The sequence below is a fragment of the Lentzea sp. genome (assembly GCF_035525475.1).
Taxonomy (GTDB): domain Bacteria; phylum Actinomycetota; class Actinomycetes; order Mycobacteriales; family Pseudonocardiaceae; genus Lentzea.
The window spans coordinates 1-44945 of the sequence record NZ_DATLEC010000109.1; the positions used below are offsets into that span (position 1 = coordinate 1).

35 protein-coding genes are annotated in these 44945 nt (G+C 69.8%); 11 read left to right on the plus strand and 24 right to left on the minus strand.

The genetic code is table 11. From position 1 onward, the window contains the following. Positions 1–179: 179 nt before the first annotated feature. The 9 genes from VM306_RS19305 to VM306_RS19345 form a co-directional block, all read right to left on the minus strand. Positions 180–2936, minus strand: coding sequence for an AfsR/SARP family transcriptional regulator (locus tag VM306_RS19305; protein WP_325516861.1), 2757 nt, complete (start codon positions 2934–2936; stop codon positions 180–182). Positions 2937–3028: 92 nt separating this feature from the next. Then, positions 3029–3514 (minus strand): flavin reductase family protein, encoded by a 486-nt coding sequence (locus tag VM306_RS19310; protein ID WP_325516864.1) that lies wholly within the window; start codon positions 3512–3514, stop codon positions 3029–3031. Then, entirely contained in the window at positions 3511–5649 is a 2139-nt protein-coding gene (locus VM306_RS19315) for a tetratricopeptide repeat protein (RefSeq protein WP_325516866.1), read from the minus strand. Before VM306_RS19315 ends, VM306_RS19310 begins: the two co-directional genes overlap by 4 nt. Further along, entirely contained in the window at positions 5646–6830 is a 1185-nt protein-coding gene (locus tag VM306_RS19320; RefSeq protein ID WP_325516868.1) for a hypothetical protein, read from the minus strand. Before VM306_RS19320 ends, VM306_RS19315 begins: the two co-directional genes overlap by 4 nt. Positions 6831–7139: 309 nt before the next feature. Continuing rightward, positions 7140–7262 carry a hypothetical protein gene (locus VM306_RS19325; protein WP_325516870.1) on the minus strand — a complete coding sequence of 41 codons (123 nt, stop codon included), beginning with the start codon at positions 7260–7262 and terminating at the stop codon, positions 7140–7142. Then, on the minus strand, positions 7259–7714 hold the full coding sequence (locus tag VM306_RS19330; RefSeq protein WP_325516874.1) for a VOC family protein: 456 nt from the start codon (positions 7712–7714) through the stop codon (positions 7259–7261). Before VM306_RS19330 ends, VM306_RS19325 begins: the two co-directional genes overlap by 4 nt. Positions 7715–7773: 59 nt before the next feature. Then, positions 7774–8181: an MmcQ/YjbR family DNA-binding protein gene (locus tag VM306_RS19335; protein ID WP_325516877.1), complete on the minus strand. Its 408-nt coding sequence runs from the start codon at positions 8179–8181 to the stop codon at positions 7774–7776. A gap of 57 nt (positions 8182–8238) precedes the next feature. Beyond that, a complete protein-coding gene (locus VM306_RS19340) occupies positions 8239–12015 on the minus strand; it encodes a DNA topoisomerase (ATP-hydrolyzing) (protein ID WP_325516882.1) in 3777 nt (1258 codons plus the stop codon). A gap of 33 nt (positions 12016–12048) precedes the next feature. Further along, positions 12049–15555: an ATP-binding protein gene (locus VM306_RS19345; RefSeq protein ID WP_325516885.1), complete on the minus strand. Its 3507-nt coding sequence runs from the start codon at positions 15553–15555 to the stop codon at positions 12049–12051. A 465-nt stretch (positions 15556–16020) separates the two neighbouring features. On the opposite strand from VM306_RS19345, the gene VM306_RS19350 reads away from it, so the two are divergent. The 4 genes from VM306_RS19350 to VM306_RS19365 are packed head-to-tail and all read left to right on the plus strand — an operon-like array spanning position 16021 to position 21465. Next, on the plus strand, positions 16021–17196 hold the full coding sequence (locus VM306_RS19350; RefSeq protein WP_325516888.1) for a histidinol-phosphate transaminase: 1176 nt from the start codon (positions 16021–16023) through the stop codon (positions 17194–17196). Between the two features lie 23 nt (positions 17197–17219). Beyond that, entirely contained in the window at positions 17220–18818 is a 1599-nt protein-coding gene (locus VM306_RS19355; protein ID WP_325516891.1) for a DUF4331 domain-containing protein, read from the plus strand. Then, on the plus strand, positions 18815–20107 hold the full coding sequence (locus tag VM306_RS19360; RefSeq protein ID WP_325516893.1) for a tetratricopeptide repeat protein: 1293 nt from the start codon (positions 18815–18817) through the stop codon (positions 20105–20107). Before VM306_RS19355 ends, VM306_RS19360 begins: the two co-directional genes overlap by 4 nt. Next, a complete protein-coding gene (locus tag VM306_RS19365; protein ID WP_325516895.1) occupies positions 20104–21465 on the plus strand; it encodes a nickel/cobalt transporter in 1362 nt (453 codons plus the stop codon). Before VM306_RS19360 ends, VM306_RS19365 begins: the two co-directional genes overlap by 4 nt. 70 nt (positions 21466–21535) lie before the next feature. On the opposite strand, the gene VM306_RS19370 is transcribed toward VM306_RS19365, so the two are convergent. Both VM306_RS19370 and VM306_RS19375 read right to left on the minus strand, forming a co-directional pair. Beyond that, positions 21536–22294: a zf-HC2 domain-containing protein gene (locus VM306_RS19370; protein ID WP_325516897.1), complete on the minus strand. Its 759-nt coding sequence runs from the start codon at positions 22292–22294 to the stop codon at positions 21536–21538. Positions 22295–22500: 206 nt separating this feature from the next. Continuing rightward, on the minus strand, positions 22501–23250 hold the full coding sequence (locus tag VM306_RS19375) for a TetR/AcrR family transcriptional regulator (protein ID WP_325516899.1): 750 nt from the start codon (positions 23248–23250) through the stop codon (positions 22501–22503). A gap of 101 nt (positions 23251–23351) precedes the next feature. On the opposite strand from VM306_RS19375, the gene VM306_RS19380 reads away from it, so the two are divergent. Then, complete coding sequence (locus VM306_RS19380) at positions 23352–24302, plus strand: ATP-binding cassette domain-containing protein (RefSeq protein WP_325516901.1); 951 nt, start codon at positions 23352–23354, stop codon at positions 24300–24302. Next, a complete protein-coding gene (locus VM306_RS19385; protein WP_325516903.1) occupies positions 24299–25078 on the plus strand; it encodes an ABC transporter permease in 780 nt (259 codons plus the stop codon). The genes VM306_RS19380 and VM306_RS19385 overlap by 4 nt, the downstream gene beginning before the upstream one ends. Here VM306_RS19385 and VM306_RS19390 read toward each other — a convergent pair. Genes VM306_RS19390 through VM306_RS19400 form a run of 3 tightly spaced genes read right to left on the minus strand, consistent with a single transcriptional unit; the run spans position 24995 to position 28067 of the window. Further along, a complete protein-coding gene (locus tag VM306_RS19390; protein ID WP_325516905.1) occupies positions 24995–25738 on the minus strand; it encodes a lipopolysaccharide kinase InaA family protein in 744 nt (247 codons plus the stop codon). The genes VM306_RS19385 and VM306_RS19390 overlap by 84 nt on opposite strands. Beyond that, a complete protein-coding gene (locus tag VM306_RS19395; RefSeq protein ID WP_325516907.1) occupies positions 25704–27179 on the minus strand; it encodes a carboxylesterase/lipase family protein in 1476 nt (491 codons plus the stop codon). Before VM306_RS19395 ends, VM306_RS19390 begins: the two co-directional genes overlap by 35 nt. Before the next feature lie 33 nt (positions 27180–27212). Then, positions 27213–28067 (minus strand): bile acid:sodium symporter family protein, encoded by an 855-nt coding sequence (locus VM306_RS19400; protein ID WP_325516909.1) that lies wholly within the window; start codon positions 28065–28067, stop codon positions 27213–27215. A gap of 143 nt (positions 28068–28210) precedes the next feature. Between VM306_RS19400 and VM306_RS19405 the strand changes: the two genes are divergently transcribed. Continuing rightward, a complete protein-coding gene (locus VM306_RS19405; RefSeq protein WP_325516911.1) occupies positions 28211–28813 on the plus strand; it encodes an NmrA family NAD(P)-binding protein in 603 nt (200 codons plus the stop codon). A gap of 6 nt (positions 28814–28819) precedes the next feature. Here the strand turns inward: VM306_RS19405 and VM306_RS19410 are convergent, their stop codons facing one another. The 9 genes from VM306_RS19410 to VM306_RS19450 form a co-directional block, all read right to left on the minus strand. Then, positions 28820–29833, minus strand: coding sequence for an MFS transporter (locus VM306_RS19410; RefSeq protein WP_325516913.1), 1014 nt, complete (start codon positions 29831–29833; stop codon positions 28820–28822). Positions 29834–29996: 163 nt separating this feature from the next. After that, positions 29997–31331 (minus strand): cellulose binding domain-containing protein, encoded by a 1335-nt coding sequence (locus tag VM306_RS19415; protein WP_414672415.1) that lies wholly within the window; start codon positions 31329–31331, stop codon positions 29997–29999. A gap of 180 nt (positions 31332–31511) precedes the next feature. Continuing rightward, the gene (locus VM306_RS19420) at positions 31512–31823 is read right to left on the minus strand and encodes a hypothetical protein (protein WP_325516915.1); all 312 of its coding nucleotides are present in this window, start codon (positions 31821–31823) and stop codon (positions 31512–31514) included. After that, entirely contained in the window at positions 31820–33076 is a 1257-nt protein-coding gene (locus VM306_RS19425) for a choice-of-anchor P family protein (RefSeq protein ID WP_325516917.1), read from the minus strand. The genes VM306_RS19420 and VM306_RS19425 overlap by 4 nt, the downstream gene beginning before the upstream one ends. Further along, positions 33073–33726, minus strand: coding sequence for an ABC transporter ATP-binding protein (locus VM306_RS19430; protein WP_325516919.1), 654 nt, complete (start codon positions 33724–33726; stop codon positions 33073–33075). Before VM306_RS19430 ends, VM306_RS19425 begins: the two co-directional genes overlap by 4 nt. Next, positions 33723–34415, minus strand: coding sequence for an ABC transporter ATP-binding protein (locus VM306_RS19435; protein WP_325516921.1), 693 nt, complete (start codon positions 34413–34415; stop codon positions 33723–33725). Before VM306_RS19435 ends, VM306_RS19430 begins: the two co-directional genes overlap by 4 nt. After that, positions 34412–36229, minus strand: a complete 1818-nt coding sequence (locus VM306_RS19440; protein ID WP_325516923.1) for an ABC transporter permease — start codon at positions 36227–36229, stop codon at positions 34412–34414. The genes VM306_RS19435 and VM306_RS19440 overlap by 4 nt, the downstream gene beginning before the upstream one ends. Beyond that, entirely contained in the window at positions 36226–37629 is a 1404-nt protein-coding gene (locus VM306_RS19445) for an ABC transporter substrate-binding protein (protein WP_325516925.1), read from the minus strand. The genes VM306_RS19440 and VM306_RS19445 overlap by 4 nt, the downstream gene beginning before the upstream one ends. 142 nt (positions 37630–37771) lie before the next feature. Then, positions 37772–38563 (minus strand): SGNH/GDSL hydrolase family protein, encoded by a 792-nt coding sequence (locus VM306_RS19450; RefSeq protein ID WP_325516927.1) that lies wholly within the window; start codon positions 38561–38563, stop codon positions 37772–37774. 115 nt (positions 38564–38678) lie between these two features. On the opposite strand from VM306_RS19450, the gene VM306_RS19455 reads away from it, so the two are divergent. From VM306_RS19455 to ilvD, 4 genes are all read left to right on the plus strand, one after another. After that, the gene (locus tag VM306_RS19455; protein WP_325516929.1) at positions 38679–39596 is read left to right on the plus strand and encodes a DUF4142 domain-containing protein; all 918 of its coding nucleotides are present in this window, start codon (positions 38679–38681) and stop codon (positions 39594–39596) included. 92 nt (positions 39597–39688) lie between these two features. Continuing rightward, positions 39689–41164 (plus strand): DUF1996 domain-containing protein, encoded by a 1476-nt coding sequence (locus VM306_RS19460; RefSeq protein ID WP_325516931.1) that lies wholly within the window; start codon positions 39689–39691, stop codon positions 41162–41164. A 174-nt stretch (positions 41165–41338) separates the two neighbouring features. Next, a complete protein-coding gene (locus VM306_RS19465) occupies positions 41339–42511 on the plus strand; it encodes an alginate lyase family protein (RefSeq protein WP_325516933.1) in 1173 nt (390 codons plus the stop codon). 19 nt (positions 42512–42530) lie between these two features. Further along, the gene (gene ilvD / locus VM306_RS19470; protein WP_325516935.1) at positions 42531–44228 is read left to right on the plus strand and encodes a dihydroxy-acid dehydratase; all 1698 of its coding nucleotides are present in this window, start codon (positions 42531–42533) and stop codon (positions 44226–44228) included. Positions 44229–44301: 73 nt separating this feature from the next. Here ilvD and VM306_RS19475 read toward each other — a convergent pair whose 3' ends face one another. Further along, a complete protein-coding gene (locus tag VM306_RS19475; RefSeq protein WP_414672416.1) occupies positions 44302–44772 on the minus strand; it encodes a VOC family protein in 471 nt (156 codons plus the stop codon). Positions 44773–44945 lie beyond the last annotated feature (173 nt).

Here is a 44945-nt window from a genome sequence, read left to right on the forward strand (position 1 = left end):
TCCTGGTCCTGACCGCCAAGGGACGCGAGGTCCGCGACGAGGTCGTCCGGGCGGTCCTCGAGAAGACCCCGCTGGGCGGTCTGAGCGAGGACGAGCTGCGCCAGCTGACCGGCCTGCTGAGCCGCGCGGTGCGCCGCTAGCCTGAGCTACCGGGCGGTCGTCGAGGTTCGAGTGAGCGCTCACCCCGAACGGCGGGCGATGCGGTCGGCGGCCTGGTGGAGGTTCTGCCCGCGGTAGAGGTCGATGGCCTCCTGCCAGCACTGCCGGGCGGTGTCGAGCTCGCCGAGATCGCGGCGCGTGTCGCCGAGCGCGGCCAAGGTCCCCGCCTGCCGGTAGGTGTTGTCGAGGTCGCGCCAAAGTCCCAACGCGCGCGTGTAGTGCCGCAGCGCCTGGTCGTGGTCGCCGGTGTTGCCCGCTATCGCGCCGAGTCCGTCCATGCTGTCCGCCTGGCCGTACACGTCGTCGTGCCGCAGGCACAACGCCAGCGCGGACTCACAGAAGCGACGGGCGCGCGTGTGGTGGCCGAGCCGCGTGTACGAGGCGCCCATCATGCTCAGCGCCCGGATCTCCCACCGCGTCGTCCCGGTCCGCCGGTACAGGTTCCTGGCCTCGGTGAGGTGCGCCAGCACGCCGTGGTCGTCCTTGCGCCACGTCAGCGCCAGCGCCAGCACGATGTGCGCGCCCGCCTGGCCGAGCGTGTCGCCGACCTGCTCGGACAACGACAGCGACCGCCTCAGGTGGAGCAACGCCTCGGCGTCGCGGCCCAGCGGCGCGTAGACCAGGCCGAGCCGCCGGTGGGCGCGGGCCTGCACGGCGAGGTCGCCCAGCCGTTCCGCGGCGACCAGTCCCACCCGCCAGGAGGCGATGTTGTCGTGCAGGTGCCCGCGCCGGTAGTGGAAGTTGTCCAGCGACCAAGCCAGCTGCCAGACCACCGTGTCCCAGCCCGCGTCCTCGGCCGCGATGCGCGCCGCCAGGACGCAGTGGTGGTTGGCGTCGAACCACGCCATCGCAGCGGCGCCGTCGGGCAGCGGGTGCGGGACGCAGTCCGCCGGTTCGAGGGCGATCGGCGGGTGCTGCTGGTCGAGCAGCCTGCTGCCGTTGTGCGCGGTGTGCAGGTAGTAGTCGACGACCCGCCGCAGTGCCTTGTGCCGCAGCGGTTCCGGCTCGTCCGCCAGCGCGACGGCGTGGGCGTGCTGGCGGACGAGGTCGTGGAAGCGGTACCGGCCGGGAGCGGGTTCCTGCAGCAGGTGGTCGTCGACGAGGCTCTCCAGCAGCCGTCCGGCCTCGGGGAGGTCCACGGCCGCGAGCGCCGCGGCGGCGTGGGCGCCGAAGTCGGGGCCGGGGTGGAGGCCGAGCAGGCGGAACACCCGTTGCCGCTGCTCGTCGAGGTGCTCGTAGGACAGGGCGAACGCCGCCGCGACGCTCCGGTCACCCGCCTCCAGCTCGGTGATCGGGGAATGCGCCTGGCGCAACCGGTCCGCCAGGTGCCCGACCGTCCACGCGGGACGTGCGCGCAGCCGTGCGGCGGCGATGCGGATCGCCAGCGGCAGGTGCCCGCACAGCGCGACCACCTCGTGCACCGAGCACTCCTCGCCGTCCCCGCCCGCGACGCTCGTGAACAGGGCGACCGCATCGGTCTCCGGCAACACGTCCAGCGACACGACCTGCGTGGCGTCGAGGTCGACCAGGCGGCGCCGGCTCGTGATCAACGTCAGGCTGCGCGACGTGCCGGGCAGCAGCGGGCGCACCTGGGCCGCGTCGGCGGCGTTGTCCAGCACCACGAGCACCGAGCGCGTGGCCAGTTCCGCCCGCCACAACGCCGCTCGCGCGTCCGGCTCCAGCGGGATCCTCTCCTCCGGCACGCCCAGTGCCCGCAGCAGCGCGTCCAGCGCCGCCATCGGGGACACCGGCCGCTGGCTCGGCGCGTGGCCGTGCAGGTCGATGAACAGCCGGTCGTGGTAGTGCTCCGCGAACCGGTGCGCGGCGTGGACCGCCAGCGTCGTCTTGCCGACACCGGCCATGCCGTCGATCGCCTCGATCACTACGGCGTGCCGTCCCGTGTCGCGCGCGGTCGCCAGCAGGGCCAGCTCGGTGCCGCGGCCGGCGAAGTCCGGGATGTCACCGGGGAGATCGTCGCGGGCGGGGTCGTCCGTCGCGGCGACGGGCACGCCGAACAGCCGGGCGTCGTTGTCGAGCACCTGCTGGTGCAGCGCGGACAGCCGCGGTGACGGGTCGAGCCCGAACCGCTCGACGAGCACCGCGCGGGCGCGCAGGAACGCGTCGAGCGCCTCGGCCTGCCTGCCCGCCCGGTACAACGCGGTCATCAGCTGGCCCCACAGGCGTTCCCTGCCGGGATGCCGGTCGGTCAGCGCGGTGAGCTCCTCCACCAGCGCCGCCCCCGCGCCGTTCGCGAGCTCGGCGTCGACGCGGTCCTCGACGGCGCCGAGCCGCAGGCCCTCCAGCCGTGCCGCCTCCGCCCGCAGCACCGGCGTCGCGGAAAACTCGCCATATGCCTCGCCGCGCCACAGCGTCAGCGCGAGCGACAGCTGTTCGGCGGCGTTCGCGGCCCTGCCCGCGGCCAGGGCGTCCCGTCCCGCCTCGACGAGCCGTTCGAACCGCCGGGCGTCGACGACGTGCGGGTCGAGCCGCAGCACGTACCCCGCCGGCTGCGTGACGATCAGCCGGTCGACGGCGAGCGCGCGCCGCAGCCGTGAGATGTAGCTGCGCACGGTGCGGTGCGCGTCGGGCGGGAACTGCGGGCCCCACAACGACTCCACCATCGTGCCGACGGTCGTCACCCTGCCCGCGTTCGCCGTCAGCACCGCGAGCAACGTCCTGATCCGCGGCCCGCCCAGGTCGAGCACCTCGTCGTGCACGCGCACCTCGAACGGCCCCAGCACCTGGAACTGCGGCTGTGGCGCGGCGAAGGCTTCCACGTAAGTCGAAGAGCCGGGTGCGGTGACCGGGATACGGCGGGACTCCCCCGGCTGTCTCAGTACGACGACCCGCTCTATCGGCAGGAAGCGGTTCAAGAACGGGAGAGACGACCATATCCGCCGTCGTAGTGGACGAGCGGCCGTTTGCCCGCGGCCCCGAGCTCCACGTCCACCACGAGACCGACGACGAGGGCGTGGCGGCCCAGCCGGACCCGTTCCACCGGGGCGATCCGCCACCGCGAGAGGACCCCGTGCAGAGCGGGCAACCCCACGCTGTCGCGGTACCACCGCGTGTGCGGGCCGAACTTCTCCGCACCCGGCCAGCTGAACGCGCGGGCGACGTCCTCCTGGTCGTCCGCCAGCAGGTTCACCGCGACGTGCTCGGCGGTCTCGATGACCGCCCACGACGCCGATCCCGTGCTGATGGCGAACGACAGGACGGGCGGGACGAGGGACACCGGCGCGATCGACGTGGCGCAGAAACCCACCGGTGTCTCCAGCCCCGCGGTGATGACGGCGACGCCCTTGGCGTGCTGGTGCAGTGCCACCGAGAGCCCTTCCGGGGCGGTGGCCGTCACGCGACACGCTCCGCGATCCGGTCCGCGTGAGGCGAGGTCTCGTCGCCGTAGGCCGCGAGGTGCGCCTCCCAGTCCGCGCGGGCGCCGGCGTCGTCACCGACCGCCTGACGGCTCACTCCCCGCAGGTACAGCAGGTCCGGGTCGTCGGCTCCGGCGGCGAGCGCGGCGTCGAGGTCCCTGACGGCCTGGCGGTGGTTTCCCAGCTCCTGCAGGGCGATCGCCCGGTTCGCGCGCAGCAGCCCGTCGCCGGAGATCCGGATCGCCTCGGTGAGGTCCTCCACCGCCTGGTCGGGCCTGCCGGTCGTGAACGCCAGCACCGCGCGGTTCGCCCACGCCGCCACCAGGGCCGGGTCCTCCGCCAGCGCGGCGGAGTAGTCCGCCCAGGCCGCGTCGTTCTCCCCCGCCTCGGCGAGCAGGCTCCCACGTGCCGCGAGCAGCCGGGCGTTGCGCGGGTCGAGCGCGAGCCCGCGCTCGACCTCGGCGGCCGCCCGTTCCGCGTCCCCGTTCGCCAGCACCAGGTCCACGCGGTTGACGAGCGAGTCGACGTGGTCCGGTTCGAGCTCCAGCGCGTAGTCCAGATCCCGCAACGCGCCCTCGTCGTCACCGAGCTCGCGCAGCAGGTCCGCGCGGTTGTAGTGCGCCTCGTGGAACGGCGGACTCAGCCGGATCGCCGCCGCGTAGTCCTCCAGCGCCTCCGCCTCACGGCCCGCGGCGCGCCGGACCGAGGCACGGTCGAAGTAGTACTCGCCGTAGTTCGGGTCCCGCCGGATCACGTCGTCGTAGTCGAGCAACGCCTCGGCGTGCTCGCCCATCGCGGCCAGCACCTGGGCCCGGTTGTGCGTGAGCACCGAGCGGTGCAGGAGCTGTTCCTCGTGCCCGAGGTGCGAGTCGGTCATCCCGATGGCCTCGTTCACCAGGTCGAGCGCACCCCGCAGGTTGCCCCGGTGCAGTTCCACCAACGCCCGGCCGTTGCGCATGAACGCCCCGTTGAACGTGCGCCGTTCCGGCTTGGGGTAGTTGTCGGCGAGGACGATCGAGATGTTCGACCACTCCAGCGCGTGGTCGTGGTCCTGGACGTCCTTCGGGAGGTAGCGGGTGTGCAGCATCGCGGTCATGTAGCTCGACCGCATGTGCATCTCGGCATCGGTAGTGTGCCGCAGCTCGGCGAGGTAGCGCGCCGCCTCCTCCCCCGGCCCGAGGTAGGACAGGCACGCGGCGACCTTCGTGGTCAGGTTCCAGTACAGGTGGGGATGTTCGTCGGCGGAGACCAGCTCCCGTCCGCGCAGCGCCAGGTCCATCGAGGCGTGGTAGTACCCCAGCTCCAGGCACCGCGTCGTGGCCGCCAGCAACGCCTCGCCCGCGGCGACGGGGTCCGTGCCGCGTTCGAGGTGGTACGGCACGGCTCCGAGCTCGAAGCTGGGTTCTCCCGACGCCGCAAGCACTTGCGCCCGTGCGTCGTGCCGGCGCGCTCGCTCGTCCGCCGGCAGCTCCCCGTACGCCAGGAGAACGGCTTCGTCGTCGAGAACGCCGTCCGAGTCGATGTGCAGCTGCGCCAGGTCGCCCTCCAGCACCGGCTCGCGGACCCGCCGCGCACCGCTGCGGGAGTACGCGGCCAGCGCGTCCGCGAGCGCCTCGTCGTCACCGGGATCGTCGAGCTCGACCACGACCGTCAGTTGACGGGGATCGCAGCGCCGCAACAGAACCCGCAGCAGCTCGCGGTCCGTCTCGTCGGCCTCGCCCACGTCCGTGAAGGCGACGACGACACCGTCCGGGTGCCGCACGCGCGCCCAGTCCATCAGCAGCTCCGCGACGCCGTGCACCAGACGCTCGGTCCGTCCTGCCGAGTAGAACCGCGTGCGTTCCCCCGGCTCGGCCGCCTCGGTCAGCGTCTTCTCCGGCAACGGCAGCGCGGCGGCGAGCTCCGGCGCGATCGCCACGATGTTCGTGGCCCGCGGGAGCACCAGATCGGCGTTGTGCGCCAGCAGTTCCGGCACGATCTGCCGCAGCAACGCCCCCGCTCCGGTGTACGGCCCGCGCAACCGCCGATGACACGTCGTCGTGACGTGCGGCGAGGGCGCCGGGGGCACCGAGTCCGAGGTGACCGCCCAGACGTGCCGGGCCTGCGATGAAGTCATGAGAGCTCTCCTTGCGTAGCCCTGGTGCGACCCCGGGCACGCCGGTCCCGCACGGTGACGTGGATCAGCAGGCCCAGCTGGGCGAGGGCCATGCCGAGGAAGATCAGCGTGTCGACCACTTCGGAGGCCGGCGTGCCCGCGGCGGCGAGCCGTTCGAACACCGTCGACCAGAACCGCCACACGGTGGGGATTCCGGCCCAGGCGAGACTGCCCAGCGAGAACCCGTACCCCAGCACCAGCAGCGGCGCGTACCAGCGGGCCACCACGAGATCCCGGTCCGTCCACTCGGCATCCGGCACCGGGGCGGGCCGCCGCAGCAGCCGGCGCACCCGCGACCGGACGAGGAACCGCGTGGCGTTCTGGAGGTCCGCGCAGCGCAACGCCGTCGCGATCACGTGGTAGAGATCGGTTTCCAGGTAGAACATGAACTGCCACACCAGCCGCAGCAACGTGCTGAACGCGATCGCGAGCGCCATCCCCGGCACCCACGTCGGCACCGCGTCACCGCTGAGCAGGGCGGCGGCCAGCGTGAACACGGCCACCAGAACCGCGTCGAGCACCATCCCCGCCAGGAACGGCAGATAACGCTGCCGGCGCGGCACGCTGAGCAACGCGTCCAGCCGCGTCTCCGCGACCAGGTAGTACAACCGGCGCCCGATGCCCAGCGTGGACGGCAACCCGAGTCGGCGTCCGGCCAGCACGTGGAACCACTCGTGCAGCAACACGAGAGGAATCTGCGTGAACGTCAGCACGATCGGGATCAACGAGATGTGGTCGGTGAAGAAAAAAGCCTCGTACGAAGGCCGAAGCGCCGGTTCGCGCACCATCGCGACGACCGCCGCCACCACCAGCGAGACGTACAGAACCCAAGCGGGCCAAGAAAAAGCCCACCGTCCCGCACGCTGCCACCGCACCGGTTCCCCGACCGGCGCCTCCGCGTCCTGGGCGACGAGGAACCCGAGCTCGTCGAGGACCTCGAAGAAGTCGTCGAAGTCGAGCGGCGTACCGCACGTCCGCTCGTACCAGGCCGCGACCTCGTCCACCGGTCTCCCGGCCCCCAGCAACCGCAGCGTCTCCGCTCCCTCTTCCGGGAACATCGCGTAGGAACCGGTGTCCGGGCGGCCGACCATGACACCGTCGCGTTCCGCCACCATCGTGAGCCGGTGCAGGCGAACGGACATGTGGCACCCCCTCTCCTGGTGGGCCGGGGCCGGCCGCGCCATCCGCAGACCGGCCCCGGCCCCGTCACGGGATCAGCTGGCCGAGCACGGGCAGTAGTAGCTCGGGCTGGTCAGGCGGATCGTCCCGGCCTTGCGGATCGACATCTTCTGCATGGGTCCTCCTCCATCGGGTTCGACAACACCGATGACGCTGCCAGGGGCCGTCGACAGTCCGTCGACAGTCGGCCGACAAGCCGGGTCGGAGGCTCATGAGGGCACGAAGAGGTCAGCCCGGCCGCAGGTGCGACCGGGCTGACCTGGTGGGTTCGGTCAGGCGGGCTGGAAGTCTCCCGGGAAGCCGAGGCACGGGAGCGTCTCGCAGCGCATCGTCCCGGCCCGCACGCACGGGTCCGCCGCCATGATCTCAGCGGCCTCCTCGACCAGCGTGGTCATGGGGTCCCCTGGTTCTCAACGCGTTCGGCCAGCGAGACGATGATCCCCTCGGGCCCGCGAACGTAGGCCATCCGCCACACGCCCTCGTACTCGCCGATGCCGCCCACCAGGCCGTAGCCGGCGGCAGCGGCGTGGCCGACCGCGGCCTGCAGGTCGCGCACCTCGAAGGCGACGTTGCGCAGGCCGAGCTCGGTGGCGGGCGCGGCGGGCGAACCGGGCAGGTGGTCCGGCCGCGTGAAGCTCGACAGCTCCAGCGTCGTGCCGCCACCGGGCGCGTGCAGCATGACGATCTCGGTGCGGGCACCGGTCATGCCGATCACGGTGTCCAGGAACTCCCCTTCGACGGCCATCTTCTCGCCGGCCTCGAGGCCGAGAGCGACGAAGAACGCCGTCACGCCGTCGAGGTCGGCGACGGTGATGCCGACGTGGTCGAAGCGCTTGACGAACGTCACGGGTCCCCTCCCCAGCTCTACGGAGAGCACCGTAGCACTCCTGAGTTCCCTGAGGGAACTCAGAGGTTGCCGACGAGCTTGGCCAGCTTCGCCGGGGCGAGCTTGCGGTAGCTCTCGGCCAGCAGCTCCCCCACCTCCGCCCAGTCCACGTCAGGCCCCACCCTCATCCCGACGACGTCGTGTCCCCACGCCGCGCGGAAGAACGGCTCGCCGCCGTCGACCAGGGCGTCGAACTCCTCGGGCTGAGCGCGGAAGGTCATGATCACCGTCGGCTCGGTGAGCTCCGCCGCCCGGCTGTACGCACCGTCCTGGCCGGGGTGCGCCGTGAAGACGTGCACGAAGGTGCGGTCGCGGACGCGCCACCGCGTCCCCACCCACGCCGCTTCCTCACGGCTTTCCGGAAGCCCGGCGCAGATCTCGCGCAGCTCGCCGAGCACCTCGGCGGGCACGTCCGCGCGATCGGTCATGTCACCCCCTGCCGACGACGCCGGGCCGGCGAGGTCTCCTCATCGGCCCGGCGTTCCTCAGTTCCTCTCGACCAGGTGCCCGATCACGTTCGGGCCGGGGTGGGCGTGACCGGAGCCGTCGCGGCGCGGGTCGATCTCCGGCAGCTCGACCGGCGAGCCCTTGTCGTCCGCACCGGCCGGGCGCGACCCGATCCACGCCACCACCAGGTGCGTCTCGCCCTTCAGGAACCGCTGCGACCGCACGCCACCCGTGGCACGGCCCTTCGCCGGGTACTCGCTGAACGGCGTCACCTTCACGCTCTGGCCGGACGACGTGACGACCATCGGCTCGCCGTGCTCGTCGTCGTCCGTGCGGATCGCCCCGAAGAACACCACGTGCGCGTCACCGCTCAGGTTGATGCCGGCCATGCCGCCGCCCTTGAGGCCCTGCGGGCGGACGAGCTTCGCGTCGTAGCGCAGCAACGACGAGTCGGAGCTGATGAACGCCAGCGTCTCGCTGCCGTCGGTGAGCCAGGTGCAGCCGACGACCTCGTCGCCGTCCTTGAGCGAGATGACCTCGAACTCGTCCGAGCGCACCGGCCACTCGGGCACGCAGACCTTCACGGTGCCCAGCTTCGTGCCCAGGGCGAGGCCGGGTGAGTCCTTCGGGTCGAGCGGCGCGATGCCGACGACCTTCTCACCCTTCTCCAGCGGCACCAGCTCACTGGCCGCCATACCGCCCCTGAGGCTGACGGTCCCGCTCTGTTCGGGCAGCACGGGCAACGGCAGCACGTCCGTCTTGAACGCGCGCCCCTTGTTCGTGATCAGCACGACCTGACCGCGCGCGGTGGAGTGCACCACCGCGGACACCGCGTCGTGCTTCACCCGCCCCGCCCGGCGCTTGCCCTCCGACGCCTCCTCCGACTCGGCCGCGGTGCGCGCGACGAGACCGGTGGCGCTGAGGATGACCTGGCACGGGTCGTCCGCGACCTCCAGCGGGCCCGCGGGCTTCGACGCCGCCAGCACCTCCTTGAGGTCGCCGTCGATCAGGCTGGTCCGGCGCTCACCACCGAGCTCCTTCGCGACGGCGGCCAGCTCGGACGACACGAGCTTCTTGAGCACGCTCTCGTCGTCCAGGATCGCCGACAGCTCGGCGATCTCCTTCGTCAGCTTGTCCTGCTCGCCCTCGAGTTCGAGCTTGTCGTACCGGGTGAGACGGCGCAGCGGCGTGTCGAGGATGTAGGACGACTGGATCTCCGACAGCGTGAACTGCTTCATCAGGCCGTCCTTGGCGGCAGCGGCGTTCTCGCTGCCCCGGATCAGCTTGATGACCTTGTCGATGTCGAGCAGGGCCCTGAGCAGACCCTCGACCAGGTGCAACCGCTCCTCGCGCTTGCGGCGCCGGAACTTCGTGCGCCGCGTGACGACCTCGTACCGGTGCCGCAGGAAGACCTCCAGCAGCTGCTTGAGGCCGAGCGTCTGCGGCTGGCCGTCGACCAGCACCAGGTTGTTGATGCCGAACGACTGCTCCATCGGCGTGAGCCGGTAGAGGTCCGCCAGCAACGCCTGCGGGTTCACCCCGACCTTGCACTCGATGACGAGCCGGATGCCGTTCTCGCGGTCGGTCAGGTCCTTGACGTCCGCGATGCCCGTGAGCCGCTTGGACTTGTTGACCTCGTCGGTGATCTTCTCGACGATCCGCTCGGACCCCACCCCGTACGGCAGTTCGGTGACGGTGATGGCCTGCCGGCCGCGGGAACCCTCCAGCGGCCCGATCTCGACCTTGGCGCGCATGCGCACGACACCGCGACCGGTCTCGTAGGCCTTCCGAACCTCGTCGAGGCCCAGCAGGATGCCGCCGGTCGGCAGGTCGGGCCCCGGCACGAACTCCATGAGCCTGTCGAGGTCGGCGGTCGGGTGCGTGATGAGCCACCTCGCCGCGCCCACGATCTCGCGGAGGTTGTGCGGGATCATGTTCGTGGCCATGCCGACCGCGATGCCGGACGTGCCGTTGACCAGCAGGTTCGGGAACGCGGCCGGGAGCACGGTCGGCTCTTCGAGCGAGCCGTCGTAGTTCGGCCGGAAGTCGACCGTGTCCTCGTTGAGCTCGCCGACCAGCTGCATGGCGGTCGGCGACATGCGGCACTCGGTGTAGCGCGATGCGGCCGGTCCGTCATCTGGGCTTCCGAAGTTGCCGTGCCCGTCGATCAACGGCTCGTTGAGACTGAAGTCCTGCGCGAGGCGGACCAACGCGTCGTAGATCGCCGTGTCACCGTGAGGGTGGTACTTGCCCATGCAGTTGTGCACGATCTGGCCGTCGACGACAAACGCGTGCTCATCGGTGGCGACCTGGATGTCATAGGTCGTGTCCGGCGCGACCGGTTCGACCGACGCCACCTCGAGGAAGCTGAAGCCGGACAGTTCTTCGAGGCGCGTGGCGAGCGGCGACCCGATCCGGCGCAGCTTCTCGACCCATCCGTTCTCGCGGGCTCGCCCGAGCGGGAAAGAACGGTCGGCGAGTGCCGTGCCGTGCCGATCCTTGCCGTAGCGGACGTCGACGCCCAGCGACGCGCGGAACGCCGTGCCGTCGGTGTCGCGGAACCAGCCGCCGCCCTGGTGCGCGGCCGAGAACTCCGCCATCACCCGTGCGCTCGGCAGCCTGTCGTTGCCCTGCTTGCCGCCGTAGCGGTAGGCGATGGACAGGATCTGACGCAGACCATCCTGCTTGTAGCCGATCTTCGTCCACGGCAGCAGCGCCAGAGCCAGAGCCGCGGCGTCACGGCCGGAGATCGACAGCCCCAGCAGCGTCTTGTGCCCGGTGGTGCTGACGCGCGACCAGTGGTGACCGTGTACACCGGCGTCGGCGAGCATGCCGTGCAACTGGCCGATCAACGTCCGACTCGTGCTGACCAGCACGATCTCCCGGTTCTGCTTGCGCACGTACCCGTCGCCGTCGAAGAACCCCGCGAGGAACGGCGCCCACGCGGAACGGTCCGCCAGCACGCTCGGCGGCACGGCCTTCCGGGCGCTGAGCGGCGTTCCCGCCTCCAGCAACGCGTCGTGGCGCGCGAAGGTGAGGATGTGCTGGTCCTTGTGCTTCGGGTTCTTCGCGACGCGCTTGCCACGCGTGACGTCGACCCCGTTGAGGATCGCCCAGCCGTGTGCGACGTCGAGCGGCTCGGTGTCGACCATGTGGATGCGCACCCGGCCGTCAGCGGCACGCTTCCTGTCGACGGCGAAGCCCTCGGCGACGACGAGGCCCTGCACGTAGGCACCGACGTCACCGGCGTCCGACGCCAGCCCGGCCTGCCGGCTCGCGCCGTAGGCGATCGTCTGCCGGCCGGCCAGCTCCGTCGCCGGAGTCCAGCCGATCGACAGGTCGGGCTCGACGGTCCGGAACCTCTGACCAGGCGTGACCAGCATCGTGCGGCCGTTGGACCAGGTGATGCGCACGAGCTCGGAGACCGGGTTCTCGTACACCTCGCTGACCGGCACAGCCGTGCCGTGGCCGTCGAGCACGAGATCACCGATCTCGATCTGCTCGATCGGCCTCAGCCCGTCCGGCGTCGAGACGAGCGCACCTCGCACGAAGCAGTCGCCCACTACGCGCGACGACTTCACGTACGCGTGGTTCGGCCGATAGCCGTTCTCGTGCATCGAGAACAAGATGCGGCGGTGCACCGGCTTGAGGCCGTCCCGCGCGTCCGGCAGAGCCCGCGAGTGGATGACCGAGTACGCGTACTCCAGGTACGAGTCCTCGATCTCCGTCTTCAGCGAGTTGTCGAGCACCTTGGCGCCGGCCCGGTCGAACGCGGCGGGGTCGACCTTGGTCGTGGGTCCCTTGCGGCGTGCCATGACTTCGTAACTCCGTCTGTTTCTCGAGAAGGCTTAGAGGTCGATGGCCGACTGGTCGACCCGTGCGGCGGACTCGACGAGCCAGTTGCGGCGCGGCTCGACCTTCTCGCCCATCAGCAGTTCGAGGGCTTCCTCTGCGGCCTCGGCGTCGTCCATCGTGATGCGGCGGACGCTGCGGCTGGCCGGGTTCATCGTGGTGTCCCACAGCTCGTCGGCGTCCATCTCGCCCAGGCCCTTGAACCGCGGCACCGGCGTGACGACCGACTTGCCCGCCTTCTCCAGCTGCGCGACCTTCTGCTCCATCTGCCGCTGCGTGAAGGTGAAGTGCGTCTCGGGGTTGCGGCCGCGCGTCATCACCTTGTGCAACGGGGGCATGGCGGCGTAGAGCCGGCCGTCCTCGATCACCGGGCGCATGTACTTGGCGAACAGCGTGATCAGCAACGTCCGGATGTGGCTGCCGTCGACGTCCGCGTCGGCCATCAGGATCACGCGGCCGTAACGCATCTGGGAGATGTCGAACGTGCGGCCGGTGCCGGCCCCCAGGACCTGGACGATGGAGGCGATCTCGGCGTTGCGCAGCGTGTCGGCGAGCGAGGCCTTCTGGACGTTGAGGATCTTGCCGCGCAAGGGGAGCAGCGCCTGGTACTCGGAGACGCGTGCCATGCGGGCGCTGTTGTGGACGAACACCCCGGCTTCGAGAGCGAAGTTGTGGTAGCCGTCCACGGTCAGGTCGTAGACGTCCTCTCGCTCCGGCAACGCCTCGACGGAGGCGACGGAGTGGTTCACCATCGATGCCGCTTCCCGCAGGCGGGCGAAGTCGTCGTCGTAGTGTGCGAGGACGTTCAGGAACTTCAGACCGGTCTTCGCGTTCTCCCGGCGGTCGAGCTCGTAGGACAACGCCATCTCGAAGTTCGACGGCGTGTCCAGCATCGGCGCCATCCGCTTCAACGCGGCGATCCGGCGGCCTTCGACCTGCTTGGCGACCCGCTCAGCGCGTGGAGTCGATTCCACGTACCGGCGACGGCCTTCCTGGACCTTCTCGAGGTGGCCGGTCGAAGCGTCGGCCATGCGCTGCTTCATCCGAGCCGAGTGCTCGCGACCGAACTCCGGGTTGTTCTCGTGCCAGGCGACGACCGCGGCGCGCTGGCGCCTGCGTTCCGCCGGGTCGGAGAACTGGTCGGTGGTGGTGCGAGACCGCCAGGCGATCAGTTCTTCGTCCTGCCACTGGGCCAGGGAGCGCTCACGCCACTCCTCGCGCTTGCCGGGCTGGGCGAAGTAGGCGCGGACGCGGTCGGCGGCTGCCACGCGGTGTTCGGGCTCGGCCCAGTACTCGGCCTGCATCGCGCGCATGCGCTCGGCGTACGCGGCCTTCTCGTCCGCGCTCAGCGCCGCGTACCAGTCCTGGAAGCCCTGCTCGACGCGAGCGCGGAACTCCGGGTCCTGGTTGCGCTCGGCGAGACGGGCGAGGCAGGAGGCGCGGAACTCCGGGTTCCTCCACTGCTCGGACAGCATCGCGGACTTGAACTCGATGCCGCCGGAGGCGAGCCAGGCCCGGTAGCCCTCGTGCACGTGCTCGCCCATCATCGCGGCGTGCAGTGCTGCGTGGCCTTCCCACGTCATCCGCTTGATGTTGCGCGGGTCGTTGTTCCGCTTGTCGACGTCGACGTGGTGGCGGACGTTGCCGTCGGCCGCGTCGTCGAGGCCGTGGCGGAGGTTGTACGCGTCGGCCAGGTAGTGGGTGTAAACCCACTCCTGCCGGTCGTTCATCCAGACCCGCTCGTAGCCGTCGAGCTTGTGGCCTTCGGCTTTGGAGGACACGGAGCGGTACAGCGGCATCAGCGAGTCGCCGGGTCGCAGGGCGTCCGCGCGGCGGTACGAGCCGTCCCGCAGCCGGAACAGGTGGTCCGGCGTGCAGCGCACCGACTCGCCGTTGTCCAGGGTGACGCGAACCAGCTGCGCGGCCTTCTTCGTCAGCCGCGGCTCGGCCAGCGGAACGACGACGACCCGGCCGGCCTTGTTCGTGGCGTAGCCGAGGTGGGTAACTCCGCGCTGCCAGTCCTGAACGAGGTCGGAGAACGACATCGACCTGCCCGAGGCCAGCGCGACCTGCGTTTCTCCAACAAAACACCCGAGGGCGGAGTCGCCTTCCACGAGAAAAAGCTCGGACCGCGACACACCCGTGGTCCGGCAGTCGACCAGCTTCGCCGGCATCGCCGCGCCCTCGAGCGCCGTCTTGCGGCGCGCCGCGTCCTTCTGCTGCTTCTGGGTCAGCCGGACGCGCGAGGCGTCGACGACCTTCTGCAGGACGGTCTTCGCCTCGAGCTTGGTCTTGCGGTCCTCGGTCCACGCGCGGACCTGCCGGTCGACGATGCCCTGCAGCACCTTGGTGATGCCGGCGGTGGACAGTTCGTCCTTGGTCTGCGAGGTGAACTGGGGTTCGGGGAGGCGGACGTGGATGACGGCGGTCATGCCCTCCAGCACGTCGTCCAGCGTGGGCATCTCCTCCTTGGGCTTCAGGAGCCCTCGGGTCTTGGAGATGGCGTCCTGCACGGACTTCAGCACGGCGCGGTCGAAGCCGCGGCGGTGGGTGCCGCCGTGCACGTTGCGGATGGTGTTGGTGAAGCACTCGACCGTGCGTTCGTAGCCCGTGCCCCAGCGCAGCGCCACCTCGACCTCGGCCTGACGCTCCACTTTGGACCGCATCACGCCGTTCTCGTCGGCGGCGTTCTCGAAGTAGGTGCCGGAGCCGGTGATCACCAGCGTGCCGGAGACCGCGCGGTCGCCGGTGGGCGCCAGGAAGTCGACCATGTCGGTGAGGCCGTTGGGGTAGTGGAAGACCTCTTCGGAGATCGTCTCTTCCAGGGCCGAGCGGAGGACGTAGGTGACGCCCGGCACCAGGAACGCCGTGTTGCGCAGCTTCGTGCGCACGAACTCGACGTCGAGCGCGGCGTTGTTCTCGAAGTAGCGGGCGTCGTACCAGTAGCGGATCGACGTGCCGGTCGGCTCGTTGCGCTTCATCTTGCCGACGACGTTCAGGCCGCCCTGGCGGGTGAACCTGGCCTTCGGGCCGGGGCCGTCGAACACGCCGGGAACGCCGTGGGCGAACGACATCTCGTGCGCCTTGCCGGCGCGGCGGACCGTCACGTCGAAGCGGTGCGAGAGCGCGTTCACGGCGGAGGCGCCGACGCCGTGCAGGCCGCCGGAGGTCTTGTAGCCGGAGCCGCCGAACTTGCCGCCGGCGTGCAGCCTGGTGAGGACCAGCTCCACACCGGACAGACCGGACTTCGCGTGCACGTCGGTCGGGATGCCGCGGCCGTCGTCGTCGACCTGGACGCTGCCGTCCGCGTGCAGCGTGACCACGATCTTCGTGGCGTGTCCTGCCACGCCCTCGTCGGTCGAGTTGTCGACGATCTCGCTGAAGAGGTGGTTGATGCCCCGGCTGTCGGTGGACCCGATGTACATGCCGGGCCGTTTGCGGACGGCCTCCAGACCCTCGAGGTGAGTGAGGTCGTCGGCCCCGTACAGGGTCTCTGCGGTCACGGGTACTGCTCCCTGGATCGTGTGCGGACTGCCAGCAGGGTATCCGCCTGCACTGACAATTTTTCGCAGGACGTCCGTCACGGGAGTGGAAACCGCCCGGGACTTCGCCCCACCTGGTCCTCATCGCCCTGGTCCCGTGACCGACAGAGGGCCGTTGACCTGCGAAAGCAGCTGGATTCATCCCAAACGACACGGCGGATGAGACGGTTGGCGAACGTCACGCGCCCGAGTGGGCCCGGAGGGCGGGTACCCGGACACGTGCGGGGTCAACCGGACCGCCGGAGCAGGGTCTTTCGATCGTCCGATGTGGACGGATGGGGTCGTTGTGGCCTGGTCGGTGGCGGGGGTGGCCGAGGTTGCGCGCGAGACCGTTCCGAGACCTCTCCGACACCGACCCGTGAACCGGGATGAACAACGGCACGTATGCCCCGGTGTCGGAACCGGACCGAGGGACGGAGTGATCGCGTGCGCCATGGTGTGGACTCGGGCCTTTTCCAGCAGACCGCGCACAGCCCGTCCTACTTCGAGCTCTCGAGGACCGGCGCCGGCGATCTCGTCGACTTCTGCATCCCGTGCAACCCGTACTTCCCGACCGCGGAGATGTTCGACGAGCTGTCGAAGAACCTGGAAGCGGTGCTGAAGTTCTACCCGAGCGACGCGGCGAAGATCGCGCAGCAGCTCAGCACGGTCCTCGGGCTCAACCCGGCCACGATCGCCATGTCGAACGGCAGCACCGAGCTCATCACGTGGATGGACCACATGTGGATCCACGAGAGCGTCGCGATCCCGATCCCCACCTTCGGCCGCTGGACCGACCAGCCGATGGAGAGCAACAAGCGCGTCGACATGTTCCTGCTCCAGGAGAGCTCCAACTTCGAGCTCGACGTCGACGAGTACATCAAGTTCATCCGCACGCGCGGCAGCAAGGTCGCCGTCATCTGCAACCCGAACAACCCCGACGGCGGGTACCTGCCGCGCAGGGAGATCATCCGGTTCATGGACGAGCTCGCCGACCTCGACCTGATCGTGATCGACGAGTCGTTCATCGACTTCGTCGAGGTCGAGCGGATGCCGTCGGTCGCGGCGGAGGCGTCCATCCGTCCCAACGTGGTCGTGCTGAAGAGCCTCGGCAAGAACTTCGGCCTGCACGGCATCCGCTTCGGCTACCTGGTCGCGAACCCCGGTCTCGCCGGCAAGATGCGCCAGACGCTGCCGAAGTGGAACCTCAACTCCCTCGCCGAGTCCGTCGTGTTCATGCTGGCCGAGCACGAGGGCGAGTACGCCGAGAGCCTGCGGCTGCTGTCCCGCGACCGCTACCGGATGGGCGTGGAGCTCTCGCGCATCCCCGATCTGACCGTGTACTCCTCCCAGGCCAACTTCCTGCTGGTCAAGCTCGGCAACGGCGTGGACGGTCGCGAGCTGCGCGACCACCTGCTGTCCCGTCACCAGGTCTTCATCCGCGAGTGCGGCAACAAGCTCGGCATGAGCAGCCGCTTCGCGCGCCTGGTGGTGCGGCCCGAGCACGACGTCGGCCGGCTCGTCGAAGGGATCCGGGACTTCACCCAAGCGAGGTGGACGACAGACCACGCAAGCCACTCGAGCCATTCCAGCGAACCGTCGCTACTCATGCACAGCGCGTGAACCCCTTGAAAGGCAGACCAGAGATGTCATCACCGCACGTGCTCAGCGGCCGGCGTGGCCAGGTGGCCGCGGCCGCGCTGGTGGGCGCGACACTGCTCAACGCGGCGATGTTCGGTGGCACCAACGCCACCGCGTCGTCGCACCGCGAGGCGCCCCTCGTCGCCGGTGACCCGGCCGTGGACAACACGGACCTGTACGCGTTCGTCAGCCCGGACCACAAGGACACGGTCACGCTGGTCGGCAACTGGTCCCCTTTCCAGGAACCGAACGGCGGCCCCAACTTCTTCCCGTGGGCCGAGGACGCGCAGTACGACTTCAACGTCGACAACGACGGTGACGCGAAGCCCGACGTCACGCTGCGGTTCACCTTCCGCACCGAGGACCAGCGCAAGAACAACACGTTCCTCTACACCAACGGCGTCGTGGACTCGCTGGACGACGAGAACCTGCTGTTCCGCCAGCGCTACGACCTGGAGGCGATCTACGAGAACGGCCAGAAGGTCAAGCTCGTCGACAACGCCCAGGCCGCGCCCTCGCCGAACGGCGCCGCGTCGATGCCGGACTTCAAGAAGCTGCGCGACCAGGCCACCGTCCAGATCCCCGGCGGCGGCAAGGTCTACGTCGGGCCGGCGGAGGACTCGTTCTTCCTCGACCTGCGGGTGTTCGACCTGCTCTACGGCGGCAACCTGAGCGAGGTCGGCCAGGACACGCTGCGCGGCTACAACGTCAACACCATCGCCGTCCAGCTGCCCAAGCACGCGCTGGCGCTCAAGAACGACGTGCACCGCAACCCGAACATCGGTGTCTGGAGCACCACGCAGCGCCGCACGATGAAGCTCTCGCCGGGCAAGGCCGAGGCGGTCGGCGACTTCGTGCAGGTCTCGCGCCTGGGCAACCCGCTGGTCAACGAGGTCGTGGCCCCCGCGGGTCTCAAGGACGCGTTCAACGGCCTGCGCCCCGACCAGGACGCCGGTGTGAAGGAGCTCGTGGACCGGGTCGTGAACCCGGAGCTGCCGAAGCTGATCGAGCAGATCTACAAGGTCCCGGCGCCGCAGGGCCAGCGCGACGACCTGGCGGAGATCTTCCTGACCGGCATCACCAAGAAGCTCGGCGCGCAGATCGACGCCGACCTGAACTCGCAGATCAACAACGCCGACGTCGACAAGAACCGGTTCCGGCCGTCGGAGATGCTGCGGCTGAACATGATGATCGACCCGAACGCCAACCCGAACAGGCTGGGCCTGCTCGCCGGTGACACGCAGGGCTTCCCGAACGGGCGCCGCCTCACCGACGACGTGGTCGACATCGGCATCCAGGCGCTCGAGGGCGCCGCGGCGTCGGGCAAGATCGTCGAGGCGCTCGCCACCGGCGACAAGGTCGACCAGAACGACCAGCCGTTCGAGGCGGCCTTCCCGTACGTGGCGCTGCCCCGCAACGGCACGGCCGTCAACACCTCGGGCACCACGGCCGAGGTCGCGGTCAACCCGGTCGGCAAGATCGGCAACCTGGACCCGATGGCGATGACGACCGCGGTGGGCTCGGCGGCGGTGTTCGGCGCCGGTTTCTTCCTGTGGCGCAAGCGTCAGCAGTCGATCCGCAAGTACGGGTCCCACTCGAAGTGAAGTACCAGCAGCGGCAGGCCGTCGCGGTGGGTCTCCTGGTCACCGCGGCGCTTGCCTACCTAGCCGCCTCCGGTCCTGCCGACAGCAGGGCCGGGGGCGAGCCCCCTGTTCCGGCCGTGGCGCGGCAGAACCAGATGCACCGGGTGGTGCACCAGCTCCAGCAGCGGCTGCACACCGTGCCCCAGGACAAGGCCTCCTGGGCGCAGCTCGGCGCGTCCTATGTGGAACTGGCGCGCGTCACGGCGGATCCCGCGTACTACGCCAAGGCGGAGGGCGCGCTGAAGAACGCGGGCGACACGGGCCTGGCCGCCATCGGCATGGGCACGCTGGCCAACGCCCGCCACGACTTCTCCGCCGCTCGCGACTGGGCTCAGAAGGCGATCACCGCGCTGCCGTCGTCCGCGGAGGCCTATGGCGTGCTGGCGGACGCGTTGACGCAACTCGGCGACGACGCGGGCGCCCAGGACGCGGTGCAGCGGATGCTCGACCTCAAGCCCGGCACGGCGTCGTTCGCCCGTGCTTCCTTCCACCTCGAGATCCACGGTGACGCCGACGGCGCCCGCGACGCGATGAAGCGCGCGCTGACCGCGGCCACGACGCCCGAGGAGATCGCGTTCTGCCGCTACCGGCTGGGCGAACTCGCGTTCGACCACAACCGGCTCGACGAAGCCGCGCAGCACTACGAGCAGGGACTGGCGGCGAGAGGAGACGACATGACTCTCACTCAAGGCATGGCCAAGGTCGCGGCGGCACGGGGCGACGTCCCGGACGCGCTGGAGGACTACCGCAGGCTCACCGCCCGCGCTCCCCTGCCGCAGTACCTGCAGGAGTACGCGGAGCTGCTGGAGGCCGCCGGGAAGGCCGACGAGGCCGCGAAGCAGTACGAGGTGCTCACCGAGCAGCAGCGGCTGATGGAGTCGCAGGGCGCCTTCGACGACCTCGCGGCGGCCCTGTTCGCCGCCGACCGCGGTGACGGCATGCAGGCGCTGCGCCACGCCGAGACCGAGTGGAACCGCCGGCAGAGCGTGTTCGTGGCCGACGCGATGGCGTGGGCGCTGCACATGAGCGGCCGCGACGCCGAGGCGTTGAGCTACTCCGACCGCGCGGTGTCGCTGGGCTGGCAGAACGCCACGTTCTCCTACCACCGCGGCATGATCCTCGCCGCGCTCGGCAGGGTCGGCGAGGCCCAGGAGGCGCTCGTGCAGGCGCTCCGGCTCAACGCGAACTTCTCCCCGCTGCAGGCGTTGAAGGCGGGGCGCAAGCTCGCGGAGCTTCGAGGCGGCAGGTGAGCCTGTCGGGCTGGGTGGTGCGCCCGGTGCTGGTGATCGCCCTGCTGATCGCCGGCATCTTCCTCATCGACGGCGAGGCGTCCGCCCACCCGCTGGGCAACTTCAGCGTCAACCACTACCACGGGCTGCACCTGCACCCCGACCGCGTGGACCTGCGGTCCGTGGTCGACGTGGCGGAGATCCCGACGCTGCAGGAGAACCTGAGGAACCGGGACGCGCGGCAGTGGTGCGACGAGCTGTCCCGCACCGACAGGTCCACCGTGGACGGCCGGCAGATCTCCTGGACCCTCTCCAGCTCCGCCAAGGAGCACCCGGCCGGCCAGGCCGACCTCAGCACCACCAGGCTGGTCTGCGAGTTCACCGCCAGGGTCGACCTCGCGAGGCCCGCCCGCCTGGAGTTCCGCGACGAGTCGAACGGCGACCGGGTGGGCTGGCGCGAGATCACCGCCGCCGGCACCGGGATCAGGCTGGCCGATTCGCCGGTCCCGACCGAGAGCGTCAGCGACGAGCTGCGCGCGTACCCGGAGGACCTGCTCAGCAACCCGATGGACGTCCGTGCGGTGGCGTTCACCGCCGAACCGGGCAGCGGGTCCGAGCCGAAGAAGGCGTCCGGCTCCCCGGTCCAGTCGTTCAGCGTCACGGCGGCCAGGCTCAACGACATCCTGGGCAGCGATGATCTGACGCCGTGGCTCGGGTTTCTGGCTTTGTTGCTGTCGCTGCTGCTCGGCGCCTCGCACGCCGCGTTGCCCGGTCACGGCAAGACGCTCATCGCCGCCTACCTCGCCGGTCGTCAGGGCACGCCGAAGGACGCGTTCATCGTCGGTGCGTCGGTCACGGCCACGCACACCGGTGGCGTGCTGGTCCTCGGCCTGGTCATCAGCGCCTCCAGCGCGCTGGCCGGCGAACAGGTGCTGCGCTGGCTCGGGCTGGTCAGCGGCCTGCTGATCACGGTGATCGGCGTGGTGCTGCTGCGCTCGGCCCTCACGACGACCCGCGAACCCGCGCTCGTGGGAGCCGCACATGGGCACGGTCATGGGCACGGCCACGGGTACAGCCGCGCGAGCCTGATCGGCATGGGCGCGGCCAACGGACTGGTCCCGTCGCCGTCCGCTCTCGTCGTCCTGCTGGGGGCGATGGCGCTCGGCCGGACCTGGTTCGGCGTCCTGCTGGTCCTCGGTTACGGAATCGGCATGGCGGGCACGCTCACCGCCGTCGGACTTCTGCTCGTGAAGGCGCGGGAACGCGTCGAAAGAATCCTGGACGGCCGTGCCACGCGCGCCCTCTCGCATTACGCACCTGTCGGCACAGCCACCATGGTGATCGTTGTCGGGCTTTGGCTCGCTTTGCAGGCCGCCTGAATCACATCAATGCACGCCGAAGGGCCCGGATTCCGAGGAATCCGGGCCCTTCGGCTGTTCTTCCGTCCTCTTACAGGTTCGCCACCACGAACGCCTTGCCGTCCGCGGTCTCGACGGAGATCGACTTCACCTCGTCCGGCGACACGCTGACCATGCCCCGCACCTCGGAGCCCTCGAGCCGCTGCTTCTCGGTCGTGGTCCAGGCGAAGGCCTCTGTCCTCGTGCCGTCCTTGCCGACCACGACCAGCTTGCACTTCTGCGCGGCCGGCAGACCGTCGATGTCCGCCGTGACCAGGTAACGGTCCTGTGATGACGGCGCGATCTCCGCCACCAACCTGATCGCCCCCGCCGTGGCCTCGCCCGTGCGAGTCGCGGCGATGTTCGATCCCGGTGCCTCGTTGTTCTGGACGAGCACCGCGGCGCCCCCGAACGCGACCACCGCGGCTACCGCCGCGGCGACGAGATAGCCCGGCCACCGCCGGGGCTTGGCGTGCTGCGGTTCGGGGAGGTCCTCCACCGGCCGCGGACTGGCTCTCGGGCTCGGTTCGGCCACCCGCGGCTGCGGGATGGCCGACTCCTGCCTGATCTGCCGCAGCGTGCGCTGCAGCACCAGGTCCGACGGCTTGGGCAGGTCGTCCTCGAGCTCGTGCAGGAATGCCTCGCGAGGCACCTCGTCGAGCGCTGTGCGGATCCGGTGGAAGTCGGCGACCTGCGCACGGCAGGACGGACAGCCCCTCAGGTGCTGCTCCACGCCAAAGCTCTCGTGCGCGTCCAGAACGCCGAGCGCGTAGCAGCCAAGGGTGACCGCGTCGTGCGCGCCAGCTGTCATACGACCTCCTCGTCGTCCCGATTCGACCCCCGCGGCGAAACGGTGTCACAAGGAAAACGGGCAGATAGGAGTGGTTGGTTCAGCCCGCGAACGAGTTCATTCTGATTGCGCATAACAATGGCATTACGTGACCGTGCGACAGTGGTTCAGACCTTCGCTGAGCTGTGCTTTTCACCTGATCGGACGACTCAAGGCGTCGCGAACGGCTACAGGCACGTAGATGGACGAACTGGTGGTCGTTCCACGGATTCGACGAACGCCTGGAGGCCGTCCAGGACGCGTGCCAGACCGAACTCGAACTCGTCCAGCGGCCGTTCGAAGCCGCCGGAGTTCCAGATGTGCGTCATCATCGGCAGCCGGTCAGGGGTGAAGTGCTCCCACAGCGCCTCCCTGCCGTACCACCAGTCCTCCTCGGAGACACCGGTGTCGCGTTCGGCCTGCACGCGGTCCGCCATCGTGCGGCCGACGCCGTCGACGAAGTGGCTGACCGTCGTCACCACCGAGACGATCTCCTCCGGCCGCAGCCCCAGCTCCGACACCGCGGCGTACGCGGCGTCCTGACGCGTCATCGCCCGCGGGCCCGGCATCCGGCGCGACGTCGTCAGCTGCAGCATCCACGGGTGCGCGCGGTACATCGCCCACTTCTGCCGCGCGAAGAACTCCAGGCCCTCGCGCCACGGGCCCTTCGGGGTGTGCTCGGTCTCGCCCCACACCGCGTCGACCATCAGGTCGAGCAGCTCGGACTTGCCGGGGACGTGCCGGTAGAGCGACATCGCGGTGTTGCCGAGCGTCTCGGCGACCCGGCGCATGGTGAGCGCGTCGACCCCTTCGGCGTCGGCCACCTCGATCGCCGCCTCGACCACGCGCGCCTGGCTCAGCGCGGCCTTCGGTCCCCTCGTCGGCTCGGCCTGCGGCTCCCACAGCAGCCGCACGCTGCGATCCCGGTCGCTCTTCACCCAGCCCCCTCTTTCACAAACTCCTTGTCTGTGAATCCTAGAACCGTGTACAACGTATACCTCGCTTACTTTGTACACAGTTCAGACACGGGGGTGGAGTCGTGGGACACGCGGTGCTCGCGGAAGGCCTGCGCAAGAGGTTCGGGGACAACTGGGCGCTGGACGGGTTCGACCTGGCGGTGCCCGCCGGAACGGTGTGCGGGCTGCTCGGCCCGAACGGCGCCGGCAAGACGACGGCGGTGCGCATCCTGGCCACGCTGCTGCGCCTGGACGGCGGCCGGGCCGAGGTCGCGGGTCACGACGTGGCGCGCGAGGCGCCGGCCGTGCGCCGCCAGGTCGCGTTGAACGGCCAGCAGTCGACGGTCGACGACGTGCTGACCGGCAAGGAGAACCTGGTGATGTGGGGCAGGCTCTACCACCTGTCGCGGCACCAGGCGTCGCGGCGGGCCGACGAGCTGCTGGAGCAGTTCGGGCTGACCGACGCGGCGGACAGGCGCGTCAAGCACTACTCGGGCGGCATGCGGCGGCGCCTGGACCTGGCGTCGAGCTTCGTCATGCGGCCGTCGGTGCTGTTCCTCGACGAGCCGACCACCGGGCTCGACCCGCGCAACCGCGGCGAGGTGTGGCGCGAGGTGAAGCGGGTCGTCGCGGAGGGGACGACGGTCCTGCTCACCACCCAGTACCTCGACGAGGCCGACCAGCTCGCGGACCAGATCGTCGTGATGGACACCGGCCGCGTGGCCGCCCAGGGCACGCCGGAGGGGCTCAAGGCGAAGCTCGGCGGCGACCGGATCGAGGTCGTGGTCCGCAACGCCGAGGAGCTGCCGGTCGTGCGCGACGTGCTCGGGCCCGACGCCGAGGTGGACCAGGACGCGTTCCGGGTGAGCGCGGCGGTGGCCGACCGGGTCGCGGCGCTGACGCGGGTGACGTCGGCGCTGGCGTCCAAGGGAGTCGAGGCGGAGGACATCGCCCTGCGACGGCCGACGCTGGACGAGGTCTTCCTCGCGATCACCGGCCACAAGGCCGTCGAGACCTCGGGGGCGGGCGCATGAGGTACGCGGTGGTCGACTCGTGGGTCGTGGCGAAGCGCGACCTGATCCACTGGGTGCGCGAACCGGTCAGGGTGTTCGCGAACCTCGCCTACCCCGTCATCTCGGTGCTGATCTTCGGACTCGTGTTCGGCAGCGCGATGAACGTCTTCGGCGGCGGCGACTACATCGAGTTCCTGCTGCCGGGCATGTTCGGCCAGACCATCGCGTTCGGTGTCGGCAGCACGCTGCTGATGGTGTCGATGGACGCCGACCGGGGCGTCACGGACCGGTTCCGCGCCTCGCCGATGTCGCAGACCGGTGTGGTGGCCGGGCGCAGCATCGCGGACCTGGTGAACTCGTCGCTGGAGCTGCTGGTGCTCGCGCTGTGCGGCCTGGTGATCGGCTGGTCGTTCCACGGCGGGCCGGTCAACGCGCTGGTGGCGTTCGCGTTGTTCCTGTGGCTGCGGTTCGCGCTGGTGTGGGTCGGCATCTACGTGGGCCTGCTGGTCAAGCCGGAGGCCGCGCAGGCGTCGTGGATGTTCCTGTTCCCGCTGACGATGTTCGCGAACACGTTCGTCTCCCCGGAGCTGATGCCGGGCTGGCTGCGGGTCGTCGCGGAGTGGAACCCGCTGTCGTCGACCGTGGCGGCGGCGCGGGAGCTGTTCGGCAACCCCGGTGTCGGCGGTGACTCGTGGGCCGCGCAGAACTCGGTGCTACTGGCCGTGCTGTGGCCCGCCGTGTTCGTGGCGATCTTTTGGCCGCTGTCGGTGCTGAGGTACCGCGACCTCAGCCGTTAGGAAGGCGGTCCGGAACTGGTCGGCGAGCCACCGCGCGAGGAGCCGCCGCCAGTTCCGGACCCTGGCCAGCTGCTCCGGCCGCAACGTCCTGTCGTTCTCCCACTGCCGCCAGTCCTCGCTCGCGAGCCAGCCGATGCAGCCCGCGATCCTGTGCACGCGCAACAGGTTCAGGTCCGGCATGTGGCCGTACCCGTCCCAGAAGGCTTGCGGCAGCACGGTTCCGTGCAGGTAGAGGTGCTCCTCGAACGCGGCGAGCTCGTCGAGCGGGTTGCCCTGTCCCGGGTTGTCCCAGTCGATCAGCGTGGCCCTCCCGTCGCCGCCGACGATGATGTTGTGGAGGTTCACGTCGTTGTGCAGCAGGCCGACGCGGTGGATCTTCCCGAACGCCAGGCCGATGGCCCGCCAGACCTCTTCGGACACCGGCAGCGCCTCGGCCAGCGTCCTGCCCTCGACGTACTCGACGAGCACGTCGCCGCGTCCGTTGTGGGCGAGGACCTCCGGCGCGCCGGGCACCACGAACTTCGGCAGGTCGCGGGCCACCTTCGGTTGCCGCAGCACGGCTTTGCGCCCGTCGGCGAGGGTCACCAGGTGCAGCACGTTGGTGAGTCCCTCGCCGGCGAGCGGCTCAACGCTCCTGGCGTTCTCCAGCTGCCGGAACACTCGCACTCCACAGGTCGCAGTGGTCGTCGGTCCGCCCCACCGGCTCGCTGGCGAACACCTCGACCCCGTTCCTCGACCAGCCGGGGTGCCCGGTCGCCGCGAACCGCGTCCAGGCCCCGGTCATCCGGTCCGCCAGCCGCCGCTGTGCCGGGGTCAGCTCGACGTCGCCGAAGTCCACCGTGAACGGCAGTTCCGAGGAATGGTAGGCGCCGTAAGGGAACGGCGGGAGCCCGGGGAAGACCATCGGCGGGTCCGGCTCGGCGAACTCGTACCCGAACGCCCTGGTCTGCACGCGGAGTTCATTCGTCGTGCAGACGCTGGTCATGTCGGTGAGCGCGGCGGCGAGCCGCACGCGTTCGTCGCCCCCTCGCGGCGGGTAGGCGGCGAGGATCCGCTGCGCCTTCGCCGCGCCGAAGCCGCCCGTGAGAGCCTGCTCGTACCCGGCGGCGTCGAGCACCGGGTAGTACATCGCGACGAACACCGTCAGCTCGTCACGCGTGGTCCCGGCGAGCACAGGGATCTTGTGGAACCGGCCTTCGCGGAGCGCCGTGACCGGGTTGTCCGGCAACGCCTCCGTGCCGTACGCGGGTGAGGAGAACGACGGCGTCAGCGCTTTCACCTGCTGCACCGTGAGCTGCCGCAGACACGGGATGTCCGTGCAGCCGTGCGGCGCCTGCGCACCGGCTCGTTCGACGTCCGCCCGCTCGACCCAGGTGTGCTGGACCCGGTTCTCCCCTGCCGGGAGGCCGAGCTGGCAGGGTCCGCTCTGGATGATCGCGCGGTGGAAGAGCCCCTGAGTCCTGGGCGAGGTCAGCTGGGCACACGTCGACAGGCCACCCGCCGACGCTCCGAACAGCGTGACGTTGTGCGGGTCGCCGCCGAACTGCCGGATGTTGCGCTGGACCCATTCGAGCGCGGCCTGCTGGTCGCGCAGCCCGAACGCGCCGGAGCCCTCCAGCCCGGGAAAGCCGAAGTACCCGAACGCGCCGAGCCGGTAGTTGACGGTGACGACGACGGAACCGTTGCGCACCAACCGGTCCATGCTGTAGTCGGAGCCGGCGCCGCTGGTGAAGCCGCCGCCGTGCAGCCAGACCATGACAGGCCGGTTCGCTGCTTTGAGCGGCGTGGAGACGGTGAGGTAGAGGCAGTCCTCGCTGTCGCCGGCGGGACTGCCGAGCCCTTCGTCCTGGGCGCAGCGCGGGCCCGGCTCGGTCGCGGCGAGAACTCCCCGCCAGGGCCGTGCGGGCCGCGGGTCGCGCCACCGGTCGTCCCCTGTGGGCGGTGCGGCGAAGGGAATGCCCTGGAACGAGCGCTGGGCGTCGGTGATGGTTCCCGACACGAATCCGGTGTCGGTGCGGACGGTGGTTCCCGCGGCGTGCGCGGCGGGAACAGCGGTTGCGGCAACGAGGACGGCCGCTATCAGAGTTGTGGTCGAACGCATGTCACGATCAACCTAGCAACCGCCGCACACTTTTTACACCACGGCTTTGCTGCGGGACAACAACCGAGCCGCCACCGCCGCCGGCAGGTACATCAGCACGCCGTAGACCGCGGGCGGGACCGCCATCGTCTCGTCGTTCAGCACCGTCAGCGCCAACGTGATCGCGATCGTGGCGTTGTGGATGCCGATCTCCATGGCGCTCGCGATCGCCTGGCCGCGCTCGACCTTGAACGCCTTGGGCACGTAGTAGCCGATCAGCAGGCTGAAGACGCTCAGCAGCAACGCCACCGGCCCGAGCGTCGCGACGTTGTCGATCAGCTGCCGGTAGGCCTGCGTGATCGCGGCGATGATCACGAGCACCAGCACGACGACCGACGCGATGCGCACCGGGTCGTTCATCCTCAGCGCCCACGCCTCGAACCTGCGGCGCACCAGCATGCCGATCGCCACCGGCACCAGCACGATCGCGAACACCTGCACGAACTTCGCCGGCTGCAACCCGACCGCGGCGTCGTCCGCCATGAAGTGCGCCATGCTCAGGCCGACCACGAGCGGCAGCGTGAACACCGCGAGCACCGAGTTGATCGCCGTGAGGGTGATGTTGAGCGCCACGTCCCCGCCGGCGAGGTGGCTGAAGAGGTTCGCCGACGTGCCGCCGGGGGACGCGACGAGCAGCATCATGCCGACCGCCAGCGCTCCCTCGAGCCCGAAGGCGAGCACGAGCCCGAGGCAGATCGCCGGCAGCACGACCACCTGGCAGACCAGGGCGATCACGGCCGCTTTCGGGTACTTCGCGACCCTGGCGAAGTCCCCGGCGGTGAGCGTCAGGCCGAGGCCGAACATCACCAGGGCCAGCGCCAGTGGCAGGAAGATCTGGACGACGAGCACGGCGGCCTCCGCGGATGTCCGGCTTGTGCAATTTGATCTGTTCGGAAGATCCTGGCGTTACGCCCGGCTCGACGGAATCGACCAGGTGGCGGCAGCACGACCCCCAGGTGTGATAGTTCTGTAGAAACCCTTCTGGGGGCAGAATGAAGACCGCGGTGGTGACCGGGGCGACCGGCAGGCAGGGCGGCGCCGTGACGCGGCACCTCGTGGCGGCCGGCTGGGAGGTCCGCGCGGTGACCCGCGACCCGGCAGCGGAGGTCCCCGGCGCGTCGGTCGTCGTGGCCGACCAGGGCTCGCCGGAGTCGTTGACCCGCGCTTTCGCCGGTGCGGACGCGGTGTTCAGCGTGCAGCCGGCACCGCACGACCCCCGCGCTCCGCAGGGCTACTCCCCCGCCGTCGAGACGCGGTGGGGCCGCAACGTCGCCGACGCCGCCCTGGCCGCGGGCGTCTCGCACCTCGTGTACGCGTCGCTGGTGGCCGCGCGGGACAGGACCGGCGTGGCGTCGTTCGACAGCAAGTTCGAGGTGGAGCAGCACATCGCGGGCATCGGCGTGCCCACGACCGTGCTGCGCCCGACGACGTTCATGGACGGCCTGTACGCGCCCGGCCTGCCGAAGCTGACCCACCTCCTGCACCCGGCGGTCCGCTACCACCTGGTCGCGGTGGACGACATCGGCGCGATCGCCGCCGCCGTCCTCGCGGATCCCGGCCGCTTCGCCGCGTTCCTGGCCGAGAAACGCCGCTGACCGCGCTCATCGACGCCAGACGACCACCGCCACCACCAGGACCGCCACTCCGATGCCGAAGGCTGCTCCGAACACCCACAACCCGTAGAGGGCGAACGCCACCATCTCCGACCCGATCGCGGCGACGGACGTGACGGTCGCACGCGCGTCCGACTCGATCCGGTGCTGCAACTCGGTTTCCACGTGCACCAGCACGAACCGGTAGAGGCCGTAGAACAGTCCCAGCAGGACGATCGCCACCGGCACGGCCAGCGCGGCCGCCGCGATCAGCATGAGTCCGGACGCGAACAGCACCCAGCCGCGGAACGGCAACCGGCCGGCCAGCGAGGCACCGGCCGCGCCCACCAGCGGAACGCCGATCGTCGCCAGCGGCACCCACGCCGTCGGCACGTGCCAGTCCTGGACCAGCAGCGTGAAGTACTCCTCCATCGTGTCGATCGAGTACACCAACGCCACGGCGAGCACCGCGCGTCTGATCGGCACGGCCTCGCGCAGGCCGGTCAGGAGAGTCGCGAGGTACCCGGGTCCGTCATCGCCGGACCCGCGTTCCGGTTCCGGGAAACCCAGCGCGATCACCGACGACGCCAGGCACATCGCGACGGAGATCCACCCGGCAAGCCGGTAGCCACCGAGGGAGAACAGCACCGTGGCCACGACCGCGACCGGCACCTGGGCGATCAGCTCGATGGTGTCCACGCGGGCGTTCAGGCGTCCGTACAGGTCCTCGTCGCCGTTGGCCGCGAGTCCGTCGTAGAGCAGCGCCTCGAACGCGCCGGACTGCAGCGTGCCGCCCAGTCCCCACAGGACGAACCCGGCGGCGAAGCCCCAGAACGACGGGAACACCACCCAGGTCGCGTATCCGCAGGCCTGCAGCACACCGGAGGCGACCATCGAGCTCCGCCGCGAGAACCGGTCGGCGATGGCGCCGGAGGGCACCTCGAAGACGACCGCGGTCAGCGACCAGATGGCGAACAACGCCGAGATCTGGGCGTCCGACAGCCCGCTGTCGGCGAAGAGCAACGCGTACAGCGCGTAGATGGGGATGAGGTGCGAACACCACGCCCACGCCGTCGCGGTCCGGGACAGATCAGTCGAGGATCAATGTCGTCGTCGCATGGCACAAGGGTAAGCCGCCAGCGCCACTGAATAAATGGCGCTGACGGCTCAGGGGTGGTGCGGTCGATCAGAAGCCGGCGGTGATCTTCGTGAACGCCAGCTCGGCCTGCCCGATGCCGGAGCAGCCCGCCGAGACCTGACCGTCGCAGCCGCCGCGGTCGCGGTTGACCGACCAGAAGGCCAGCCGTCCGAGGCCGTTCGACTTCGACCAGTCGCGGATCGCGGTCCAGTCGTCCACGGTGGTCAGCTCGCGCTGGTCCGAGAGACCGTTCATGCCGGAGATGCCGACGTGCTTGAACGCCTCGGCGTCGCTCCAGCCGAACGTCGACTTCAGCTTGTTCTTGAGCCCGGTGGCCGCGCCGATCGTGTCGGTGCGGATGTTCGAGCTGCCGAAGTCGAACGGCATGATCGTGAACACGTCGATGTTCGCGTTCAGGGCCTTGGCCTGGTCGATCAGGCGAGCGCCGTAGTAGTTCGGCCCGGTGGTGCCGGTGCCGAACGTGACGATCGTCTGGATGCCGGGGTTGTTCTGCTTGACGATCTTCAACGCGGTCAGGATCCGGTCCTGGACCGTCGCGTTCTCGAACTCGTCCGAGTTCTCGATGTCGATGTCGATCGCCTTCAGGCCGTAGGCGTTGATGACCTGCTGGTAGGCGCCGGCCAAAGCCTCCGGCGTCGAGCAGTTCGGGCCCAGCTTGTTGCCGCTCCAGCCACCGAACGACGGCACGATGTCACCACCGGCCGCGCGGATGGCGTTGATCGTCTGCTGGTCGACGCCCCCGGTCAGCGGACGCGTGCCGTCCCACGAGGGACTGCAGCCGCCGCCGGACAGGACGAACGCCAGCGTGAACCACTTGACACCGGTGGAGCGCATGACGTCGGTCGCGTTCTGCGGGTTGCCCCAGCCCAGGTACAGGTAGGGCGCGCCACGACCGTTGCCGGGCAACGGCGGGTTCGACGTCGTGGTGGTCGTCGTGGTCGTGGTGGTGGTCGTCGGCGGGTTTCCACCGTCGCACGAGCCACCGTTGACCTTGCAGTTGGAGGGGCTGCCACCCGAGCCGCGCACGGTGAAGCCGAAGCTCACCGAGCCGCCGACGGGCACGGTGCCGTTCCAGGTGTTGCGGACAGTGATGTTCTGCCCGTTCGCGGCGTAGCTGCCGTCCCACAACGACGCGATGCTCTGCCCGCCCGGGAGCGTGAACTCGACGGTCCACGACGAGAGAGCGGAGCCACCGCTGTTGGAGATGGTGTACTTGGCCTCGTAGCCGCTGCCCCAGTCCGACGTCTTGGTGAACGCCGCCGTCACACCGGTCGCGCCGCTCGCGGGAGCGGCGAGAACACCTCCGACCACGGTCGCCATCGCGACAGCCGCGGCCAGGAACTGCCAGCGGAACTTCTTCATTGCACTCCGTTCACGTGCAGGGGGTACGTGACGGGGTGCACGTTAACTGGTCTAAACCACTCGTTCAAGGGGATGAACCGGACACCGGGAAGCGTCCCAGGAGAACGGTTCCACGAATGGTCCACTTGGAACGGTGTCTGGATCACGACCGGCGGAAGTCGCTGAGCTGCGCGGAACCGGTTACGCGTTCTGGTCCGCCCGGTCAGCCGCCCGCTCCTCCAACAGCTGCAACAACGCGTACGTGGTCTGCCGCTGCTCCTCGACAAGTTTGGTCAACCAAGATCCGAAGTAGAGGAACCCGCCGATCCCGATCAGCCCGAGCCCGAGCACCCCGCCGGAGACCACGTACGGGATCTGCTCCCACACGTACCCGGTGTGCGCGACTCCCCACCACGCGAAGAGGATCGCCGCGATGCCCGCCGTCATCAGCAGGGTGCCCACGAGCCCGAGTCCGCTGCGCATCCGTGCGCGGCGCCGGTCCTGAATGGTCATGGCTTCACCCGCAGGTCGGGGACACCGGTCGGGTGTCCGGAGGGGCAGGGCGCGCCGCCCAGCAGGAACGTGCCGAACGACTTCATGCCGAACGCTCCCAGAGCGGCGACTCCGAGGCCCGCGACGACCAGCAACGCCGGTACGCCGGGGAAGTCGAGCAGTGAGCCCGTGCGGGTGCGTGCGTTCGCCACCGGCGTCACGGACTTGGGTGGTGTCACGCCGGCCACCGGCGGCGAGCCGGGTACGTCGCCGACCGGCGCCGCGGCGTCCGGTGGCGGTGGTGCCACGGGGGCGACCGGGGCCGGGGCGTCGGGTGGGGTCAGGGCCGAGGAGGCGGAGGCGTTGGCCACGGCCTCGGTGTCGCCGACGATGACCTCCAGCTTGCGCAACGGGGTGAGCAGTGGCGCGAGTTCCTTGGGCAGCAGTGGTGTCAGGATGCCGTCGAGGATTCCGCCGAGGCCGAGTTCGGCGCGCAGCACGGTCACGTCGACGGTGAGCTTGAGGCCGCGGCTGGTCGAGGTCGCCGAGGTGCCTTCGAGTTTCGTGGCCGCGGACGGCCAGGTCAGCGTCACTCCCAGCGGTTCCAACGCTTTCAGCAGTCCATCCGGGGGCGCGGCTGGTGACGGCACGGGGAACTTCTGGCCCAGCACGGTGATCTCGGCGATCGCGAACGTGCTGGTGCCGCTGCCTTTGCTGCCGTCGCTCACCGCGACGGACTCGAACCGGACACCCGACAGCACCACCAGGCCGGACAGCAGCGTGATCGTCTGCGCGGACGACACGGCGGTGGACCGCGCCTCGGAGCCGGACGCCGTGCTGACGCTGGAGGACGCGAGACCCTCGGCGGTGAGCACGAACGGCACCTCTTGACGCGCGCCGGCGAACGACTCGGCCTTCGAAGCGTTCGCGGAGGCCTTCATGCCCGACTTCGACTCGTCGGCCGGGCCGCCGGGGTGTGCCGCGTTGACCTGGATCGGGTACGCGAAGCCCAGCAGCTGCGGCAGGCCGGTGCCCACGGCGGCGCCCGGCCACAGCGAGCTCGCCACCGACCGTCCGATCGGACCGGCGCCCAGCTCGGTCTGGGTGTAGGAGAGGTGGACCTCGCCCTGCGGTTCCGCAGGCACCGGGAGCAGGTCGGTCGTCAGCAGCACCGACACGGGTGCCGCGCGGGACGACAGCGTGAACCCGCCGATGTCGGCCCGCGCGGGGGCCGGGGACAGCAGGAGCAGCAGGAGCACTAGCGCGTACCTCATGACGCCCCTCCGAAGTAGACGGTGGCGAGGTCCTCGCCGGCGGCGATCTCGCCGTGCGCCATCACGACCACCTGGTCGGCCACGGCGGAGGCGGTCTCGGCGAACTGCTCGACGACCAGCATCGTGACGCCGGACGACGCCAGCTCCGCGACGACCTCGTACAGCTCGGCGACGATCACCGGGGCGAGTCCCATGGACAGCTCGTCGATCACCAGCACGGCCGGGTCGGTGATCAGCGCGCGGGAGAACGCCAGCATCTGCTGCTCGCCGCCGGACATCGAGCCCGCGAGCTGTCGTTGCCGTGCCTCGAGCTTCGGGAACCGCTCGTAGACGACGCCGGGGTCGCCGCGCATGAGCCGCAGGTTCTCCGCGACGGTGAGGTTCGGGAAGATCGCCCGGCCTTCCGGGATCGTGCACAGGCCGGCGCGCGCCAGCTCGTCGGGCGCGGCGTCGTTGACGTGCACCCCGCCGAGGTGGACGTGCCCGCTCGACGCCCGCAGCTGTCCACTCAGGACCTTCACCAGCGTCGACTTGCCCGCGCCGTTCGGGCCGAGCAACGCGGTGACGGTGCCGCGCGGCACGTTCAGCGAGACCCCGCGCAGCACCTCGATGCGGCCGTAGCCGGCGTGGACGTCCATCAGGTCGATCATCCGAGGTACGCCTCCCGCACACCCTCGTGCGCGCGGACGACGTCCGGCGTGCCGGACACCAGCAACCGGCCGAGGTTCAGCACGTGCACGGTGTCGCAGTAGCCCATCACGAGGTCCATGTCGTGCTCGACCAGGACCACCGAACGGCCCTCCGCGCCCAGTTCCCGCAGCAGCTCGCCGAACGCGTCCGTCTCGGCGCGGTCGAGCCCCGACGACGGCTCGTCGAGCAGCAACAGGCTCGGGTCGGTGGCCAGCGCGCGGGCCAGCTCCAGCAGCCGGGCGGCACCGGTCGGGACGGTGTCGGCCTGGCTGGCGGAGAACTCCGCGATGCCGACCCTGTCCAGCAGCTCCGCTGCCAGTCGGGACGGCCGGCGGCGGCTTTCCAGCGCCACCACCACGTTCTCCCGGACGGTCAGCGACCCGAAGACCTCCAGGCGCTGGAACGTCCGCGCCACGCCCATCCTCGACCGCTGGTGCGGGCCCTTCGCGGTGATGTCCGCGTCGTCGAGCAGCACCCTGCCCGCCGACGGTGTGCGCAGGCCGCTGACCACGTCGAACAACGTCGTCTTGCCCGCGCCGTTGGGGCCGATCAGGCCGGTGACACCGGGGTCGACCTTCAACGTCACGTCGTCGACCGCGGTCACCTCGCCGAAGCGGACCGTCACGCCCTCCACCCGCAGCGTGCTCATGCGCGCCGCCGGGTCCAGGCTCGGAACAACCAGCTGACCAACCCGTTGGGGTCGCGGGAAAGGCCTGCCGCCGCGATGCCGAGCAGCACCACCGCCACCCCCGCGAACGCCGGGAAACCGCTCTGCAGCACCGGGAGCAGCATCAGCAGCATCCCGCCGAGCAACGCGCCCGACACCGACGTCACCCCGGCGATCACCGCGAACAGCAGCAACGGCAGGTTGTTGAACAGCTGGAAGTCGCTGGCCGCCACGGTCTCGCGCAGCTGGGCGAAGAGCCCGCCCGCCAGTCCCGCGATCCCCGCCGACAACGCGAACACGCCGACCCGGATCCAGCGCACGTTCATCCCGAGCGTCGCGCAGGCAGCCGAGCTGTCCTTGACCGCGATCATCCTGCGCCCCAGCCGGCCGCGCCGCACCGCCAGCACCCCCACGCCGACCAGCACGAACACCCCGGCCACCAGCAGCAGCTGCGCGGTCGCCGACCCGATCAGCCGCGGCACCTGAAGGCTCCCCCGCACCCCGAACGCGATCGGCGACTGCAGCACCAGCTTGTCCATCAGCTGCGCGAACCCCAGCGTCGCCAGCGCCAGGTAGAGGCCGCTCACCCGCAACACCGTCAACGCGATGAGCGCGCCGACCGCGGCGGCCACGAGCGCACCGGCCAGCAGGGTCACCGGCGAGGGTGACCCCAGCCGCGCCACCGTCACCGCGCCCACGCCGACGAACGTGAACTGCCCGAGCGACACCACCCCGCCGTACCCGGTGAGCAGCACCATCGACAGCAGCACGATCCCGAACACCAGTCCCAGCGCGAGCTGCCCGGCCACCACCGAGTCGACCAGCAGCGCGAGCACCACGACCACGCCCGCGAACACCCCCGCGCCGACACCGGTCGTCAGGGCGTCCGGCACGGCCATCCCGCGAGATCCCCGCACACCACCGATCCGCAACGGCGACTGCGGCATCGCGAGCAGCACGACGAACAGCAGCAACGCGGGAATCGCCGCGCGGAACGCGATCCAGCCCGGCGACGACGGCAGGTACGCGACGGCGTAGGACTGCACCAGCCCGAGGCCGAGCGCGCCCACGAACGTCCACGGCAGACTGCGCAACCGTCCGACCAACGCCGCCGTGTACGCCGTGATCACCAGCAACGTCATCGTCACGTAGTCGAGCTGCACGACCGGCGTCAGCAGGATCCCGCCCAATGCCGCGAGCGCCGACCCGATCGCCCAGCTCAACGCCGACAACCGGTGCGGCCGCGTCCCGTACAGCGACGCCAGCTCCGGCGCGTCGACGCAGGCCCGCATCGCGAGCCCGGTGCGCGTCCGGTTCAGCAGCACGTACAACCCGCCCGCCACCAGCACCGCGCACGCCAGCGTCACCAGGTCGTGCCCGCTGACGTACGACTGTCCGATGTGGATGCCGTGCTCGTCGAGGAACGGCCGCACCGGACGGGCCTGCGGCGGCCAGATCACCTGCGCCACCCCGATCAGCCCTACCAGCACGCCCACACCCGCGACCAGCGTGATGCCGACCGGCGCGCCCGCGAGCCTGCGCATCACGAACCGTTCGACCACCAGCCCGAACACCGGCGCGCACACGCCGACCACGAGCAGCAGCGCGAGCCATTGCGGCAGACCGCGGTTCTCGGCGAGCTCCCAGTAGAGGAACGCCATGACCATGCCGATCGCGCCGTGGCCGACGTTGAACACCTTGGAGGTGCTGTAGGTGAGCACGAGACCGCCCGCGACCACCGCGTACGCACCACCGGTGACGAGCCCGAAGACGGTGTAGGCGAGGAGAGCGGTCATCCACCGACTCCCGTGTCGATCAACGACCCGCACGAGTACCCGGACGCGGGTGCCAGCCGCGACCACGCCCCGCCCTTCAGCCGCACCAGCGTCATGCAGGCGGAAGTGCGTTTGCCGCCCACGTCCTGCGGCGCGACCATCCCCTCGGCGGTGAAGTCGTGCACGCCGCGGATCGCCTCGACGACCGCCTTGCGCGTCAGCTGCGGCCCGACCTTCGCCGCGGTCTGGACGAACAACCTCGCCGCGGCCCAGGCGAACATGCCGAAGTACGAGGGCGCGGCGCCGGGCGCCACCCGTCCCAGCCACTGCTTGTACAGCGACACCTGGGCGTTGTTCTCCTCGAACAACGCGCCGTTCGTGTAGACCACGGTGCCGTCGACCGCCGCGCCGCCCTGCTTCAGGTACTGCGGGTCGTAGGCGCTCGGGTCGGTGATGAACGCCTCCGGCGTGAACCCCTGCTGCCGCATGGCCTGCTGCAACCGCACCGCGTACTGCGCCGACCCGATCCAGTAGACGATCTTGGTGCCGGTCTCCTTGAGCTTCGCCACGTACGGCGCGTAGTTGACGTCGGTGATGTCGATGGCCTGCGAGTACACGAACCTGATCCCGCGCGCCTCGGCGGCCTTCTGCATGCTCTTGGCGTTCTGCGCGCTCGCGTCGGCGTTGAGGTAGAGGTAGGCCGCGGCGCCGATCCCGCCGGGGAAGCTCGACCTGACCAGGTCGGGTCCCGCCGACGACACCAGGTTCACGACGTTGGACGCGACGCCGAAGCTGACCGGCGTGCGCTGCCGTTGCGCGGTGACCGTCGAGGCCCGCAGGTCGGGGATCCCGCACCCGGCCGCCGCCGGTCCGCCGCCCTGGTCGAACGCCGACATCGACCCGACGAGCGCGAACGCCTGCTCACAGGCCTGTGAGGTGGCCTGCTGGTCGCCACCGCTGTCGGTGCGGGAGTCGAACGAGACGAGCTTGAGCTTGCGCCCGCAGATCGCGCCCTGGGTGGCGTTGAAGTACTCGACGAACGCCTTGGTGGCCTGCTGCGCGGACTGGAAGATGCCGGGCACCGGCCCGCTGATGTCGGAGATGTTGGCGATGGTGATCTCGCCCGCGGTGACGCCCTTGTCCGTGGCGCCACCGGTCCCCTGGCACGCGGCCGCGAGGCTGCCCGGCGGGTTCGGCTGCTTGTTCGGCTGCTGCGGGTTGGTCGCGCCCTGCTGGCCGGCGGTGCCCTCGCTGCCGGGCTGCGCGGCGCCTTCCTCCTCCGGCACCACGCCCTGCCCGGTGCCCGTTCCTCCTCCGGGCACGACCAGTGCGGCGCGTTGCTCGTCGGTGAGCCTGCTTCCGCAGCCCGCGAGCAACGCGCAGATCACCACCACCGGGATCAACGCGGTCCTGCGACGCATGCAAACGGACGCTAGGGCACTGCATCAATCCAGGCCGGGCCTCCGACCTGCGTTTTCACCCGGCTGGCCGACACGATTTCTAGAACACGTTCTATCTGCAAACAATCACGCCGGAAAGCGTCACCAAACGGCACTTGCGTCGTTATTCGGCGCTGTTGCGAGGAACACGTTCTACCCAAGAGGGCGGTCGCAGCTCCGGCCAGCGCGGCTGGATCACGTCGCCCGACGACTCACCCCGGACCCGACGCACCACCCACGGCACGACGTGCTCGCGCGCCCACTTCCAGTTCTCGGCCCGCTGGATCCGCCGGTCGACCGACGGGGCGATGCCGAGCACCGCGCGGGTCAGCTCGTGCGAGACGCCGAGGCCGTCCAGCACGGAGATCGCGACCTCGGTGTGCCCGAGGGAGTTGAGGTGCAGCCGGTCCGCGGACCACATGCGACGGTCGCGCAGCTGACGCATGTTCCACATGTCGCCCAGCACGCACGAGTACTCGTCCGCGATCGCGCGCACGTGCTCGTTGTAGATGGCCACCCGGCCGCGCATCTTGCGGAACACCGGGTCGTCCCCGCCGTCGACGCCCGTGAAGAGGATGACCCTGGCACCGGAGTTCACCAGCAAAGCCACGGCCGCGCGATACGCGCGCATGAGGGCGTCGATGTTCACCTTGGGCCGCATGAGGTCGTTCCCGCCCGCGTAGAGCGAGACGAGGTCGGGCTTCATCGCGAGCGCGCGCTCCAGCTGCTCACGGAGGACCTGCGGCAGCAACCGTCCCCGCACGGCCAGGTTGGCGTAGGCGAACTCGGGATCGGCGGTGCCGAGGACCTCGGCGACCTGGTCGGCCCAGCCTCGCACACCGTTCGGACGACTGGCGTCGTCGTCGCCCACTCCCTCGGTGAACGAGTCCCCCAACGCCACAAAACGCTTGCTCATGCTCAGGACCTTATGTCGTGCATTCGGACGCGGGTTGCGCGGGGTTTGATAACGGTTCGGCAACGGAGGCGTCTCAAACTGAGGCACCACACCATTCCTGGCCGTACTCCAGTTCGTGCGACTCCCCATCGACTTGGCGAAGCCGACGCGACTGCTGGTCGCGGTGGCGGGCTGTGCGCTGGCCGTGCTGCTGAGCACCGGGGACGCGATCGGCCAGCCCAGCACCCCTTCGACCCCCGTCTCGACCCCGCCGCCCGGAAGTGCCGGAACGGGTGACGAGGTCGTGCAGACGCAGTGGGGTCCGCTCGGACCTGCCGACCGGGACTTCATGAACCGGGTCAAGCAGGCGGGGCTGTGGGAGAAGCCGGCCGGGGAGAAGGGCAAGGCCAAGAGGGCGGACCAGCCCAAGATCCAGGAGGCGTGCAAGCACCTCATCGAGGGGCACACGCTGCTGGACAACGTCGTGAACCGCGCGGGCGTCCTGCTCGGTCACACGCTGCCGTCGGAAGCCACCGACGAGCAGAAGGGCTGGCTCGCCGAGATGGACGCGGCGAACGGCGACGAGTTCGACGCCGTCTTCGCCAACCGGCTCCGCGCGGCGCACGGCAAGGTCTACGCCTATGCCGCGCAGATCCGGGCGGGCACCAAGAACGAGCTCATCCGCATCCTCTCCACGCAAGCGATGATCACCGTCTTCGACCACATGAAGGTGCTCGAGGACACCGGTCGCGTCGACTTCACCGGACTGGAGTCACCGCAACCGCTGGCGCCGCCCACGAACAGCACCGCGGACACGGGAACTCCCGATCCGAGCGGCGACCAGGCAGCGGACGAGTCGACCAACCCGACCGAGGGCGTGATCCCGACCGTGCCGGACGGCACCAGGTTCACCCGCACCGCGGAACAAGGCGTGTTCGGTGACAACAACGGCGTCTTCTTCGGCGCGATCGCGGTGCTCGCGCTCGCACTGGTGGGAATGCGGCTGATATCCCGGCAGAAGAAGAAAACTCGGCGGAAATCCCGTTCGTACTGAAAAACCGCACAAACCCAGCTCCAACCGAGAAATAGCGGCTCACCGCCGTCAGCTCCACCATGCCGTTTTATCGGACTACTACGAGGTGGCACATGGCTATTCACCGGAGGAAATCCACGATCTGGCTCACCGCGGCCGCGGCCGCGATGGCCGTGGTCGCTGGCGGTGCCGCGGTGGTGGCCATCAGTTCTTCTGATGGCGCCGCGCTCGCCGACGGAGCGGACAAGAGCTTGTTCGTCGACATCACCAAGGTGAAGCCGAACGTCAAGAAGCCGAAGCCCGAGAACGACGCCACCACGGGTACGTTCACGGTGAACTGCGGCCGCAACGAGAACGGGCACTTCAACCCGGACAACTTCATCGCGCAGCCCGGCGTCCGCAACGGCGCCCAGCACCTGCACGACTACGTCGGCAACCTGTCGACGAACGCGGACTCGAACAACAAGTCGCTCGCGAAGGCCGGCACGACGTGCCGCAACGGTGACAAGTCCGCCTACTTCTGGCCCGTCGTCCGCATCATCGACGAGGAGGAAGAGGAAGCCGCCGCCGAGCCGGCGGAGCAGGCCCCGCCGAAGAAGGACGACAAGGCCCAGCAGGACAAGGACAAGGCCGACAAGGCGGCTGCCCGCCTCGAGTGCCCCGACGTCGCCTCGCTGCTCCCCGAGGACGTGCCGGAAGCCGCCCAGGCGGAGATCGACAAAGAACTCGAGAACATCGAGAAGGTGACCGAGGAGGCCGAGAAGAAGGTCGACGCCACCAAGGCCCAGGACCGCGACAACGTCATCGTCGGCCCGACGCGCGAGAAGCGCGCCGCGATCCTGAACCGGATGATGCTGGCGTTCAGCCGCCAGGGCAAGCAGGCCCCCGACCTCAACCCGGCCGCCGCCTGCGCCGTGAAGGACCAGGCCCAGGGCGAGCAGGGCCTCGACAACGGCAGCGAGAACAGCGACGCCGCCCAGGCAGAGGGCACGGAGCAGAAGAAGCAGCAGAACAACGCCGAGGAGAACAACGAGAACGAGCTCGAGGGCAACGAGGGCGAGATCCAGCGCCCCGCCGTCGTCGACCTGCAGTTCCGCGGCAGCCCGACCGGCAAGGTCGTCGCGATGCCGAAGTTCCTCCGCGTGCTCTACGGCGACGCCAAGGCCGGCCAGAACGGCCCGAAGAACGCCAAGGCCTCCTGGACCTGCACGGGCTTCGAGGACAAGGTGCTGATGGACAAGTACCCCATCTGCCCGCAGGGCTCGAAGGTCAAGCGCGTCCACGACTTCCCGAGCTGCTGGGACGGCAAGAACATCGACTCCGAGAAGCACCGCGAGCACATCGTCTACCCGGACCCCAACACCGGCAAGTGCCAGCAGGGCTTCAAGGCCGTTCCCCAGCTGCGCATCTCGCTGACCTACAACATCCCGCTCGACGTCCAGAAGGCAGGCCGCTACCTGGTCGACTCCTTCCCGGAGGAGGAGCACAACCCGCTCACCGACCACGACGACTTCGCGAACGTGATGTCGCAGAAGATCATGAACCGCCTCGTCAACTGCGTGAACTCGGGCAAGAAGTGCCGCGAGTGACGCTCTGACCACGTCGTTCGGATCGACGGAAGTTCCCCGGTGCACCTCCCGCGCACCGGGGAACTTCCGTTGTGCGGACTGATTTCCGGTTCACAGGCGTGAACCGGTTCACCGACGTGAACGTTGTTCCGGAATGATTGACCAAAAAGGTATAGACCACTAACACTGGCCATCATGGTCACCCGTTCCTGCGCGGTGCTGATCGCACTGATCGCATCCCTGATCGCCCCGGTCACCGGCCAGTCCGCCTCCGCGGCGCCGGCGACGTTCGCCCACCCCGGAGTCGTGGTCTCCCGTCCCCAGCTGGACTTCGTGCGCGCCAAGGTCCAGGCGGGCGCCCAGCCGTGGACGTCCGCCTACAACGCCATGATGGGCTCGAAGTACGCCGACCTGAACCGCACGCCGAAGCCACGGGCCGTCGTGGAGTGCGGCTCCTACTCCAACCCCAACTACGGTTGCACCGACGAGCGCGAAGACGCCATCGCCGCCTACACCCTGTCGCTCGCCTGGTACATCACGCGCGACACCCGGTACGCGACCAAGGCGATCCAGATCATGGACGCCTGGTCCGCCACGATCCGCGACCACACCAACTCCAACGCCCCGCTGCAGACCGCGTGGTCGGCCAGCAGCTGGCCCAAGGCCGCCGAGATCATCAAGCACGTCTACGGGAACTGGCCGGGCAGCGCCCGGTTCGGCACCATGCTGCGCGACGTCTACCTGCCCGAGATCCAGAACGGCCGTGCGAACACCAACGGCAACTGGGAGCTCAGCATGATGGAGGCCTCGCTCGGCATCTCGGTGTTCCTGGAGGACCGCGCGGCCTACGACAAGGCCGTCGGCATCTTCCGCACGCGCATCCAGGCGTTCATCTACCTGACCACCGACGGCGCGCTGCCCAAGACGCCGCCGGGCAGCGGCATCGACACCAGGGACGAGATCATCTCGTACTGGCACAACCAGTCCACGTTCGTCGACGGGCTCGCCCAGGAGACCTGCCGCGACTTCGCGCACACCGCCTACGGCCTGAGCGCCGCCTCGCACTTCGCCGAGACCGCGCGGCACCAGGGCCAGGACATCTGGGGCGAGATCAAGGACCGGATGCGCCACGCGTGGGGCCTGCACACCAAGTACCAGAACGGGGAGCCGGTGCCGTCGTGGTTCTGCGGCGGGTCGTTCTCCCGCGAGCTCGGGCCGACGTCCGAAATCAGCTTCAACGCCCTGAACACCCGGCTGGGCATCGCGATGTCGAACACCCAGCGCTACACCGAGGCACAGCGTCCACAGGGGACGGACAACCTGTTCATCGCCTGGGAGACCCTCACCCACGCGGCGAACCCGTCCTGACGGGGGCTAGCGTGCCTTCATGACCGAGACACCGGACGTGAAGCCACGCAGCCGCGACGTGACCGACGGCCTGGAGCGCACCGCCGCGCGCGGCATGCTCCGGGCCGTCGGCATGGGAGACGAGGACTGGGAGAAGCCGCAGATCGGCGTCGCCTCGTCCTGGAACGAGATCACGCCGTGCAACCTGCCGCTGGACCGCCTCGCGAAGGCCTCGAAGGACGGCGTGCACGCGGCGGGCGGGTACCCGCTCGAGTTCGGCACGATCTCCGTGTCGGACGGCATCTCCATGGGCCACGAGGGCATGCACTTCTCGCTGGTCTCGCGCGAGGTGATCGCCGACAGCGTCGAGACCGTGATGATGGCCGAGCGCCTGGACGGCTCGGTGCTGCTCGCGGGCTGCGACAAGTCGTTGCCCGGCATGCTGATGGCGGCGGCGCGCCTCGACCTCGCCAGCGTCTTCCTCTACGCCGGCTCGATCCTGCCGGGCCGCGTCACGCTGACCGACGGCACCGAGAAGGAAGTCACGATCATCGACGCGTTCGAGGCCGTCGGGGCCTGTGCGCGCGGGCTGATGAGCCGTGAGGACGTCGACCTGATCGAACGCGCCATCTGCCCCGGCGAGGGCGCGTGCGGCGGCATGTACACGGCGAACACGATGGCCAGCGCGGCCGAGGCCCTGGGCATGTCGCTGCCCGGCAGCGCCGCTCCCCCGGCCACCGACCGCCGCCGCGACGGGTTCGCGCGCAGGTCCGGTCAGGCCGTGGTCGAGATGCTGCGCCGCGGGATCACCGCGCGGCAGATCATGACGCGCGAGGCGTTCGAGAACGCCATCGCCGTCGTGATGGCGTTCGGCGGCTCCACCAACGCCGTGCTGCACCTGCTCGCCATCGCGCACGAGGCCGACGTCGAGCTGTCCCTGGACGACTTCAGCCGCATCGGCGCGCGCGTGCCGCACCTGGCCGACGTGAAGCCGTTCGGGCGCCACGTGATGACCGACGTCGACCGCATCGGCGGCGTGCCCGTGGTGATGAAGGCGCTGCTGGACGCCGGTCTGCTGCACGGCGACTGCCTGACGGTCACCGGCCGCACCGTCGCCGAGAACCTCGCCGACATCGACCCGCCCGACCCGGACGGCCTCGTCCTGCGCGCCCTGGACAAGCCCATCCACCACACCGGCGGCATCACGATCCTGAAGGGCTCGCTGGCCCCCGAGGGCGCCGTGGTCAAGTCCGCGGGCTTCGACTCGGACGTCTTCACCGGCACCGCGCGCGTGTTCGACCGCGAGCGCGCCGCGATGGACGCGCTGGAGGACGGCACCATCACCGCGGGCGACGTCGTGGTGATCCGCTACGAGGGCCCCAAGGGCGGGCCGGGCATGCGCGAGATGCTCGCCATCACCGCGGCGATCAAGGGCGCGGGCCTCGGCAAGGACGTCCTGCTGCTCACCGACGGCCGTTTCTCCGGTGGTACCACGGGGTTGTGCGTGGGCCACGTGGCACCGGAGGCGACCGACGGCGGTCCCATCGCGTTCGTCCGCGACGGCGACCCGATCACGCTCAACGTCGCGACCGGCACGTTGGACGTCGGCGTGGACGCGGCCGAGTTGGCCACCCGCCGGGAGGGCTGGGAGCCGCTGCCCGCGCGCTACCAGCGTGGCGTGCTGGCCAAGTACGCGAAGCTGGTCGGCTCAGCCTCCCAGGGCGCCGTCTGCGGCTGACCCACGTTCCGTTTGGCGCGAACGGGGGGTTCGGGTCGCGTATGCACCCAACCCCCCCCGTTCGCGCCACGGGTCAGTTGAGTTTTTCGGCCAGTGCGACGGCGATGCCGGCGGGGCCGCGGAGGTAGCAGAGCCGGTAGCTGTTCTCGTACCGCACCAGCTCGCCGATGAGTTCGGCGCCGTGTGGCCGCAAGCGGTCGAGGATGTCGTCCATGTCGTCGACCGCGAACATGACGCGGTGTGCGCCGAGCGTGTTCGTCGGAGCGCGCGGGTCGCCGTCTCGGCTCGACGGCGTGTGGTACTTGGTCAGCTCGAGCCGTCCGTGGCCGTCCGGGGTGCGCATCATCGCGATGTCCGAGCGGACTCCCTCAAGCCCGACGAGGCGATCCACAGCGCTGCCCTCGACTGTCGCCTCGCCTTCCAGTTCCAGTCCGAGCTCGACGAAGAACGCCTTCGCGGCCGCGAGGTCGTCGACGACGATGGCGATGTTGTCCAACCGCTGGATCGTCCCGCGCCGAGGGCCGCGCTGGTCGGTGTCGTTCATGATGATCTCCATTCGCGGACCATGTCGTCGTGGAGCGACTTCACGCCGTACTTTGCCACGGTCCTGAGGGACCCCTGCCCCGGTTGGCCGTGCCGCCATCCGGGGCACAGTGCGCGCGAGTTGTGTGGGTGCGCGCGCACCGGGTATTCGCCCTGTCGATGAGCCCCGTGGGA

Coding starts and splice junctions, on each gene's coding strand:
- VM306_RS19425 (WP_325516917.1), bottom strand. CDS start 33,076: ATGAGGTACGCGCTAGTGCTCCTGCTGCTCCTGCTGTCCCCGGCCCCC.
- VM306_RS19315 (WP_325516866.1), bottom strand. CDS start 5,649: ATGACTTCATCGCAGGCCCGGCACGTCTGGGCGGTCACCTCGGACTCG.
- VM306_RS19325 (WP_325516870.1), bottom strand. CDS start 7,262: ATGACCACGCTGGTCGAGGAGGCCGCTGAGATCATGGCGGCGGACCCG.
- VM306_RS19450 (WP_325516927.1), bottom strand. CDS start 38,563: ATGAGCAAGCGTTTTGTGGCGTTGGGGGACTCGTTCACCGAGGGAGTG.
- VM306_RS19370 (WP_325516897.1), bottom strand. CDS start 22,294: ATGACAGCTGGCGCGCACGACGCGGTCACCCTTGGCTGCTACGCGCTC.
- VM306_RS19475 (WP_414672416.1), bottom strand. CDS start 44,772: ATGAACGACACCGACCAGCGCGGCCCTCGGCGCGGGACGATCCAGCGG.
- VM306_RS19420 (WP_325516915.1), bottom strand. CDS start 31,823: ATGACCATTCAGGACCGGCGCCGCGCACGGATGCGCAGCGGACTCGGG.
- VM306_RS19440 (WP_325516923.1), bottom strand. CDS start 36,229: ATGACCGCTCTCCTCGCCTACACCGTCTTCGGGCTCGTCACCGGTGGT.
- VM306_RS19435 (WP_325516921.1), bottom strand. CDS start 34,415: ATGAGCACGCTGCGGGTGGAGGGCGTGACGGTCCGCTTCGGCGAGGTG.
- VM306_RS19355 (WP_325516891.1), top strand. CDS start 17,220: ATGTCATCACCGCACGTGCTCAGCGGCCGGCGTGGCCAGGTGGCCGCG.
- VM306_RS19395 (WP_325516907.1), bottom strand. CDS start 27,179: ATGCGTTCGACCACAACTCTGATAGCGGCCGTCCTCGTTGCCGCAACC.
- VM306_RS19335 (WP_325516877.1), bottom strand. CDS start 8,181: ATGACCGATCGCGCGGACGTGCCCGCCGAGGTGCTCGGCGAGCTGCGC.
- VM306_RS19430 (WP_325516919.1), bottom strand. CDS start 33,726: ATGATCGACCTGATGGACGTCCACGCCGGCTACGGCCGCATCGAGGTG.
- VM306_RS19405 (WP_325516911.1), top strand. CDS start 28,211: ATGAAGACCGCGGTGGTGACCGGGGCGACCGGCAGGCAGGGCGGCGCC.
- VM306_RS19340 (WP_325516882.1), bottom strand. CDS start 12,015: ATGGCACGCCGCAAGGGACCCACGACCAAGGTCGACCCCGCCGCGTTC.
- VM306_RS19460 (WP_325516931.1), top strand. CDS start 39,689: ATGGCTATTCACCGGAGGAAATCCACGATCTGGCTCACCGCGGCCGCG.
- VM306_RS19465 (WP_325516933.1), top strand. CDS start 41,339: ATGGTCACCCGTTCCTGCGCGGTGCTGATCGCACTGATCGCATCCCTG.
- VM306_RS19445 (WP_325516925.1), bottom strand. CDS start 37,629: ATGCGTCGCAGGACCGCGTTGATCCCGGTGGTGGTGATCTGCGCGTTG.
- VM306_RS19385 (WP_325516903.1), top strand. CDS start 24,299: ATGAGGTACGCGGTGGTCGACTCGTGGGTCGTGGCGAAGCGCGACCTG.
- VM306_RS19415 (WP_414672415.1), bottom strand. CDS start 31,331: ATGAAGAAGTTCCGCTGGCAGTTCCTGGCCGCGGCTGTCGCGATGGCG.
- VM306_RS19320 (WP_325516868.1), bottom strand. CDS start 6,830: ATGTCCGTTCGCCTGCACCGGCTCACGATGGTGGCGGAACGCGACGGT.
- ilvD (WP_325516935.1), top strand. CDS start 42,531: ATGACCGAGACACCGGACGTGAAGCCACGCAGCCGCGACGTGACCGAC.